The 57,671-nt window shown below is 61.7% G+C and carries 47 protein-coding genes and 2 tRNA genes (1 of these 49 running past the window's edge); 26 read left to right on the top strand and 23 right to left on the bottom strand.

Annotated elements, in window-relative coordinates:
* The first annotated feature begins 137 nt into the window (after positions 1 to 137).
* From V1289_RS29590 to V1289_RS29580, 3 genes are all read left to right on the top strand, one after another.
* Positions 138 to 431 carry a hypothetical protein gene (locus V1289_RS29590; protein WP_334401147.1) on the top strand — a complete coding sequence of 98 codons (294 nt, stop codon included), beginning with the start codon at positions 138 to 140 and terminating at the stop codon, positions 429 to 431.
* A 749-nt stretch (positions 432 to 1,180) separates the two neighbouring features.
* The gene (locus V1289_RS29585; protein ID WP_334401145.1) at positions 1,181 to 1,444 is read left to right on the top strand and encodes a hypothetical protein; all 264 of its coding nucleotides are present in this window, start codon (positions 1,181 to 1,183) and stop codon (positions 1,442 to 1,444) included.
* A gap of 857 nt (positions 1,445 to 2,301) precedes the next feature.
* The gene (locus V1289_RS29580; RefSeq protein WP_334401143.1) at positions 2,302 to 2,985 is read left to right on the top strand and encodes a hypothetical protein; all 684 of its coding nucleotides are present in this window, start codon (positions 2,302 to 2,304) and stop codon (positions 2,983 to 2,985) included.
* Between the two features lie 324 nt (positions 2,986 to 3,309).
* On the opposite strand, the gene V1289_RS29575 is transcribed toward V1289_RS29580, so the two are convergent.
* Entirely contained in the window at positions 3,310 to 3,849 is a 540-nt protein-coding gene (locus V1289_RS29575; protein WP_334401141.1) for a Dps family protein, read from the bottom strand.
* 125 nt (positions 3,850 to 3,974) lie between these two features.
* On the opposite strand from V1289_RS29575, the gene V1289_RS29570 reads away from it, so the two are divergent.
* From V1289_RS29570 to V1289_RS29550, 5 genes are all read left to right on the top strand, one after another.
* Complete coding sequence (locus V1289_RS29570; RefSeq protein ID WP_334401139.1) at positions 3,975 to 4,703, top strand: class I SAM-dependent methyltransferase; 729 nt, start codon at positions 3,975 to 3,977, stop codon at positions 4,701 to 4,703.
* 114 nt (positions 4,704 to 4,817) lie between these two features.
* Positions 4,818 to 4,895: transfer RNA gene (locus tag V1289_RS29565), tRNA-His, on the top strand.
* 306 nt (positions 4,896 to 5,201) lie between these two features.
* Positions 5,202 to 8,531, top strand: a complete 3,330-nt coding sequence (gene carB / locus V1289_RS29560) for a carbamoyl-phosphate synthase large subunit (protein ID WP_334401137.1) — start codon at positions 5,202 to 5,204, stop codon at positions 8,529 to 8,531.
* Between the two features lie 215 nt (positions 8,532 to 8,746).
* Positions 8,747 to 9,220, top strand: coding sequence for a transcription elongation factor GreA (gene greA / locus V1289_RS29555; protein WP_309185188.1), 474 nt, complete (start codon positions 8,747 to 8,749; stop codon positions 9,218 to 9,220).
* Positions 9,221 to 9,669: 449 nt separating this feature from the next.
* Entirely contained in the window at positions 9,670 to 10,065 is a 396-nt protein-coding gene (locus tag V1289_RS29550; RefSeq protein ID WP_334401136.1) for a DoxX family protein, read from the top strand.
* Positions 10,066 to 10,186: 121 nt separating this feature from the next.
* Here the strand turns inward: V1289_RS29550 and V1289_RS29545 are convergent, their stop codons facing one another.
* Entirely contained in the window at positions 10,187 to 10,666 is a 480-nt protein-coding gene (locus tag V1289_RS29545; protein WP_074273277.1) for an Lrp/AsnC family transcriptional regulator, read from the bottom strand.
* A gap of 268 nt (positions 10,667 to 10,934) precedes the next feature.
* Here V1289_RS29545 and trxB point away from each other — a divergent pair, with 268 nt between their 5' ends.
* From trxB to V1289_RS29520, 5 genes are all read left to right on the top strand, one after another.
* Complete coding sequence (gene trxB, locus V1289_RS29540) at positions 10,935 to 11,900, top strand: thioredoxin-disulfide reductase (RefSeq protein WP_334401135.1); 966 nt, start codon at positions 10,935 to 10,937, stop codon at positions 11,898 to 11,900.
* A gap of 2 nt (positions 11,901 to 11,902) precedes the next feature.
* Positions 11,903 to 12,826 (top strand): LysR family transcriptional regulator, encoded by a 924-nt coding sequence (locus V1289_RS29535; RefSeq protein ID WP_074273276.1) that lies wholly within the window; start codon positions 11,903 to 11,905, stop codon positions 12,824 to 12,826.
* A 495-nt stretch (positions 12,827 to 13,321) separates the two neighbouring features.
* Positions 13,322 to 14,254 carry a 4-hydroxy-tetrahydrodipicolinate synthase gene (gene dapA, locus V1289_RS29530; protein WP_334401132.1) on the top strand — a complete coding sequence of 311 codons (933 nt, stop codon included), beginning with the start codon at positions 13,322 to 13,324 and terminating at the stop codon, positions 14,252 to 14,254.
* 220 nt (positions 14,255 to 14,474) lie between these two features.
* Positions 14,475 to 14,624, top strand: coding sequence for a hypothetical protein (locus V1289_RS29525; protein ID WP_309179673.1), 150 nt, complete (start codon positions 14,475 to 14,477; stop codon positions 14,622 to 14,624).
* A 125-nt stretch (positions 14,625 to 14,749) separates the two neighbouring features.
* Entirely contained in the window at positions 14,750 to 14,884 is a 135-nt protein-coding gene (locus tag V1289_RS29520) for a hypothetical protein (protein WP_334401130.1), read from the top strand.
* 242 nt (positions 14,885 to 15,126) lie between these two features.
* Here the strand turns inward: V1289_RS29520 and V1289_RS29515 are convergent, their stop codons facing one another.
* From V1289_RS29515 to V1289_RS29500, 4 genes are all read right to left on the bottom strand, one after another.
* Positions 15,127 to 15,807 (bottom strand): ParA family protein, encoded by a 681-nt coding sequence (locus tag V1289_RS29515; RefSeq protein ID WP_334401129.1) that lies wholly within the window; start codon positions 15,805 to 15,807, stop codon positions 15,127 to 15,129.
* 188 nt (positions 15,808 to 15,995) lie between these two features.
* Positions 15,996 to 16,307: a hypothetical protein gene (locus V1289_RS29510; RefSeq protein ID WP_334401128.1), complete on the bottom strand. Its 312-nt coding sequence runs from the start codon at positions 16,305 to 16,307 to the stop codon at positions 15,996 to 15,998.
* Between the two features lie 95 nt (positions 16,308 to 16,402).
* Positions 16,403 to 16,759, bottom strand: coding sequence for a hypothetical protein (locus tag V1289_RS29505; protein WP_334401127.1), 357 nt, complete (start codon positions 16,757 to 16,759; stop codon positions 16,403 to 16,405).
* Between the two features lie 458 nt (positions 16,760 to 17,217).
* Entirely contained in the window at positions 17,218 to 17,538 is a 321-nt protein-coding gene (locus V1289_RS29500; protein ID WP_442896202.1) for a hypothetical protein, read from the bottom strand.
* Positions 17,539 to 18,602: 1,064 nt separating this feature from the next.
* On the opposite strand from V1289_RS29500, the gene V1289_RS29495 reads away from it, so the two are divergent.
* A complete protein-coding gene (locus V1289_RS29495; RefSeq protein ID WP_334401124.1) occupies positions 18,603 to 19,469 on the top strand; it encodes an FkbM family methyltransferase in 867 nt (288 codons plus the stop codon).
* Between the two features lie 266 nt (positions 19,470 to 19,735).
* Here the strand turns inward: V1289_RS29495 and V1289_RS29490 are convergent.
* From V1289_RS29490 to V1289_RS29480, 3 genes are all read right to left on the bottom strand, one after another.
* A tRNA-His gene (locus V1289_RS29490) sits at positions 19,736 to 19,812 on the bottom strand.
* 170 nt (positions 19,813 to 19,982) lie between these two features.
* On the bottom strand, positions 19,983 to 20,417 hold the full coding sequence (locus V1289_RS29485) for a phasin (protein WP_334401122.1): 435 nt from the start codon (positions 20,415 to 20,417) through the stop codon (positions 19,983 to 19,985).
* Between the two features lie 249 nt (positions 20,418 to 20,666).
* A complete protein-coding gene (locus tag V1289_RS29480; protein ID WP_334401120.1) occupies positions 20,667 to 21,044 on the bottom strand; it encodes a phasin in 378 nt (125 codons plus the stop codon).
* A 356-nt stretch (positions 21,045 to 21,400) separates the two neighbouring features.
* Between V1289_RS29480 and V1289_RS29475 the strand changes: the two genes are divergently transcribed.
* The 3 genes from V1289_RS29475 (at position 21,401) to V1289_RS29465 (ending at position 27,357) form a co-directional block, all read left to right on the top strand.
* On the top strand, positions 21,401 to 25,195 hold the full coding sequence (locus V1289_RS29475; protein WP_334401118.1) for a PAS domain-containing protein: 3,795 nt from the start codon (positions 21,401 to 21,403) through the stop codon (positions 25,193 to 25,195).
* Between the two features lie 84 nt (positions 25,196 to 25,279).
* Positions 25,280 to 26,227 (top strand): IS481 family transposase, encoded by a 948-nt coding sequence (locus tag V1289_RS29470; protein WP_334397941.1) that lies wholly within the window; start codon positions 25,280 to 25,282, stop codon positions 26,225 to 26,227.
* A 302-nt stretch (positions 26,228 to 26,529) separates the two neighbouring features.
* Entirely contained in the window at positions 26,530 to 27,357 is an 828-nt protein-coding gene (locus tag V1289_RS29465) for a metallophosphoesterase family protein (protein ID WP_334407728.1), read from the top strand.
* Here V1289_RS29465 and V1289_RS29460 read toward each other — a convergent pair.
* From V1289_RS29460 to V1289_RS29450, 3 genes are all read right to left on the bottom strand, one after another.
* Entirely contained in the window at positions 27,296 to 27,781 is a 486-nt protein-coding gene (locus V1289_RS29460; protein WP_334401116.1) for a Crp/Fnr family transcriptional regulator, read from the bottom strand. The two genes, V1289_RS29465 and V1289_RS29460, sit on opposite strands and share 62 nt — an antisense overlap.
* 146 nt (positions 27,782 to 27,927) lie before the next feature.
* Positions 27,928 to 29,898 (bottom strand): PASTA domain-containing protein, encoded by a 1,971-nt coding sequence (locus tag V1289_RS29455; protein ID WP_334401115.1) that lies wholly within the window; start codon positions 29,896 to 29,898, stop codon positions 27,928 to 27,930.
* A gap of 88 nt (positions 29,899 to 29,986) precedes the next feature.
* Complete coding sequence (locus V1289_RS29450; protein WP_334401114.1) at positions 29,987 to 30,781, bottom strand: alpha/beta fold hydrolase; 795 nt, start codon at positions 30,779 to 30,781, stop codon at positions 29,987 to 29,989.
* 150 nt (positions 30,782 to 30,931) lie between these two features.
* Here V1289_RS29450 and V1289_RS29445 point away from each other — a divergent pair, with 150 nt between their 5' ends.
* The 3 genes from V1289_RS29445 to V1289_RS29435 all read left to right on the top strand — a co-directional run bounded on the left by V1289_RS29445 (position 30,932) and on the right by V1289_RS29435 (position 34,567).
* A complete protein-coding gene (locus V1289_RS29445; protein WP_334401113.1) occupies positions 30,932 to 31,582 on the top strand; it encodes a GntR family transcriptional regulator in 651 nt (216 codons plus the stop codon).
* Positions 31,579 to 33,081 (top strand): aldehyde dehydrogenase, encoded by a 1,503-nt coding sequence (locus tag V1289_RS29440; RefSeq protein ID WP_334401111.1) that lies wholly within the window; start codon positions 31,579 to 31,581, stop codon positions 33,079 to 33,081. Before V1289_RS29445 ends, V1289_RS29440 begins: the two co-directional genes overlap by 4 nt.
* A gap of 139 nt (positions 33,082 to 33,220) precedes the next feature.
* The gene (locus V1289_RS29435; RefSeq protein ID WP_334401109.1) at positions 33,221 to 34,567 is read left to right on the top strand and encodes an MFS transporter; all 1,347 of its coding nucleotides are present in this window, start codon (positions 33,221 to 33,223) and stop codon (positions 34,565 to 34,567) included.
* Positions 34,568 to 34,827: 260 nt separating this feature from the next.
* Here the strand turns inward: V1289_RS29435 and V1289_RS29430 are convergent, their stop codons facing one another.
* Together V1289_RS29430 and V1289_RS29425 are read right to left on the bottom strand one after the other, a co-directional pair.
* On the bottom strand, positions 34,828 to 35,478 hold the full coding sequence (locus V1289_RS29430) for a 3-oxoacid CoA-transferase subunit B (RefSeq protein WP_309179779.1): 651 nt from the start codon (positions 35,476 to 35,478) through the stop codon (positions 34,828 to 34,830).
* Positions 35,479 to 35,552: 74 nt separating this feature from the next.
* Positions 35,553 to 36,260, bottom strand: coding sequence for a CoA transferase subunit A (locus V1289_RS29425; protein WP_074273259.1), 708 nt, complete (start codon positions 36,258 to 36,260; stop codon positions 35,553 to 35,555).
* Positions 36,261 to 36,522: 262 nt separating this feature from the next.
* On the opposite strand from V1289_RS29425, the gene V1289_RS29420 reads away from it, so the two are divergent.
* Both V1289_RS29420 and V1289_RS29415 read left to right on the top strand, forming a co-directional pair.
* Complete coding sequence (locus tag V1289_RS29420; RefSeq protein WP_334407727.1) at positions 36,523 to 38,487, top strand: AsmA family protein; 1,965 nt, start codon at positions 36,523 to 36,525, stop codon at positions 38,485 to 38,487.
* Positions 38,488 to 38,682: 195 nt separating this feature from the next.
* Positions 38,683 to 39,852: a Gfo/Idh/MocA family protein gene (locus V1289_RS29415; RefSeq protein WP_334401106.1), complete on the top strand. Its 1,170-nt coding sequence runs from the start codon at positions 38,683 to 38,685 to the stop codon at positions 39,850 to 39,852.
* A 199-nt stretch (positions 39,853 to 40,051) separates the two neighbouring features.
* On the opposite strand, the gene V1289_RS29410 is transcribed toward V1289_RS29415, so the two are convergent.
* Positions 40,052 to 41,359: an ABC transporter substrate-binding protein gene (locus tag V1289_RS29410; protein ID WP_334401104.1), complete on the bottom strand. Its 1,308-nt coding sequence runs from the start codon at positions 41,357 to 41,359 to the stop codon at positions 40,052 to 40,054.
* 361 nt (positions 41,360 to 41,720) lie between these two features.
* Between V1289_RS29410 and V1289_RS29405 the strand changes: the two genes are divergently transcribed.
* Positions 41,721 to 43,370 (top strand): NAD-dependent malic enzyme, encoded by a 1,650-nt coding sequence (locus tag V1289_RS29405; RefSeq protein ID WP_334401102.1) that lies wholly within the window; start codon positions 41,721 to 41,723, stop codon positions 43,368 to 43,370.
* Positions 43,371 to 43,628: 258 nt separating this feature from the next.
* On the opposite strand, the gene V1289_RS29400 is transcribed toward V1289_RS29405, so the two are convergent.
* Positions 43,629 to 44,552: a helix-turn-helix transcriptional regulator gene (locus tag V1289_RS29400; RefSeq protein ID WP_334401101.1), complete on the bottom strand. Its 924-nt coding sequence runs from the start codon at positions 44,550 to 44,552 to the stop codon at positions 43,629 to 43,631.
* Between the two features lie 442 nt (positions 44,553 to 44,994).
* Between V1289_RS29400 and V1289_RS29395 the strand changes: the two genes are divergently transcribed.
* Complete coding sequence (locus V1289_RS29395; RefSeq protein WP_334401100.1) at positions 44,995 to 46,398, top strand: FAD-binding oxidoreductase; 1,404 nt, start codon at positions 44,995 to 44,997, stop codon at positions 46,396 to 46,398.
* Between the two features lie 161 nt (positions 46,399 to 46,559).
* Here V1289_RS29395 and V1289_RS29390 read toward each other — a convergent pair whose 3' ends face one another.
* Positions 46,560 to 47,462, bottom strand: coding sequence for a helix-turn-helix domain-containing protein (locus V1289_RS29390; protein WP_334401098.1), 903 nt, complete (start codon positions 47,460 to 47,462; stop codon positions 46,560 to 46,562).
* 165 nt (positions 47,463 to 47,627) lie between these two features.
* Positions 47,628 to 49,049: an aldehyde dehydrogenase family protein gene (locus tag V1289_RS29385; RefSeq protein WP_334401096.1), complete on the bottom strand. Its 1,422-nt coding sequence runs from the start codon at positions 49,047 to 49,049 to the stop codon at positions 47,628 to 47,630.
* 119 nt (positions 49,050 to 49,168) lie between these two features.
* On the opposite strand from V1289_RS29385, the gene V1289_RS29380 reads away from it, so the two are divergent.
* Entirely contained in the window at positions 49,169 to 50,044 is an 876-nt protein-coding gene (locus V1289_RS29380) for a LysR family transcriptional regulator (protein WP_442896086.1), read from the top strand.
* Positions 50,045 to 50,515: 471 nt separating this feature from the next.
* On the opposite strand, the gene V1289_RS29375 is transcribed toward V1289_RS29380, so the two are convergent.
* From V1289_RS29375 to V1289_RS29355, 5 genes are all read right to left on the bottom strand, one after another.
* Entirely contained in the window at positions 50,516 to 51,733 is a 1,218-nt protein-coding gene (locus tag V1289_RS29375) for an acyl-CoA dehydrogenase family protein (RefSeq protein ID WP_334401092.1), read from the bottom strand.
* A gap of 180 nt (positions 51,734 to 51,913) precedes the next feature.
* The gene (gene phaZ, locus V1289_RS29370) at positions 51,914 to 52,867 is read right to left on the bottom strand and encodes a poly(3-hydroxyalkanoate) depolymerase (RefSeq protein WP_334401091.1); all 954 of its coding nucleotides are present in this window, start codon (positions 52,865 to 52,867) and stop codon (positions 51,914 to 51,916) included.
* Positions 52,860 to 54,563 carry an alpha/beta fold hydrolase gene (locus V1289_RS29365; RefSeq protein WP_334401089.1) on the bottom strand — a complete coding sequence of 568 codons (1,704 nt, stop codon included), beginning with the start codon at positions 54,561 to 54,563 and terminating at the stop codon, positions 52,860 to 52,862. The genes phaZ and V1289_RS29365 overlap by 8 nt, the downstream gene beginning before the upstream one ends.
* On the bottom strand, positions 54,560 to 55,036 hold the full coding sequence (locus tag V1289_RS29360) for a MaoC family dehydratase (RefSeq protein WP_083641600.1): 477 nt from the start codon (positions 55,034 to 55,036) through the stop codon (positions 54,560 to 54,562). The genes V1289_RS29365 and V1289_RS29360 overlap by 4 nt, the downstream gene beginning before the upstream one ends.
* Before the next feature lie 38 nt (positions 55,037 to 55,074).
* The gene (locus V1289_RS29355) at positions 55,075 to 56,721 is read right to left on the bottom strand and encodes a fatty acid--CoA ligase (protein WP_334401084.1); all 1,647 of its coding nucleotides are present in this window, start codon (positions 56,719 to 56,721) and stop codon (positions 55,075 to 55,077) included.
* Between the two features lie 462 nt (positions 56,722 to 57,183).
* Between V1289_RS29355 and V1289_RS29350 the strand changes: the two genes are divergently transcribed.
* Positions 57,184 to 57,671 carry the 5' end (the start) of an AraC family transcriptional regulator gene (locus tag V1289_RS29350; RefSeq protein ID WP_334401082.1) on the top strand. Its footprint extends 520 nt past the window's final position, so 488 of the gene's 1,008 nt are visible here — the first part of the coding sequence; its start codon is at positions 57,184 to 57,186; the stop codon falls past the right edge of the window.

The following is a 57,671-nucleotide window of genomic DNA, read 5'->3' as shown; positions in this document are numbered from 1 at the left end:
GCTAGGCGGCGTTGTTTATTGCACTGGGCCCTGAAATCCCCAGCCAAGCCTGATCGTGCAACACATGTGCCAGCAGTCAACGCTCCAGTCTGAAACACCGTGATCATACGGACCCGAGTAACTCGCAGCGCCTTCGAATGTTTCACTTCAAGTTCACTTTGGCGGTTTATCGCACGCATAACGCCGATCCGGACGCCTTCTCCTCTATTGATGGAAGCATCCTTTTTCCGTTTCCCCGCTCGGCATCCATCACCACGCTCCTCGTCTATACCGCCGCCCGATCTTCTTTCTCCGCGCCGCGCATCACGATCTTGAGCCCGTCATCCAGCAGCGGCCGCTACAGCCCCTTCGCCTCATCCCACGGCGCGCGCATCCAGGCATCGCGCTCCTCGTCGGTCGTCAGAAGCACCAGCAGCCTGTTAATGAATTGAAGAAAAAGCCGCCACTCAGACATCCCGCCGGGAGGATTGGTGCGGGTAGTGCCCGTCATTTCGTAACTGGACGCGGTGTGGGTTTTGACCGGTCGTGTGCGGCGCGTAGAGGCTTTAGCAACCGAGGAGGCCATCACAACGATGGTGGATTATAGGAGCGATCTTACCTTGGGTGATCTCCGAGCAATCCTTGCAGCGCAGGTAGCGTTCCAGCTCGTGGATCGGCGTCGCTTTCGGCCGTCGCACGATATCGAGGACGACGGTCTGATGCGTGTCGTACCCGAGACAATGAGCTCCAACTGACTCGGAATGATTTGCCTGATACAAACGGAGTACTCCGTGAAGGGCATACTCTACCCCCGAGAGAATGTTGCGCTTAGATCACTTTGGTGTTCGGCTAACGGTCTACAGAGTACCTTCCGATATCGAGCCCAGCGAGAGGTGAGGCCGTTATCGGCGACGTGGCAGCTCTAATACATTGGCGAGAGAGGTTATCTGTGGGAGGAGCAAATGACGCAGTTCCTTTCAGGACGCCAGTCTGCTGAGCCCAATTCAGCGAGAGCGCATGAATTGAAGTTGTCGCTGAAAGTTCATCATCGAGAAGAAAGCCACGCGCTCTCAGGAGCTGATCCCGGTCCAGCGGGCTTCGATTTCGTCCTGCCGGATGACGACCCCGGTGCTGAACCTCTCAGGGCGCTTCCGTCCCGAGGTTTCACGGGGCGGAGAGTTTGATGAAAAATGGCAGGTGAATGACTGCGGATGGCTTGCAATTCCACCGTGCCGTCGAGGACATGGAAATCTGGAGCACGAGCAGCGACGGCTTTTCGTTCGTGATCACATACGAGAGCCCCGTCGGCCCCGGCTTTCGCGGGCGGCCTGGCTATGTGGCGTCATGGCGCCCCATTCATCACGGCAGTGGCGCGATCAAGATCGGCGGCTCGCCCTTCAATACTTTCGCCGAGGCCGAGGAAGCCTGCAACACCATGCTGAAATATTTGACCAAGCAAAACTGATGTGAGGCTTGGGACCAAGTTGCGAAGGCCGGCCTTTTGTCTATTCGCTCGAGCGTCACTGAAATGCGGGTCGTGCTGCAAAGGCCGTTACGCGCCGCCCGTGCACTTGATCCAGTTGACCGAGACGCGGGAGATTGCGCCGTATCGGTGGAGGCACCCAGACGACGATGATCCGCCCTCAGATTTCAAATCCGGTGTTCACGTCTTCCGCAGATAACTTGCCCGTAGTTGCCCCGGGTTGCCGTATAAATCACGGCACTCTTGCGTCAGGCGGCGCTGTTGCAGGGGATAGTCTTCATGAAAGAAGCCACGAACCGGAAAAGCACACACATCATCGGGTCGAGTCTCGCTGCCGGTCCCTGAAAGCCGAGCATTCGTTTATTCCAAGCCTCACAGGCGAGCCGATCGGCTTCCTTGCGCGCCTCAGCAGCCCGCTCCGCCGATGCCCGGACCGAGCCGCCGTAGATGGTCTCTCGTGACTTGGTGCCCATGCCCGCATGAAAGCGCGGTCTTGGTTGGTACGCAAATTATCAATCCGTTGGGGATCGATCCGGGAGCTGGCTACTGGGCGTCGTGCGTGTGGATGGGTCCGCTGCTAAGGACAGATCGGACCTCAGGCCGCGCGCGTTGGTTCACCCGCTTTTGATCCATAGCGTCGAATTTGGCTCTGAATTTCCGCAGCGAATATTTGATGTCGACCCCATTTCGCCAGTCAAGATTTCCTGATTTGATTGTCGCTTGGTGGCGACCGGAATTTGTTCATGGAGGTCAATTTGCGTGGCCTCCTTCGACAGTGTAACCATCTCGTGCACGGAATTCTTGGGCTTTGTCGGTTCTGCGACCCTTTGGGGAAGATCGTGCCTGACCTGAACCAAGAGATGAACGATCAACCGAAAGTCCGGTGGCTTACGCTGCTTGCCGCTCTTGGCCTGCTGTGTGTTGGAATCGACAGGATCTTTTTCGACAGAATTGTGGGTGACGATCCCCTGGCGAACATCGAGAAGGCGCTTTCCATCGTGGTTGGGTGTTTACTGAGCGCCCTTGGCATCGGCCTCTTTGTAGCTGCCTTGAGAGGGCGCTTTCCTGTAACCGCAATGAACTCCATTAAGGGAAGGCTGCTGACCCATGCCTTTTGCGCTGCACTCTCGGCGTTTGTTTGTGGTTTCTGCCTTGTCCGCTCGATCAAGCCCTTCGATATTCCTTACCTCACAGTCATGGTCTTATTCGGCGTTTCTCTCATTTCCGACCTGCTCTGGACGCGCCGCGAGGTCCGGCGCTTAGCTGTCAGCGAGACTGCAAAGAAGCACGCAACTCAATTTCTGTGGTCTTGTATTTTCTTCAGTATGATTTCCTCAGGTTTTGGTATGGCGCTGTCGGGCTTCGTTTTGTTTAGTACCGATTTCATCCGGATGTTTGGCGCGGTCTTCTGGAGCGCAATTACGGGCGTTGCGATTTATCCGGTTCTCCGCGATACGAAACGCCTCGCCGATGCAGCAGGCTCAAGCCAGACGAACCACGCTAACGGTTGCGGAAGCAATTAATCCGAACGCGAATCGCACTTTTCTGACGTGACAGTCGCCCATACTTGACTGCCCGCATTATTGGGTGGAGCGGACAATCGCTTGCTCGCCCCGCCGATGCGACGCGTGCAGCCTAAGGAGCAGATTTCAATGACGGGATGGATGGTGACGGTCTCGGTCGTCAAGGATGACGATGAAATCGGCCACGAAATGTATGCTGTCGCAATCGGCGATCCAGCGCAAGCTGTGAAGTCAGCGTTGAAGGCAGCCGACGGTGAGGCGGCGGTGCAGGCAAAACTGGTCACATGGCTCTCCCACAAGGGGAGAGGGCAAGAAAGAGCTGCCCTACGCCGCGTTGCTGCCTTCCTGACGGCTGGCTTCGAACAGGAACCAGGTGCGGCGCTCGGTCTCGTCGATGAAGGTCTCGAGCAGACCGGCGGTGCCGGAATCCTCGTGGTCATCCGCGAGCTTGTGGGCCTTTCGCATGGCGGCAGCGATGTGCTTGTTGTCTTCCATCAGCTCGCGCAGCATTTCCCGCGGCGGGACGTAGGCCTCGTTATTGTCCTGGATGGTCTGCAGCTTGGCGATCTGCCCGATCGAGCGCAGCGTGGTGCCGCCGAGCTTGCGGACGCGTTCGGCGAGCTGGTCGGTGGTGGCGAAAATTGCGTCCGACTGCTCATCCAGCATCAGATGATAGTCGCGGAAATGCCGGCCGCTGGTGTGCCAGTGGAAATTCTTGGTCTTCAGGTAGAGCGCGAACGCATCAGCCAGCAGCGTATTGAGCGACGCCGAAATCCTGTCGACGGCTGCCGGCGGCAGGTCGCTCGGCGTATCGAGATCGGGGGACACTCTGTCGGACTTGTTGTCAGGCTTGGCTTTGCTCACGTTGGACCTTCCTGTTAGGAAACCGGACATCGGCGGTATTGGACATTGACCGCCGAACCACCTAACGCATCACTGACCCGCCGGTTCCTGCCGCCGGAGCCCCAGATTCGCCGGACGCTGCACGCATGGATGATTGGATCGACTATTACGATTCCACGCATACGATTTATGCGAGCAAGCTGCATCGCGACCTGCATTTCCAGCTCATCGCCAGGGATATCATCGGCTACATCTCCTCGCCCGATGCAGTCGTGCTGGATTATGCTTGCGGCGAGGCCCTGTCCGCGGCCAAGGTGGCGGAGGCCTGCGGCAAGCTGTATCTCGCCGAGCCCGCGCCCGGTGTCCGCGGCCGGCTGATCGCGCGCTTTGCGCCGAACACCAAGATCCGCGTCCGCTCGCTGGATGATTTGCGGAAGATGGACGAGAAGTCGGTCGATCTCGTCATCATGAATTCGGTCGCCCAGTACATGACCTCGGCTGAGCTGGATTCCGCACTTGCCGTGATCCGGCGGCTGTTAAGACCCTCCGGACGGCTGGTGCTCGGCGATATCCTGCGGCCCGAGGTCGGCATGATCAGGGACGTGCTGGCGCTGTTGAAATTCGCAGCCACCCACGGCTTCCTGAAAGACGCGCTTTACGGCCTGGCCAGCACGGCCCTGTCCGACTACCGGCAATTGCGAACGCGGGTCGGCCTGCAGCGCTACGGCGAAAGCGAGATGATCCAAAAACTCGCCGCCGCCGGTTTCACCGCCTCGCGCGCCCATGTCAATATCGGGCACAATCCGTGGCGGATGACGTTTGTGGCGCGGCACGCCTTCGACCGGGCCCAGTCCACTTGGGATCAAGCCACTTAGGATCAAGCCGGTCTGGATCGGGCCGATCTGGATCGGGCCGGTCAGGATCCGGCCAGTTAGGGTTAATGAAGGGCAAGCATGGCTCACCCTGGCGCGATCGGCGATGATCGCCGCGGCCCGGTGGCGGAAAGCTTCCCACGCGAGAGCGGTGCATCGCTCTATATCCTGGTTCAAATCCAGGCCGGGCCTCCACGCTTCGCCCTGAAGGGCTACGCGTGGCGCAGCCACGCGAGACCGGCGGGGCAAAGCGTGTCCGGCGTAGCTGGAGCGAAGCGGAAGCGTAGACGGACTGGGGCCGCGCCGAAGCGCCCTGCGCGACGGCGGACCGAGCGTAAAATCCCTGAATTTGCCGGTTGATGGGGCCTTTTTGGGCCTTTCGCGGGTGCGGAATCTGGTCTAAAGACCACCCCGCGCGCGAGGGTAACCTCCCGCTATGGCTCAAGGGACGCGCGACAGCGCGCCCTTTTTTTGTGCCCAAATTCCAGTCCGTGAGAGCTGATGCCCAAAAGAACCGACATCTCCACCATCCTGATCATCGGCGCCGGTCCCATCGTGATCGGCCAGGCCTGCGAATTCGATTATTCGGGCACGCAGGCGGTGAAGACGCTGAAGGAAGAGGGCTACCGCATCGTCCTCGTCAATTCCAATCCGGCGACGATCATGACCGACCCGGAGCTGGCGGACGCGACCTATATCGAGCCGATCACGCCGGAAATCGTCGCAAAAATCATCGAGAAAGAACGTTACGTCATTCCCGGCGGCTTTGCGCTGCTGCCGACCATGGGCGGACAGACCGCGTTGAACTGCGCGCTGAGCCTGCGCAAGCAGGGCACATTGGCAAAATTCGACGTCGAGATGATCGGCGCCACGGCTGACGCCATCGACAAGGCGGAAGACCGCGGCCGTTTCCGCGAGGCCATGACCCGGATCGGGCTGGAAACGCCGCGCTCGATCCAGACCAAGAATTTGCCCGACGCGCTGCGCGCGCTCGACGACATCGGCCTGCCCGCGATCATCCGCCCGTCCTTCACCATGGGCGGCACCGGCGGCGGCATCGCCTACACCAAACACGAGTTCATCGAGATCGTCGAACGCGGCATCGACGCCTCCCCCACCGACGAAGTCCTGATCGAGGAAAGCGTGTTGGGGTGGAAAGAGTTCGAGATGGAGGTGGTGCGCGACAGACACGACAATTGCATCATCATCTGTTCGATCGAGAACCTCGATCCGATGGGCGTGCACACCGGCGATTCCATCACGGTGGCGCCTGCCCTGACCTTGACCGACAAGGAATACCAGATCATGCGCGACGCCTCGCTGGCGGTGCTGCGCGAGATCGGGGTCGAGACCGGCGGCTCCAACGTGCAGTTCGGCGTCAATCCCGCCGACGGCCGCATGGTCGTGATCGAGATGAATCCGCGGGTGTCGCGTTCGTCGGCGCTCGCGTCCAAAGCCACCGGCTTTCCGATTGCAAAGGTCGCAGCCAAGCTCGCGGTCGGCTATACGCTGGACGAGATCGCCAACGACATCACCGGGGGGGCTACGCCGGCCTCGTTCGAGCCGACCATCGATTACGTCGTCACCAAGATTCCGCGCTTTGCGTTCGAAAAGTTTCCCGGCGCCTCGCACACGCTGACGACGTCGATGAAGTCGGTCGGCGAAGTGATGGCGATCGGCCGCACCTTCCAGGAAAGCCTGCAGAAGGCGCTGCGCGGGCTGGAAACCGGCCTCACCGGCCTCGATGAAATCGAGATCGAGGGGCTCGGCCGCGGCGACGACAAGAATGCGATCCGCGCGGCACTGGGCACGCCGACGCCGAACCGGATCCTGCAGGTGGCGCAGGCGATGCGGCTCGGCTGGACCGACGACGAGATCTTCACCTCCTGCAAGATCGACCCCTGGTTCCTCAGCGAGATGCGCGGCATCGTCGCAATGGAAGCCAAGATCAAGGCCAACGGATTGCCGTCGAATGCGTTCGGCATGCGGACGCTGAAGGGCATGGGCTTTTCCGACGCGCGGCTCGCGGTACTAACCGAGGCCACCGAGGCCGACGTGACCGCCAAGCGTCATGCGCTCGGCGTCCGCCCGGTGTTCAAGCGCATCGATACCTGCGCGGCCGAGTTCGCGTCGCCCACCGCCTACATGTATTCGACCTATGAAGCGCCGTTCGCGGGCGCGCTCGCGGACGAGAGCGCGCCGTCCGACAAGACGAAGGTCATCATCCTCGGCGGCGGCCCCAACCGGATCGGCCAGGGCATCGAATTCGATTATTGCTGCTGCCACGCCTGTTTCGCGCTGGATGACGCCGGCTACGAAACCATCATGATCAATTGCAATCCGGAAACCGTGTCGACCGACTACGACACCGCGGATAGATTGTACTTCGAACCGCTCACCGCCGAAGACGTGCTCGAGATCATCGCGACCGAGCGCAAGAACGGCACCCTGCACGGCGTGATCGTGCAGTTCGGCGGCCAGACCCCGCTCAAGCTTGCCCGCGCGCTGGAAGCCGCCGACGTGCCGATCCTCGGCACTTCGCCCGACGCCATCGACTTGGCCGAAGACCGCGACCGCTTCAAGCGCGTGCTCGACAAGCTCAGGCTGAAGCAGCCGAAGAACGGCATCGCCTATTCGGTGGAGCAGGCGCGGCTGGTGGCATCCGATCTCGGCCTGCCGCTGGTGGTGCGTCCGTCCTATGTGCTGGGCGGCCGCGCGATGCAGATCATCCGCGAGGAAAACCAGCTCAACGATTATCTGCTCGGCACCCTGCCCGAACTGGTGCCGGGTGACGTCAAGGCGCGGTACCCGAACGACAAGACCGGCCAGATCAACACCGTGCTGGGTACCAATCCGCTGCTGTTCGACCGCTATCTGTCCGACGCTATCGAGATCGACGTCGACTGCCTCTGCGACGGCAAGGACACCTTCATCGTCGGCATCATGGAGCACATCGAGGAAGCCGGCATCCACTCCGGCGATTCCGCCTGCTCGCTGCCGCCGCATTCGATCGACGCCCAGATGATCTCCGAACTGGAGCGGCAAACGTGCGAAATGGCGCTCGGCCTCGACGTGGTCGGGTTGATGAACGTGCAATACGCCATCAAGGACGGCGATATCTACGTGCTCGAGGTCAATCCGCGGGCGTCGCGCACCGTGCCGTTCGTCGCCAAAGTGGTCGGCACGCCGGTCGCCAAGATCGCCGCCAGAATCATGGCCGGCGAGAAGCTCACGGATTTCAACCTGAAAAAGCACAAGCTCGGCCATGTCGGCGTCAAGGAAGCGGTCTTTCCCTTCGCGCGCTTCCCCGGCGTCGATACCGTGCTGGGGCCGGAGATGCGCTCGACCGGCGAGGTGATGGGCATCGACCGTTCGTTCGAAGTCGCTTTCGCCAAGAGCCAGCTCGGCGGCGGTACCCGCGTGCCGCGCAAGGGCACGGTGTTCGTCTCGGTGCGCGAGGACGACAAGACCCGCATTGCGGATGCGGTAAAGCTGCTGCACACGCTCGGCTTCAAGGTGATGGCCACCTCGGGCACCCAGCGTTTCCTCACCGACTTTGGCGTACCGACCGAGAAGGTGAACAAGGTGCTGGAGGGACGGCCGCATATCGTCGACGCCATCACCAATGGCGACATCCAGCTCGTCTTCAACACCACCGAAGGCCCCCAGGCGCTGGCCGACAGCCGTTCGTTGCGGCGCGCTGCCCTCTTGCATAAAGTGCCATATTACACCACTCTTTCGGGTGCTGTGGCGGCCGCGCAGGGCATCCGCGCCTATCTGGGCGGGGACCTTGAGGTGCGCACCCTGCAGAGTTACTTTTCCGAAAACTGATCGTAAGCGGCGGAAATGCCCGCTAAACGATTGGCAATAAAGCCATATGGCTGGAACTCACCGCGCGAATGAATGTTGTATCGGCCCTTAACGGGGCCGAAATTTAATAGGCTGGCAGGCTCGCATTCCGGGCCATCAAGGCCGAATCTGACGAATCAAGAAACGTCTCGTGCGCGCCGCGTCGCGGTTCGCACGACCGAAGGACAGAAGATATGATGGAAAAGGTTCCGATGACCGCTGGCGGCTATGCCGCCCTGGAGGTCGAGTTGAAGAAGCGCCAGTCGGAGGACCGTCCGCGCATCATCGAGCATATCGCCGAGGCGCGCTCGCATGGCGACCTCTCGGAGAACGCGGAGTATCACGCCGCCAAGGAAGAGCAGTCGCACAATGAAGGCCGCATCGCCGAGCTGGAAGACAAGCTCGCGCGCGCCGACATCATCGACATCTCGAAACTTTCCGGCGATACCGTCAAATTCGGCGCCACCGTCACGCTGGTCGACGAGGACACCGAGAAGAAGGCGGTGTGGCAGATCGTCGGCGAACCCGAGGCCGACGCCAAGAAGGGCCGCATCTCGATCACCTCGCCGCTGGCCCGCGCCCTGATCGGCAAGAAGAAGGGCGCAACCGTGGAAGTCGTGGCCCCCGGCGGCGCCAAGGCCTACGAGATCACCAAGGTCGAGTGGCGCTAGTTACTTGCGGGTTATCTGTTCGAAAAAGCCGCGTCTTGCACGCGGCTTTTTTGTTGCACATGACGGAGCACCGCCGATCACACAGCGCTGACAGGATTGTGAGTGGAGGCGCGGCCGGATTCATAATAGGTGACGCCGCATAATGATTATGATTGATAACTAAGTGAGATGGTTGCGTCGATGCGTAGCTGCGATCGTTTGCTGGCGCGGGCGTTGCCGGCAGGTGTTGCGTGAGGCTCATCATGAGCGCGTGGCGTATAGGGTTTGGCCGGGGGTGAAAAACAGCGCCGCGCAGGCGCATCTTGTTGCGTTGCAATCGCGCGGAACGGCAACGGGCCGTGCGTGTTCGGAATGATTTGATTTCACAGGTGTTGACATCACAAGCCGGTGACGAAGACCGTGTAACGCGGTAGTGCTAGATTATCGTGTCAAACAAGGGGGAAAATGACATGGACCAGATGTTCTCGAAGTGGCAACCGATGGCGCTCAGCCTGTTTCGTTTCATCGCCGGGCTGCTGCTGTTTCAGTACGGCGTCGCGAAGCTTCTGAAATTCCCGCCGGATTCGCCGTTTGCAAAAGTTGAACTGATGTCATTGATCGGAGCTGCCGGCGCCATCGAGTTGATTTTGGGCGCCCTGCTGATGCTCGGTCTCTTTACGCGTCCGGTCGCGTTCATTCTGTCAGGTGAAATGGCTTTCGCCTATTTCCTCGGTCATTTTCCGAAGAGCTTTTACCCGGTCATCAACGGCGGCACCGCGGCGATCCTGTTCTGCTTCGCCTGTCTCTATCTGGCGACGTCGGGCCCCGGGCCGATCAGCGTCGATGAGATGCGGAAGAAGAGCTGAAGAGAGTTACCGTCATTCCGGGATGGTGCGTAAGCACCGGACCCGGAATCTCGAGGTTCCCCGATGCGCAATTGCGCCTCCGAGGTTCGATGCTACGCATCGCTCCGGAACGACCAACACATCAGCCCGCCACCTTCAGGTCGAGCGGCACCGCGGCTTCGTATTTCGAATTGTGCAGCACCAGCGATGTCCGGACATTGCGCACATGCGGCGCCGCGGTCAGGTGCGTGACGAAATCCTGGAACGTCGCCATGTCCGGCGCCACGCATTTCAGAATGAAATCCACTTCCCCCGACAGCATCCAGCATTCCCGCACCAGGGGCTCGGCGCGCACGAATTCCTCGAAGGCGCGGAGATCGGCTTCCGCCTGGCTGGACAGGTGCACCGAGGCGAACACCGTGACATCGAAACCGAGCCGGCGCGGGTCGAGCAGCCCGCGGTAACCCAGGATATAGCCCTCCTCCTCCAGCGTCCGCACCCGGCGCAGGCAGGGCGGCGGCGAAATGCCGACGCGTTTGGCCAGTTCGACGTTGGTGATTCGGCCATCGGCCTGGATTTCGGCGAGGATTTTGAGGTCGATTTCGTCAAGATTCTTCGACACGCGGGTCCGGTTCCTTGGGCGCAGAGAGTTTCGCAGGTGCTGTGGTAACTCTCTTAGCGCAGGCGGTGCGGCTTGCGCAATTTTATTGCGCGTGCAGCGCGCAATTTTGCGCAGTTCCGGGGAAAATTCGCCGATATGGATTGCAATTCTTGCATAGCTTCCCAGATGTCATAGACTTGGATTTGACACTTTTGGCGCCGCCGCGATGCCTTTCCGGGCGCTTCCCGCACAAGTCCTGACCAAAGTCCCCGAAGAAAGGGATCTGCCTATGTCCGCGCCTGTTCATGCCAAGGTCGTCATTATCGGTTCCGGCCCGGCCGGTTACACCGCAGCGATCTACGCGGCGCGGGCGATGCTGGAGCCGATCCTGATTCAGGGCATCCAGCCCGGCGGCCAGCTCACCATCACCACCGACGTCGAGAACTATCCGGGTTTTGCGGATGTGATCCAGGGTCCATGGCTGATGGAGCAGATGGAGAAGCAGGCGGCGCATGTCGGCACCAAGCTCGTGACCGATCTCGTCACCAAGCTTGAGCTGTCGCAGCGGCCATTCCGCCTGACCTGCGACAGCGGCGATGTGTATCTCGCCGAAACCGTGATCCTGGCCACCGGCGCGCAGGCGCGCTGGCTCGGTAAGCCGTCGGAAGAGAAATTCAAGGGCTTTGGCGTCTCGGCCTGCGCGACCTGCGACGGCTTCTTCTACCGCGGCAAGGAAGTGGTCGTGGTCGGCGGCGGCAACACCGCGGTCGAGGAAGCGCTGTTCCTCACCAACTTCGCCTCGCAAGTGACCATCGTGCATCGCCGCGATCATTTCCGCGCCGAGCGCATCCTGCAGGACCGGCTGTTCAAGCACCCCAAGATCAAGGTGGTTTGGGACTCGGCGATCGACGAAATCTGCGGCACTGAAAATCCGGGCAAGGTCACCCATGTCCGCCTGAAAAACGTCAAGAGCGGTACGCTGACGGAAGTGTCGGCCGACGGCGTCTTCATCGCGATCGGGCACGCGCCTGCGACCGACCTCGTCAAAGGCCAGATCAAGCTGAAACCATCCGGCTATGTCGAGGTGGCACCGAACTCGACCGCGACTTCGGTGCCCGGCGTATTCGCGGCCGGCGACGTCGCGGACGAAACCTACCGGCAGGCGGTCACGGCCGCCGGCCTTGGCTGCATGGCGGCGCTGGAGGCCGAGCGCTTCCTGGCTTTGCGCGCGAGCGATCGCGCGGCGGCGGAATAATCATGGCGCGCACTCGGGACGGATTTACAGACATGGATTGGGACAAGCTGAAGGTTTTTCACGCGGCGGCGGAGGCGGGAAGCTTCACCCATGCCGGCGAGCAGCTTGGGCTTTCCCAATCGGCGGTCTCGCGGCAGGTGAGCGCGCTGGAGCAGGAGCTCTCGGTCTCGCTGTTCCACCGCCACGCCCGCGGCCTGATCCTCACCGAACAGGGCGATCTGCTGTTCCGCACCGCGCATGACGTTTTCATGCAGTTGCAGGCGGCCCGCGCCAAGCTCACCGACAGCCGCGAGCGGCCGAGCGGCGACCTCAAGATCACCACACCGCCGGCGCTCGGCATCAACTGGCTGATTCCGCGGCTCGACGAATTCACCGCACTTTATCCGGATATAAGGATCTCGCTGATCGTGACCGACGAGGATCTCGATCTGTCGATGCGTGAGGCCGACGTCGCGATCCGCACCCGCAAGCCGACCCAGCCGGACCTGATCCAGAGAAAACTGTTCTCGATCGGCTTCCATGCCTATTGCTCGCCGGAATACATCAAGCGCTTCGGCACGCCGCGCACGCTCGACGACCTCGACTCGCATCGCATCATCATGCTCGGCGATGCACAGGTGCAGCCGCATCTGCAGAACCGCAACTGGCTGATCGAAGCCGGCCGCAACGGCTCCGGTCCGCGCGAGGCCTATTTCAAGGTCAACAATATCCTGGGCCTGGTGCGCGCCTGCCAGCAGGGGCTCGGCATCGCAGCACTGCCGGATTATCTGGTCGAGGAAAACAACCGCCTGGTGCAGCTGTTCGGCGAGTCCGACTCGATCCAGCTCGACACCTATTTCGTCTATCCGGAAGAGCTGAAGACGGTGGCGCGGGTGCAGGTGTTCCGCGATTTCGTGGTGAGCAAGGCGCAGCGCTGGCCCTCCTAGGAGCGGGCAACTTCGTCATCCCGCTTCCGGATTAGCGGTTCTTATACCGCCCCCGGGACTCCGCATGACTGACATGCGGCTCGGACGGTTGATGCAAGCCGCCGATGGGGATCATAGTGGTTCCACGCTGAGCGTTCGCGTCGCGCATATGTCCCCCTCCTCCAGCGGCGCGGAAGCTCAGTAATCCCTCTTGGAAGGTGATTGTGTCGGCCTCACGTGGCCAATACCTTAAGCCGGGCTCTTTTGAGCCCGGCTTTTTTTTGCCCGTTCGTCATCGCCGGTGCGCGGATTGACAAGCGTGCGCCGCACCAGCATCATCGTCACATGATCACGAATTCGTGCACCGCAACGTCGTCGAAAAAAGGTCCCCTGCTGGGGATCCGAGATCGACGCGCGCGATAAACTGTTCGCTCATACCCGATCCCGAAAACCCCGCCGTCTGGACGGGGTTTTTTATTGGTCCCGTCTCCGGCTCACTCCTCAAGGAGACGACCAATGACCGACCAACCAAGGATTTGCCTTCAAACCCGATTTCAGGGCCTGTGGCTGCCCCTCGTCACGCCGTTTCGCGACGGCGAACTCGACGAGCCGTCATTGCGCCGGCTGGTCCGGCATTACGCCGACGGCTCTGTCGATGGCTTGATCCTCGCGGCCACCTCGGGCGAGGGCATGACGCTCGGGATCGACGAACTCGAGCAGCTCGTAGGGACGGTGCGGTCCGAACTCGCCGAGGCGAGGCGCGCCCTGCCTATCTGTCTTGGCCTGTCGGGCGCCAGCACGCAGAAGATGCGCGATGCGCTGGACGAGACGGCGGCGTGGCCGATCGACGGCTATCTGATCGCGAGCCCCTATTACACGCGGCCGTCGCAGCGCGGTCTGGTGCAGCATTTCAATGCGCTCGCCGACCACGCCGCATGGCCGATCGTGCTCTACAACATCCCCTACCGGACTGCGGTCAATCTCAGCAACGAGACGCTGCTGCAACTGGCGGAACATCCAAACATCATCGGCATCAAGGATTGCGGCGCCGACCGCGGGCAATCGATCGAGTTCCTGCGCCGCCGGCCATCCGGCTTCCGCGTGCTGACCGGCGAGGACGCGCAATATTTCGACGCGCTCACCGACGGCGCCGACGGCGCGATCCTGTTGTCGGCGCATATCGAGACGGAGCTTTTCGCATCGGTGCGGACCTTGCTGAAGCAGGGTGACCGCGATGCCGCGCTGGCGCGTTGGGAAAGCATTTCCGAGCTCACAAACCTGTTGTTCGCCGAGCCGAGCCCGGCGCCCGCAAAATACTGGCTGGCGCGGACCGGGCTGATCGACAGCGCCGAGGTCCGCCTGCCGATGGTGGAAGTGGGCGCCGAACTGGCGGCCCGGCTCGATCGGGAGATCGGGCGGCGCACACCGCAGCTGTTGCGCCGCGCTTAAGCGGCCCTCGGCTGCCTGCTTTGCGTTAGGCCGGCTTCTATCTCCGTCATCCCTGCGTAACGGCTTCGCCGCTATCGTGGAGATGATGGAGACGGCTCTGCGGCGATCCGCGTAGTTAACAATCGCCGACCGCAACACTTCAAAGTCGCAGGAAGCTGCGAGCGTGACTTTAGAATTCTAGGCTTATTGATATCCCCTCATAAAAAACGGGGGGAAGCCAATGAATACCGAAATCACACACAATCCGAAATTTCCGACCTGCGAGCGCGCCCAGCGGATGCACGACGTCCTTTTGGTGTCGTCGTTTGCGCTGTGGGCGATGCTGATCGGCTTCGTGCCGGTCATGACCTATCGCCTGCTGATCGCCTGATGTGGCGGATGCAGTGGTTAATCCGCGGTAGCACCTGTGGTCAAATGCGAGCGAAATCGCGACCGGGTTTTTAAAAAAGGTCGCGTATCAAGGTCGCCACAACAGCGAAAAAACGCGGGGGCGTCGTGAACTTCGAAAACAATACTATCCCTGACCAACGGGGCTTTACCACCGAGGACGTGCTTTGGGCGGTCGGGATCTGGTCGGTGATCCTGACCCTGTCGCCGGTCATCGTGTTCTACATGCTGATGGTGGCGTGAAGGCCATCAGCCGTCATTGCGAGCGCAAGCGAAGCAATCCATAGCACCGCGAACGGTGGAATGGATTGCTTCCGCCTTCGCTCGCGAGCTACGGCGGACAAGTCGTCGCGGAGTTTATCATCGGGCCCGCCGAAGGCGGGACCCGGTGGCTCCTCGCAATGACGAGGCGATAATTCTGCGCAAAAACATAATAGAAAAACGCGCGGAGCCCGCGCGTCTTTTATCCAGAAGATACGGCGTTGTTACGCCGCCTGCTTGTGCATGGCGCCGGACGCCGACGCGGTACCACGGATCGCCTTGATCGAACGTTCGATCGCAGCCCAGAGCCTTCCGATCTCGGCTGCGGCCCGGCCTTCCGCGTAATATTCGCGGGCGCCTTCGCCGTTGCCGAGCGCCATCAACAGATCGGCGCGGTTGGTGATCTGGCCGCTCCACACCGGCGCACGGAATTTTGCCAGTGCTTCGCGCGCGATGGTGACGATCCGGCTTTCGACGCCGTCCCGTTGCGCAGGTGCGCCGTTGATTACGACCGCATAGGGCTTGCGCGCCGTGCGGCATATCTGAATGGTTTCCTGCACCGCGTTAACGTCGAACACGCCCGGCCGCGCCGGAATGATCACCATCGTGGCGTTCTTGATGGCGTCGTCGACGACCGCCGACAGATTCGGCGGCGTGTCGATGAACACCCATTCAATACCGTCGCGCTTGGCGGCGGCGATGATCCCGCTGACGGAATTCACAGCAGCCTTGATCGGCGGTTCGTTGGTGCCACGCAATTTGTGCCACAGGGTCAGCGAACCCTGCGGATCGGCGTCGATCATCAAACAGGGTTTCGTCGCCTTGTGGACATGCGCAGCGAGATGAGCAGCCAGGGTACTTTTTCCCGAGCCCCCTTTACGCGAAGCGAAAACAATGACGTTCATACCTTGGCCTCCAGATTGACCCCAGGAGACGAAAATGAATCAGCGCGCTGATTCGTGAAAGAAAAATTTACTAGCAATCGCGAAGAAGCCACGGATTAGCCGCCAAGGCTGCTTTTTGAGTCACACCTTGCGCCGCAACACAACCGAAGATGGAGTTGGCCGGGCGATTGAACGGCGATTGAAGTGACTCACTGCGCGCTTTTCGCACGCTGGCGCGCGATCCATTTGCGTTCAACCCATCCGAGCAGTCGCGCCATCGGCTGCTGCAGCACCGGGACGTCCTGCGCGAACAAAAGGAGTCCGAGCGGCAACATCCAGAGTCCGAGCACCGGCAAAAAGCTGAAAACCCCGCCGACGATCAACAGAATGGCGAGCGGAATCCGGGCGTAGCGCGACGACGGCTTGCGCAACCAGCCGACTAGCCTGGCCGGCCGCGGCGGCAACCTGCCCTCGAACCAGCCAAAATGCCGGTCGAGTTCTGCCTGATGATCTTCGCGCATCTCACTCTCCACGTCCGGGAGAGATGTCGACGCGCGCTGCCGCCGCAAGGCGGCAGTCTGTCGCGCGACCAGGGACTTGAAACGGTGCGCGGCGGTCAGGTCGCCGCGGGTTTTGCCGGCTTCTTGGGCTTGCGCGGCGTGGTATTGGCAGGCTTCGTTCGCGCCGCGGCCGGTTTGATGGCCATCGGCCGGCCGGCCGGCGCGACCGCAACCGGCTCGGGGTCGGGCCTGAAGTAGACCCGGCAGCCCGGCGAGAGCTGGGATTTTTTCCGGATCATGCAGGCGGTGATGCGGTCGACGTCGGGAACGAACTCGCCGCACAGCTGCATCGCATCGCCAGAGCAGGCTTGCTGCTGTTCGGGCGTATAGGCCTGGCCCGCAGCCGGCCACATCGCAACCGCGAGCGCCACAGCGAGCATCGAAGCGAACTGGAAACTCCCGAACCGGACCATCGTCACGAATCCCCCCGAAGCGCGATTTCGGGAATTGTGGGTGAATGCCGCTGGCTTGGCAAGCCGGGGTAGACCAAACAGCGGTAGACATTGGGGCCACAGGGCTATGCCGCGCGCAGAATCAGCGATGTGGGGCGTGGTACAGTTGGGTGGGTACTGCCGTGGAAGCAAATTACCCTTGATAAACCGAGTGAATTTGGCCGCGACCGATTTGCTTTTGTAGCGCGCTTTTGTAGTGAATTCCTGGCATGCAAGACGCTGCCGCTCAGTCTTGGCATGCAACGCTGCCGCTCAGTAAAGAGCCCGCCAGGATCATCCGTAAGCAGGGTTGTGCAGCGGGCCGCCACGACAGATCACGGCTGTCTGTTCCCAAGCGTTTACACGCGCCGTGTCTTGCTTGGCAGATGTACGCTTTCGCCCAGACGCGGAACTAAAGTTCAAGTGGGCCCGAACTTAGACTAGGCCGTGGCCGGAGCGGCGATCCTTTCCTTCAGTTCGGTGCAGGTCTTGCGAACCTCCGCCGTCATCTGCGAACAGTCCTCAATCTGAACGAAGATGCGCTTGGCCTCCTCGCGGTAGCGCATTGCGGTTTCCTTCATCTCCTGGGTCACGGCGAGCGCATCGCGGGTCATCGCCTCGCATTGCTTGACGCGCTCGATCAGTTCCGCGCCCATCGCCTCGATGTCTTTCGCCGCAGCTTCGTATTCGCGGACAATGGCTTCCGCTGTCAGCTTGCCGATTTCCGTGGCCCCCTCGCGGTGCTCGACATAGTCCGGCATCGACACGGTCGGCTCACGCACCCTTGGCGGCGCGAAAGTGACAGGCCGCGGCTCATGGATTGGTGGTCTGTTTCGAAACTCTGCCTCGATTTCGCTCTCTAGATCAATGACGCTCGAGACTCGTCCTACTGTTGACTGAACCATCACTAATACTCCCTTGGTTAACAAAGTGAGTCCTCGTAATCGAGCTTAATCAGACTCCGCTTCTTCGGACGCTGCTTCGCGCTCTTGCGAAGAGAGAAGAGAATATCGCCAAAGTTCCCGTAGTTCTACTGTGACCAATGACGATTGTTCACTAAACGTTCCTTCAATGAATTAGCGGCTACGTTTTTCAACTTAGGACACGGGGGCACAAAGGCTCCTGTACTCTCCTCGGGCGCTCGCGAAGCGTGTGTCCCACAGGGCCCACCTGTCCAACCCAGCCCAGGCTCAAGTCCTCACTGGGTGTCCCGGATGATTGCTTTGCTGAATAGCAGAGTCAGTGAACGGGTCGGGGGTCTTATGGGCTTCCGAACAATGACGGCCGCAGCCTGCATGGCCACTCAGACAGGACAACGCTCATCATCAACCTCGCCACGGGTCTCGTTGCCACCGGAATAGTGGCGTTATCGTTAGAAAGCGTGGGAGTGGCTTTGGTGTTCTTTGGCCTCGCAGGTTGGCTCATCAGCCACGCATAACGACCACCGCCTCGTTTAGGCAGTCACTCGCCCTCCAGAGGCAGCAAGCGATTGGCAGAGCGTTCGTTGGACCCCCCTTTTGCCTTTGAAATCCCGATGATCCGCTCAGATCAAAACTTCAAAATTCGCCAGTAAACCTCGGCGCTGCTGCTGAACTGACGGCTAGGGTGTTCAAGCCAAAAATCGGGACCTCCATTTTAAAACATTGAGGCAATCGGAACACATTGGAACCGTTCGGCGCGCTGCTTCGTCAAAGGGTCTTAGGCTTGCTCAAGCGCGACCGAGCTTCAGGATGCGCTTCAAGTGTGCGAGCCTCGGCATACGGCCGCTTGACGAGCCTTGGCCAGCATCTACCTTCTTGGCCCTGGGGCACGCAAAGGACCAGCCATGGACGAGACCCTCATTTACGACGTGGGTGCCCACAAGGGCGAGGATACTGAATTCTATCTAAAAAAGGGATTTCGCGTCGTCGCCATAGAGGCGATGCCAGAATTCTGCGAATCCATCAGCAACCGGTTTTCGGAATACGTGAAGTCGGGCGCTCTATCAGTCGTTAATCTTGCAGTGTCGAACTCGCCCGGGGACATCCGCTTTTATGTCGACGATCGTGTTTCGGAATGGGGAACAACGAATCAAGATTGGTCCGAAAGAAACAAGAATTTCGGCGCAGGTGTGGGACGGACGTTGACGATACGCGCTGCGAAGTTAGCGGACATTCTGAAGGAGCACGGTATCCCGAGATACTGCAAAATCGATATTGAGGGCAACGACCTCGAAGCGTTGGCGTCTCTGGAAAATCTCTCTGAGCTACCGCAATTCGTGTCCATTGAATCTGACAAATCAAGCTGGAAAAAACTTATCGAAGAATTCGAGACGTTCGAAAGACTAGGATACCGGAAATACAGAATAATTGATCAGTCACTTGTCTACATGCAGAAATGTCCAACGGCTCCGAAAGAAGGAAATTTTGTTGATTGGCGGTTTAAGAACGGAAGCAGCGGCCTTTTCGGAAATGAATTGCCGGGAACATGGGTAAATGCACTTGAAGCTATCGAAGTCTACAAGGGCATATTTCGCGGATATGCGATCAATGGAGACCTTGGACTGTTCGGTGGCGGCCCAAAAAGCATGTTTAATATGGTCGGCAAGATTCAAGAGAAGGTGTTTCGCCTCAAGGGCTCTAGACATTACTTGAATCCCGCGATGCAGTTCCCGCCGCCCGGTTGGTACGACACCCATGCGGCGAGAGAGTGATCGGCCTAAAGACAGAGTCCGCTCTACGGCGCGACCCGCGCGGCTTTTAGCCGTGCTGGCGTTCGTCATGGCTGAAGAAACTGAATGCGGTGCGTGGTGCCTCGCGGACATCAGCGGGGATGCCCTTGCGCGCAACATACTCACCATTCTTGGATCGAACTAACGCGACCATCCTGACTGCCATTTGGAACGCTCTTTGTATTTAGCGCGCTCAAATACGTCAGGCCTATCAATACGATGCTGGAACCACAGGGAATTTTGTGTGGTGGTACAGTTGGGTGGGCTCGAACCACCGACCTCCTGTTCCACAGACAGGCGCTCTAACCAACTGAGCTACAACTGCATCCTTGCGAGATCCCTCAAATGGGGGTCCGCGAATGGGGCGGAAACTAGGTGCAACGCCCCGCTTTGGCAAGGCCGGGAAGCAGTCAATTGCGCCCGCAAAACGACCTCTCAAACGAAAAGCCCGGGCTGTCCGCCCGGGCTCTCCTCCAAACGCAAAGCGCCGATCGATCAGGCGGCCGGCTTATAAAGCTTCGACGCGCTGGCCTTGATCGGCTCGACGGTCTCGGTCGCAACCTTCTGGCCCAATTCGGCCAGTTCCTTGGCCTGGGCGGCAAGCGTCTCAAACTGCTTGCGAGTATGCGAGGTCCACAGCTCCAGCGCGGCCGACGGCGTTTTCACGCCGAACAATTCCTGCGCGAAGTCGAGCGAGGCCGAGGTGTTCGCCTTGAAGAATTCGAGCAGCTTGGCGGAGTATTCGCTGGCGCCCTTGCTGGCGGTCGTGAACACCGCCTCGATGGTGCCGTTATGGGTCTCGGCGGCATCCTTGAACTTGGCGTAGCTGTCGCGGACCTGCGAAACGCCCTTTTCGGCGAACGCGCGCACTTGCTCGGGAACCTCGAACGGGATGATGGAGGCGGAGAACGGATCGTTGGGGTTGGTCATGGCATTTATCCTTCGCAATGGGGTGAAACACTGTGACCCATTGCGTACCCGGCTACGCGAAATGCCGGAAACGTCGAATCGGATCACCTACTCAAACTCACGGAAGTGCCCAACCACGGGCCTGCCTAATAAGCACCCATATCATGGCAATTTTGTGCATTGCAACGAAGAATTGAGTGCAACGCCGCATACCCGACCCGGAATGGATGCAAGTTCCGCGTTGGAACCGCTAGGGTTGTGTCGAGAGCGTTAGGCCTTGGGCTTGGCGGCCTCCATGGCGGCCTTGCTCACGATCTGGCCCATTTCGCTGGCCTGCTCCGCCAGTGACCGCATTTGACCCTGCACATAGTCGCTGTGCAGCCGCATCACCTCGGTCAGGTCCTTGGCTTTCAGCAGCGACTGGGCATAGTCCAGGGAGGCCTGCACGTTCTTTTCGGCATAGGCGATCGCCTTGCTGCTGATGTCCTTGGCGCCGGCGCGAACCGTTGCGCCGCGCTCCTCGAGCGAACCTGCGGTCGCCTGCGCGGAGGTCAGGAATTTCTCGAAAGTCTTGCGGGCCTGATCGAAGCTCGCCTCGGCCATCGCCTTCATGTCCTTCGGAATCTCGAAACGCGTATCTTCATTCATGATCGCACTCCTTTTTCGTTGGCGGGTTTCGTTGGCGGAGCCAGCCTTAAGCCCCGGTTCCCGGCAACCCGCATCAGGATATCGCCAAAAGACCTCACCGGTGTGACGCGGTATCCGTCGGCTCCCTATCGTGGACCCCTGATGGCGCTTTGCAACATCCCAACGCGTAGGGCGGCTAAACAGTTCGACTGGATTAAGGTTATCTCGGCTTTGGATAGCGCCGCCGTAGCCGGGCCGTGGACCTGCCGCTCCTCGCTTGCGATACTCGCGATCCACCAAGGCTGCCATCGTTTGGCCGCCGGTTTCTGAAGCCATTATCGGGCAAAAAGCCCAACCTGTGCGGTCATATCGTCGCGATGAATAATGCGGAATTCCAGTTGCACCTGCTTGGCGATCCCAGATTGGCGTTGCATGCAACCAGCGCCCTGCCCGCATGGCTTTGGTCGATCGACGGCACCCGGATTCTGTGGGCCAATCCGGTTGGCGCCCGCGTGTTCGGCGCCGCCAATGCGGCAGCCCTCGCGCAGAAGATTTTCGGACCGGCGGATCCGCACCGGCGACAGGTCGCGCGGCTCGGCGGCCGGTTGCCGCACAATGGCGCGATCCGGCTGGAGCGTCTGCGCGGCTTCGGCGCTTTGCCCGGCATGCTCGCGACCTGCGGCTGCGCGCGGCTCGATTTTCCGGATGGCAGCCACGGCATCCTCGTTACAACGGGCAGCGCCTCCGGCCGCACCATGCCGCTGGTCGAACGGCTGCAGCGGCTGGTCGAGGGCATCGACCGGCCGATCGCGGTGTTTGCCTGCGACGGCATGTTCATCGGCGCCAGCGATGCGGCGCGTCCGCTGCTCGGCTTTCGCAATCTCTCCGAGGCCGGTCTCGACGCGGCGCGCGCCGACGCGTTGAAACAGGGCCGTGTCGAAACGCCTGTCGGCATCGGCCACATGGTGCTGCAGCGTGTCGGCCAGGGCGCCGATATCGGCCTGGTCGCACTGATCGCGCCCGGCACCACCCAGGCCGCTCATCATACGCGGCCTGCCGCGCCGCTGCTGCCGGAAGCCAAACTGCCCGAGGCGGAAGCGGTCGCTGCCGTGACGGAGCCGCCGGCCGCTGCGGCCGTCGATCGATCCTTCGCAAGCTACGAAGCGCCGGCACTATCCGGCGAAGCGCCCGCCGAGTTCGCCTTGTTCGATGCATTTGAGGAGCCGCCTGCGGAAGCCGTCGCTGAACATGTCGTTGCGGAAGAGCCGGCCGAACCCGACATGCAGACGCTGCCACCCGATCTTCCGCATGACAGAGGCGCGCCGGTCGAAGCGTCAGACAGCGAAACATCGTATGATGAAACGCCGCCTGTTGATTCCCCGCATTCCGAACTGCCGCAGCAGACGGTGACACCGGAGATCGAAGTGCCGCCGCACGAGCCATCGCCCTACGTCGAGGCCGTCGCCGATGAACCGGCAGCCGAGCCTGTCGAGGAGCCGGCGCCTGCGCCCGTTGCAGAATCACCGCCACCACCGGCCGCCGAAATTTCCGCGCCGGCGCAGGCGCCGATGCCGGTCAAGGCGCCGTCATGGCTCGACGAGCCGCTGCCGAATACGCGCCGGCTGCCGCTGCGCTTCATGTGGCAGATGGATCATGAGGGCCGCTTCTCGCTCGGCTCGGACGAATTCACCCGCCTGATCGGTGCGCGCACTGCCGCCGGTTTCGGCCGGCTGTGGAGCGACATCTCGCACGCTTTCGGACTCGATCCTGAAGGCCGCGTGATGAAGGCATTTGCCACGCGCGATACCTGGAGCGGCATCACGCTGAACTGGCCGGTCGATGGCGGCGGCCGCCTGCCGGTCGAATTGTCGGGCCTGCCGATCTTCGACGGCACGCGGAATTTTGCCGGCTATCGGGGCTTCGGCGTTTGCCGCGACCTCGACGGACTGGCGCGGCTGGCCGCGTTGCGCCGCTATGAGTTCTTCGGTGCGCCGCTTGCGCCGCAAGCGTTGTCGGCTGACGTCGTTAAGGCAGGTTCGGCCCCGGACGCGCCAGGCGAAGATCGGCCTGCAAAAGACGCGTCCGCTCACGACGTACCAACGCCAGAACTGCCTACTCGAGATCTGCCCGCTGAACACCTGCTCACCGAAGATCTGCCCGCCAAAGACTTGCTCGAAGAAACCTTGCCTCAAGAAAATTTGCCTCTGGAAAACTTGATCGCCGAGGAGCCGCCCATTGCGGATGTTCCCGGCGACCTCAGCGTTGCTCCGGCTGCCGAATTGCCGGAACCGATAGCGTCAGAGACTTCACAACAAACCGATTTGGAAACGCCCGTGGAAACCCCCGTGGAAATGCCAGCGGAAACGCCGAAGAATGTGTTGCCGTTCCGCCCGATCGGCGACAGCAAACCGCCGTCGCTGACGCCGGTCGAAAACAGCGCCTTCAACGAACTCGCGCGGCAATTGTCGGCACGGCTCGAGACCGAGATGGGCGCGGACACAACGCCGCCCGCGATCGATGTCGACGAGACCGTGGTCGGGCCGCCCGCGTCTGAAACGCGCGACGTGGCAAGTGAACTGAAAAGTGAACTGAACAGCGAACCGCCGGCCGGGGAACAGCCCGATTGGCTGGCGCCCCCGGAACCGCCCGCGCGCGGCGAGGCCAAACGCGACAAGGCGCTGCTCGATCTCATTCCGGTCGGCGTGCTGATCTACCGGCTCGACCGGCTGCTCTACGCCAACCCCGCGTTTCTCGCGCAGATGGGCTATGCCGGCCTGCACGCGCTGGAAGAAGCCGGCGGCCTCGACGCGCTCTATGTCGAGCCCGGCGTGTCGAACGCCTCCAGCACGTCGGACACCGGCACGCCGGTCAAGATTTCCGCGAGCCAGCCGTCGGAGCAACAGACGCCGCCGCAGGCTGTCGACGCGCGGCTCTACACGATTTCATGGGACGGCGATTCCGCGCTCGCCCTGATCTATTCGGGCCCGCATTCGCAAGGCGCGGCTGTCGCGGCTGCGATCGCGGAAGTGGCCCCGGTCGTCGAGCCCTCGGCGGTCGGCCACGCCGACGCCGAGGAACTCGGCGCCATCCTCGACACCACGGCCGAAGGCATCGTGATGTTCGACGCCGAGGGCAATATCAATTCGGCCAATCGCAGCGCCGAAGCGCTGTTCGGCTATGACGGCGCCGAGCTCGTGCAGCGCAATCTCGCCGATTTGTTCGCGCCGGAGAGCCAGCACGCGGTGTTCGACTATCTCGCCAGCATCAAATCCGGCAGCGTCGAAAGCCTGCTCGATCACGGCCTCGATGCGCTCGGGCGCGTCGCCAAGGGCGGCCTCATCCCGCTGGCGATGACCATGGGACGGACGCGGACCGACGGGCCGAATTTCTTCGCCGTGTTCCGCGATCTTACGCCTGCAAAAAAGACCGAGGGCGAATTGCGCGAGGCGCGGCGGCTGGCCGATCGCGGCGCCAACGCCAAGGCCGACGTGCTGGCGCGGATCAGCCATGAGGTGCGCACGCCGCTGAACGCCATCATCGGTTTTGCCGAGGTGATGATCGGCGAGCGTTTCGGTTCGCTCGGCAACGAGCGCTACGCCGAATACATGAAGGACATCCGCGCCTCCGGCGAACGGGTGATCGCCATCATCAACGATCTGCTCGACCTCTCCAGGATCGAGACTGGCAAGCTCGATCTTTCCTTCACCAACCAGAACCTCAATGAACTGGTCGAGAGCTGCGTCGCTGTGATGCAGCCGCAGGCCAACCGCGAACGTATCATCATCCGCACGTCGCTCGCGCATATGTTGCCGCCGGTGGTGGCCGACGCCCGCGCGCTGCGCCAGATCACGCTGAACCTGATCGGCAATTCGATCCATCTCGCCAATGCCGGCGGCCAGGTCATCGTCTCCACGGCGCTGTCGGATTTCGGCGAGGTGGTGCTGCGCGTCCGCGATACCGGCCAGGGCCTCAACGACAATGAGGTGGCCGCGGCGCTGGAGCCGTTCCGCACCCCGCCGCCATCGGATCAGTCCTCCGACAATTCGCCGGTCAATCTGTCGCTGACCAAGGCCCTGGTCGAAGCCAACCGCGCCAAATTCCAGATCAAGACCGGCGGCCGTACGGGCACGCTGATCGAGGTGGTGTTTTCCCACGCGACCGCGAAGGCCTAGATGTGGGCTTTCAGGAGGTTGTCCATCTGGTCCGAACCGAGGAAGCTGAGGTTGCGAAGCTTCAGTGTTCCACGGAGAGACCAGATGAACAGCCATAAGAATGCTCCCCTGACGCCGAAAGGTCGAGAGGCCATGGTGCGGAGTGTGGCAGCGGGACTGAGCAAAGCGGCCGCCGCGCGCCAGTTCAACACCACGCCAAAGACCGTCGCCAAATGGGTCGGACGGTTCCGCGCAGGCGGTGTCGATGGTTTGCGCGACCGCTCCTCCAGGCCTCTTTCATTGCCAAGCCAAACGGCGCCCGCCACATGCGCCGTGGTTGAGGCCTTGCGCCGCCAGCGCTACACCGGCAAGCAGATCGCGGCCGAGGTCGGCGTGTCTCCGGCGACCGTCAGCCGCATCCTGCAGCGGCTCGGCATCAACAAGCTCTCGGCACTGGAGCCGGCCGAACCGGTGCGCCGGTACGAGCGCGAACACCCCGGCGAGATCATCCACATCGATATCAAAAAGCTGGGCCGTTTCGAGCAAGTCGGCCACCGCATCACCGGCGATCGCCAAAGCAAGAGCCGCAGGGTCGGTTGGGAATATCTGCACCTGGCAATCGACGACCATTCCCGCGTCGCCTATTCGGAAATCTTGCCCGATGAAAAACGTCGATCCTGCCTGAGCTTTCTCTTTAACGCGTTGCGCTTCTTCAGGGCCCATGGTGTCAAAGTCTATCGTGTCATGACCGACAACGGCACTAGCTTCCGATCCCGTCGTTACCCTAAGGCATTGCGCCTGCTCAAAATCAAGCACCTGCGCACTAAGCCCTATACGCCGAAAACCAACGGCAAGGCCGAGCGCTTCGTCCAAACCTCGTTGCGCGAATGGGCCTATGCCCAAGCCTATCTCACATCAGATCATCGGGCTCAGCACCTGCCGATCTGGCTGCATCGATATAACTGGCATCGACCACACAGCAGTCTAAAGTCCAAACCACCCATCAGCCGCCTCGGCTTGACCGAGGACAACCTGTTGAGGCTCCACACCTAGATTGCTTCATCATGGCCGGGCATAGCCGTCCGAAGGACGGCGTCGCTTCCGCTCGCCGATGACCAGCCATCCACGTCTTTCTTGCCTCAATGCAGCTAAGACGTGGATAACCGGCATCGCAGACAGGTTTACGCAGTCTGCGCAAGGCAGACAGCTAATGGCCGGGCACGACGAGCCAGCTCCGCTGCGGGCATCTGTCGCGCCCAAACAGCACGCCACGGCATAACTTTTGCTCGATCAACCTTGCTCGAATGCATCCGCCCCGGATCGCCTATATTATAAGCAGTTTGGAACGCCTGATGATGCGCTGCCTCGTTGTCGCGGATCTGCATTATTCACTGCCGCAATTCGACTGGTTGATCGCCGCCGCGCCACAATTCGATCTCGTGATCTTTGCCGGCGATGCGCTCGCCGTCGGCTCCTTCGTCGATTTCCGCGCCCAGATCGTGGTGGTGAAGAAATATCTTTCGCTGTTGTCCGGCATCACCCGCGTCGTTCTGTGCTCGGGCAATCACGACCTCGACGAACGCAGCCCGGAGGGCGAGAAGATATCCCGCTGGGTCGGCGAGGCGCGCGAACTCGGCATCACCTGCGATGGCGACAGTTTTGCGATCGGCGACACCCTGTTCACGATCTGCCCGTGGTGGGACGGGCCGCGGGTGAAAGCGCGCATCGAGAACCAGCTTCTTGAGGCCGCCGCCAAACGGCTGAAGCGATGGGTTTGGGTTCATCACGCGCCGCCCGCGAATTCGCCGACGAGTTGGGGCGGCAAGCGGTTCTTCGGCGACGTCGAGCTGGTGCAATGGATCCAGCGCTACCAGCCTGCGATGGTGATCTCGGGCCACGTGCATCAGTCGCCGTTCATCCCCGACGGATCCTGGTTCGACCGGCTCGGCACCACCTGGGTCTTCAACGCCGGGCTGCAGCCCGGCCGGCCACCGGTCCATATCGTGCTCGATATCGACGAAGGCACGGCGTTCTGGCTGTCCGCTGGCGACGCGCAATGGATCGACCTCAACGCGCCGATGCAGCGGCCGGCGGCGCCGGTCATACATCCACCGGCCTGGCTCACATCCTTGGGTCGGATTGCCGATCCGATCCTGGCTGGACCTGCGACGGCGGCAGGTTGATCATGCTCTGCAGGACCTCGCCGACCATCGCGAGATGGGTGCCGTGGCCGGCATATTGGTGCATCAAATCGGCAAGATAGGTGGTCGCGACATTGAGCCGTTGCGCCAGCAATCGCGCGATCAGCAGCGCCACCGCCGGCTGGTCGCGCAAGAACGACGCGGCGTCGTTGAACTCGTAAATGACTGAATCGGACGCCGCGCGCACGGTCGCGCTGTGCGGCTGATCGAGCAGAACCGACATCTCGCCGAACATCGCGCCGGGCTCGGTGATGACGGCGACGACGCTGTCGCCCTTGATGACCTCCACCCGCCCCTCGACCAGAACAAACAAATGGCCGGTCTTGCCGCCCTCGCGGATGAAAAGCATGCCCGCCGGCACCTTTCGCTCCGTTCCTCCGGTGCAATAGTCAAGTACCGCGCGCATCAACATCATCTCCGCTTCGAGGCCAAAATTTCCGCTTCAAAGATTTCCGCTTCAAAGACTAGGCACGATGGATGCCGGCGTCGAACGGATAAGTTTCGCCGCCTGCTCAAATTGTCAGCAGTGATAGCTCGAGCCCGGCCGCGCCGTCACTTCGCAATGACCACTTCGATCGACGTCCGCTGGGCCAGCGGACTGCCTGCCGGCGGGGTCTGGCTCAGCACCTCTCCAGCGGGCTTGCCGTCTGCCGGCCTCGTGATCTCCAGCAACAGGACCTGCGGCTCGACCCCGCTCACCGGCGGTGTCGCCTCCATGTGTCTTTCGCGAACTACTGCGACTTCGTCGCGCGCCGTGACAATGGACTTGCCGACCAGATCGGGAACCACCTGGGGGGTCGGCGCGCCCGCCTGCGGCGCGCGCTGCGGTGCCGCCTGCCTCGCGGTCCGCGTCGGCTCGCCTGCCGGTCTGGGCGGTTCGACCGAAGCGTTCGCGCGGCGATTGCTCCACAGCATTGGCGACACCAGCATCCGGATTTGCTTCTGCGCGCACGCCTCCCCAAGCGCAGCTTCGCTGCCATAGGCGCGGACCGTGTCGTCATAGCCGAGGCAGGCGAGCCGGTAGATCAGCTCTTGCGACAGCATGCCTTCGAAATAGCCACCATGTACGTTCGGCTTTTGATGATGCACGACATACGCAAAGAGCAGATGGAGATGCGAATACCATTTCAGCCTGGCCTCGGCGTCGTACTCCTTGCGCCATCTCGCAAAGGTCAGCAGCGCCAGCCAGTTGTTTCGGGTGTCGGGCTGATCCGGATTATCGCGGTCGATATAATCGGTACAGTCAAAATAGGTGAACCTCTTGGGTAGTGGAGCCTGTTCGGGTGCCGCTGCGGCGGTCACGAGGCGTTTCTCCCTGGCGTCCTCGAGCGTGTCGTACAATTCCTGCAGCGTCAGATTTCCGATCCGCAGCACCCGCAGATAATCCTGCTCGTTTACGTCGATCATGCCGAAACTGCGCGACAGGATCTCGACATTGCCGAGCCGAAAGCCGTGGTTCTTGCTCTTGGCGGGGAACACGAAGTAATTCGCCAGCGTCGATATCTGCCGCAAAACCTCGTCGCCCTCGTTGCTGAACAGATAGGCTTCGTCAAAGCGTGACAACGCCGAGGCGAGGAAATTGCCGCGGGTGGACAACAATGTCTCGGCCGGAATGTCCGGCGAAGCCAGCACGAAGCGCTTGAGCTCGAAGGTTTTGCCGATCAAATTGAGGGGCGGTTCGGGCCGCAGTGCGGGCGGCGAGCCGGCCCCGTAGGAATTCAAGGCATCGACCGGCACGGCAAAGACGTCGGACAAGGTACGGATGGCGTTAGTGACAACGAAACCACCCATGCTGTGGCCGATGAAGGAGAGTTGAACCCGCGGCCATGGCTCGGTCCTGCTGCTCTGTTCACGCTGACGCATGATTTCGGCGTCGATGGCACGAATGACCTGAATGAGATCGGGTATGCCGTAATTCGAAGCGCGGTAATTGTCGCGAAAATACACGATAATCCGCAGCAGCACGGCCATCAGCATCAGGCCGGCTGCAGTCCAGCCGATCAGTGTAAAGACGTGCTCGCCAAGCCGGCCGAGCCAGTTCAGAACGACATTCGCCGTGCCCGGGATAAAGTAGAACGGAAGCGAGATCACGACGACAAGGATGCCCAATGTCAGAATCCAGCCCGCGAGCGTCGGCAGAGCGTCCCTCGCACCGCGCCTCGGTGCTCCCATATTTTCCGATGGCCAGCGATAGCCGACGCAGACGAGACCCTCCCGGCTGCTGATCTGCGGGTCACGACCGATTGCCAGGGCAGCGGACATGTACATCCGCAACACATTCGGCTCCGGATTGTTGAAGCCGTGAACCATCACGACCAGATTTGGATTTTGTCCTTTGCCCAGATCTTCCGCGATCTGCTTCACCGCTTTCTCGGAATCATCCATCTTTTCCAAATGGGGCGCATACTCCGGAGGCAGGTCTGATGGCGGCGCTTCGTCGTCGACATTGTCGGGCGCCGTGCTTTCGATGAAGTAGGTCGATGTCGCCGTACCCTTGGCTTTATATGCGCGGAAAAAGTCCATGACCCGCCCCCTGCCAAAACCCGCTTCGGCTAGGCTACGGAGGGTCGCACAATTTTACAAGCTTTGGTTGCAAGACAGCGGTGACTACTCACGCCGGCGCCGAGTTGGTCGCGGGCAGGAAATCGCCGATCATCTCGAGAAAAATCGCGGGCGCTTGCAGCTGCGGCACATGGGCGCAGCCCGGGATGATCTTGAGATGCGCGTGCGGCAGGCCCGCCGCCAGTTCATGCGACATCGGCGGCGGCGTCGCCTCGTCATGTTCGCCGACCAGCACGAGGACCGGCATCTTCACCTTGTCGAGCTCGGGCCGCAGATCGAGGCTGGCGAGCGCATCGCAGGCGGCGCGAAAAATTTGCGGATCGGTCCTGAGAAATGCCTGGCGGCGATCGGCCATCAGATCGGGATGGCCAGTCTGAAAGTCCGGCGCGAACAGCCGGCGCATCGCGACATCGGTGATCGCCGACAACCCCTTGGCCATGGCGACCGCCGCCATGCTGCGAAAAGCCTCGCGGCCCGGTTCCGAGAACGCCGCGCCGCTGTCGGCGAGAATAAGCCTCGCCGCGATGCCGGGGTGACGAATAGCCATTTGCAGCGCGACGAAGCCGCCATAGCCATTGCCGAGCACGATGGCGTCCTCACCGCCGGCGGCGTCCTTGACCGCTTCCGCCATCCGGTCGGCGACTTCGGCGAGGCCGCCGCCGACCGCACGCGATCGGCCAAAACCCGGCAATTCCGGAACGATGACGCGATGCGATTTCGATAATTCCGGCACGATGGCGTCGAAACTTGCGCGGTCCGACAACAGCGAGTGGAACAGAAACAACGGCGGTCCATTGCCCGACTGCGCTGCGTTGACGGTGCCCTGCGCCAAAAGCCGATCCATCCCGATCTCTCTTTCCAACATCGCGCGACGCCCCGCATGGGTGCGCCGATCCGCCGATTGATAGATCAAAACACGCGGAATTCAAGTCTTTAAGTCTTGACGTGATATTTCACGACTGCGAGATTATGGTCGACTGTGGAAGGAATTTCGATGCTTTTACGAGATAATGTCTATGAGAGCCTGCGCTCTGATATTCTGACATGTCACTTCGCGCCGGGCGATGATATGCGCGAGCAGGATCTCGCCGAGCGCTATGCCGTGAGCCGCCAGCCGGTGCGCGAGGCGCTGCTGCGGCTCGCGCGCGAGCATCTCGTCACCGTGCAGCCGCGCCAGGGTTACCGCGTCAATCCGATCTCGCTCGCGGACGCGCGCGACCTGTTGCGATTCCGCCTCGCGCTGGAGCCCGCCTGCGTGGCGGAGGCGATTGAGAACGCCACCGACGCCGTGCTGAAGTCGCTGAACGAATTCCGCCGCTTTTCGGGCAACTACGAGGATTTCATCGCCTATAACCGCGCGTTTCACTCCGCGCTGGCGCATGCTTCCGGCAATCGCCGCATGGCCGCGGCGTTGTGCGACCTGATCGGACAGGCCGACCGGCTGGTGCGCGTCAGCGTCGCCAATCTCAGGGGCCACGACCCCTTAAAACTGGTCGGCGAGCACGTAGCCCTGATCGAGGCGATGCAGCGGCGCGACGGCCGCGGCGCCGGCCGCATCATCAAGGCCCACATCGCCCAGACCGAAAAACGCGTGCTGCCGGCGCTGAAGCGCAACGCCGTCATCGTCGAAGGGAGGGAGGCATGAACATTCCTTCGAAACCGGCGTCCATCGACGTCGAAATCCACGGAAATTTCGTCGATGGCCGCGAGATCGAGGCCGGTAACGGCGAGATGCTCGACGTCCGCAATCCCGCCACCGGCGACGTGATCGCGCGGATCCCGAATTCGACCAGGGAAGACATCGACCGCGCCATGAAGAGCGCCCGCTTAGCCTTCGAAGGCAAGGCGTGGGGCGGCATGGATACGCGCGCGCGGGCGCGGCTGGTCAATCGGCTCGCGGATGCGTTTGAAGCCAATCTCGACACGCTGTACCGGCTGGAGACGCTGAACAACGGCCGTCCCGTCAACGAGACCCGCGCGCAATTGTCGCGGCTACCGGATTTCTTCCGCTACTTTGCAGGACTCGCGCTGGCGCGTCGTGACTCCGTGATCCCCGTCGAGGGCGCCTATTTGAACTACACCCTGCGCACCCCCATCGGCATCGTCGCCAACTGCACGCCGTTCAACCATCCCTTGATGATCCTGTGCAAGTCGCTGGCGGCGGTGCTGGCGAGCGGATGCGTTACCGTGGTCAAGCCGTCGGAATACACGCCGCTGACGACGCTAAAACTGGCGCAGATTTTTACCGAAGCCGGCCTGCCGCCCGGCGTGTTCAACATCGTGCTGGGCCTCGGCCAAAGCGCCGGCAAGATGCTGGCCGAACATCCCGATATCACCAAGCTGGTGCTGACCGGCGGCGCCGCGGCAAAAGTGTTCGCGCACCAGACCATGGAACTCGGCGGCAAGACTCCCGTCATGGTGTTCGACGATTTCGACGTCGACCGCGCCGTTAACTACGCCGCGTTCGGCGCCTTCATCGGCGCGGGCCAGACCTGCGTCTGCGCCTCCCGCCATATCGTGCAGGCCTCGATCTATGACGAGTTCGTCGAAAAACTGAAGGCGAAGACCGAGACCATCCGGATCGGCGATCCCTTCGATCCTGCGACCCAGCTCGGGCCGGTGATTTCGGCACGGCAGCGCGACCGCGTGCTCACCTATTCGCGGTTCGGCCATGAAGACGGTGCGCGGCTCGTCACCGGCGGTGTCGCCGCCAAGGTGCCCGGCCACGACAATGGCTATTTCGTCGCGCCAACGGTGTTTGCCGACGTGAAGTCCGACATGCGCATCTTCCAGGAGGAAGTGTTCGGTCCCTTCACCTCGGTGACGCCGTTCAAGGATGAAGCCGACGCGCTGCGGCTCGCCAATGATTCCCCGTTCGGACTGGCGGCGGCGATCCGCACAAGCGACATCGGCCGCGCCCATCGCGTCGCGTCCGCCGTCAAGGCCGGCATCGTCTGGATCAACGACCATCACCGCCTCGACCCGGCCTCGCCCTGGGGCGGCGTCGGCGATTCCGGCATCGGCCGTGAATGCGGCACCGAAAGTTTTGACGATCATTTCAACACCAAGAGCGTGATGGTCGCCACCCATGACCAGCCGTTCGACTGGTACCGCGACACGGCGAACCAACGACGATTGAACTAGCGCATGATCCCGAAAAGTGGGTACTGGTTTTCGGAAAAGATCATGCGCCACCAATAAAGCAAACAACCGACGGCAACTCCGCGTCCAGAGAAGACCGGGGGCCGATCGGCCAACAAGGCGACAAAGGGGGAAACTTGATATGGCTCACGCAGTAAACGCCGGTGCGCGGCTCGACCGGCTCCCGGTTTCATCGTTTCACTACCGGATCTTCTGGCTGGTCGGGGCCGGCATGTTTTTCGACGGATACGATCTCTATATCGCCGGCGGCGTGCTGGCATCGGCGGTGCAATCCAAATTCTCGACCGTGCCGCAAAATCTGCAATTCATTTCACTGACCTTTGTCGGCATGACGCTGGGTGCGCTGATCACCGGATTTGTCGGCGACAAACTGGGGCGGCGGTTCACTTATCAGATCAATTTGCTGATCTTCGGGCTGGCGTCGCTGGCCGCCGCCTTCTCGCAGGATATGAATCAGCTGATCGCCTGCCGCTTCATTCAGGGCCTCGGCTTGGGTGCCGAAATCGTCGTCGGCTATTCGACGCTGACCGAATTCGTGCCGCCGAAGACACGCGGGCGCTGGCTGTCGATGATGGCGTTCCTGACGGTGACCGGCTTCCCGGTGACCGCGTTGCTTGGCTATCTGATCATCCCGGCCTTTGGCTGGCGCCCGATGTTCATTATTGCCGGCGTCGGCTCGCTGATCGTCTGGTATCTGCGCAAGAATCTCCCGGAATCGCCGCGCTGGCTTGAATCGCAGAGTCGCACCGAGGAAGCCGAAGCCTTGATGCAATCGATCGAAAAGGAATCCGCAGGCGGCGGGACGCTGCCGCCGCTGGTGGTGCCGACGCCTGTCGCGCAGGTCGCCGCCTTCGACATGCTGAAGCCCCCGCTTTTGCAACGCATGATCGTGGGCTCCTGGGTGCTCATTACCATCAATACATTGATCTTCGGCTTCGTGATCTTCCTGCCGCAGTTCTTCCTGCGCCAGGGACTGACCATCGCCAATTCGCTGGCCTATACGCTGGTGTTGTCGGCTGCATCGCTGGTCGGCTGCGCGCTCGGCGCCTATTTGTCCGACGCCATCGGACGGCGCGGGAGCATCATCGGCGCGTCGATCGTGACCATCATCACCGGCTACATCTATGCCCGCTTCAACGCCGCGTCCGATCCGGAGGTCGTGTTGAGTGTCGGCTTCGTGCTGATCGTCGCGATCTATGTGCAGACCGCGCTCCTGTTCGGCGTTTATACGACAGAGCTGTTCCCGACCGAGATCAGGTTGCGTGCCAATGGCATCTGCAACACGCTCGGACGGGGCGCCACCGTGGTCTCGCCCTTCATCGTCGGCGCCCTGATGGCGTCCTACCAGCTGCCGGGCGTGGTCTGGCTGATGATCGGCCTTGTGGTGATTCAAATCGTGGTGGTGTGGGCCTGGGGCGTCGAGCCGCGCAATCGCGGGCTGGAGGAAGTCGCGACGGCTAAGGCGTGAGGTCCGTCGTCATTGCGAGGAGCGAGCGACCGAAGCAATCCATCTTTCTTTTTGCGTCATGATGGATTGCTTCGCTTCGCTCGCAATGACGGCTTTGGGGCGTAGGTAAAACATCTACGTCGTCCCGGCCTTGAGCCGGGACCCATAACCGCCGCCGCAAATTTTTGAAACGAGCTGGAGCACAAGCCAGACGTGACCACGACCATCGGTGGTTATGGGTCCCGGCGTTCGCCGGGACGACAATGACCACGGGTGGAATTTTAGGCGTTCTTCAGCGCGACCCGGAATTCGGCTTCGGTCTTCGACTTCACCTCGTCGAGCGTGACGCCGTCGGCGAGTTCGATCAGCGCCATGCCGTCCTTGCCGTGCTTGTCGATGGTGAATACCGCGAGATCCGTCACCACCATGTCGACGACCTTTTCGCCGGTCAGCGGCAGATTGCACTTCTTCAAAAGCTTCGGGCCGTCCTTGGCGGAATGCTCCATGACCACGACGACGCGCTTGACGCCGGCGACCAGGTCCATCGCGCCGCCCATGCCCTTGACCATCTTGCCCGGGATCATCCAGTTGGCGAGGTCGCCATTCTCGGCCACCTGCATCGCGCCGAGGATCGAGAGATCGATATGCCCGCCGCGCACCATGCCGAAGGATTCGGCGCTGGAGAAATAGCTGGTCGACGGCAATTCGCTCACCGTCTGCTTGCCGGCATTGATGAGGTCGGCGTCTTCCTCGCCCTCGTACGGAAACGGTCCCATGCCGAGCATGCCGTTCTCGCTCTGCAAGTTCACGTCGATACCGTCCGGGATGTAGTTCGAGACCAGCGTCGGAATGCCGATGCCGAGATTGACGTAATAGCCGTCGCGCAACTCTTTCGCGGCGCGCGCAGCCATCTGTTCACGGGTCCAGGCCATGGGGCTCTCCTGCTAAGGGTTGTTTCTTTGGTTCAGCATGATCTTATCGGAAAACCGGTTCCCACTTTTCCGGATCATGCTGCCGGGCGCGGGCGGGTGTTGCGGAATTCGATCCGCTTCTTGCCGACACCGACCTCGACGATGCGATTGACGAAAATGCCGGGCGTATGGATATGATCGGGGTCGATCTCCCCGGCCGGCACCAGATGCTCGACCTCGGCGACGGTGATCTTGGCGGCGGTCGCCATCATCGGGTTAAAATTCCGCGCGGTCTTGCGGTAGACGAGGTTGCCGGCGGTATCGCCCTTCCAGGCGTGCACGATGGCGAGATCGGCGAACAGGCCGCGCTCCATGATGTACTTCTCGCCATCGAATTCCTTCACCTCTTTGCCCTCGGCGATCAGCGTGCCGACGCCGGTCTTGGTGAAGAACGCCGGAATGCCGGCGCCGCCGGCGCGGATGCGCTCGGCCAGCGTGCCCTGCGGGTTGAATTCGAGTTCCAGTTCGCCGGCGAGATATTGCTGCGCGAACAGCTTGTTCTCGCCGACATAGGACGAGATCATCTTCTTGATCTGCCGCGTCTCCAGGAGCCGGCTCAGCCCGATACCGTCGACGCCCGCATTGTTGGAGATGACCGTCAGACCCTTGACCCCGGAATCGCGGATCGCGTCCGACAAGGTCTCGGCAATGCCGCACAGGCCGAAGCCGCCCGACATGATCATCATGCCGTCCTTGAGAATGCCGTCGAGTGCCGATTTGGCGTCGGGATAGACCTTGTTCATGAAAATAGGACCTGATGGAGGGAGCCGCTTGCGGCCAGTATTAACAGGGATTATTAGGCGAAATCTTCGCAATGCGTCAATGACGGGGCATTCGGACCATCGGACCCGGCCGGCAACCTCAGGATGGCCTTGAAAGCGTCAAGAAAACCCTTCAAGTTGCGTGGGTTGACACGGGCTTTCGGATGCGCTGCCCGCTTTTTCAACACCGATCCGACAACCTCAAGCCGACATCCATGAACCAGACTTGGATATGTCATTGACGATGGCCCAAGGAATGAAGCGCCTGGGAATGCCGATTGCGGCGCTTCTCGGCCTGGCGCTGGTCGGCCTGATCGGGACCTCCTGGTTCCTCAACCGGGACGCGCTGCGCGAGGCGGTCGAGGCGCAGATCCGCGCCGTCACCGGGCTGGATCTCATGATCACGGGCGCGATCGACGTCTCGGTATTTCCCGGCAGCTATGTCTCGTTTCATGACGTCGGGCTGAAGGGCGGCGGCACTACCGCCCCCGCGCTGCAGGTCGACGTGCTGACCGCCAATTTGCGCCTGCTGCCGCTGTTGCTGCGGCGGTTCGAGATCGCCGACGTCATGATGCTGCGCCCGCATATCCGCGTCGTCAGGGACGGCAATGGCGAGAGCAACTGGACCCCGTTCGTCGAGACCATCGCGCGCACCATGAAGCCCGGCGCCGAGAACCAGGTGTCGTTTTCGGAAATCAGGATCCAGGACGGTGTGCTCGATTACGAGGACTCGACCAACCACGTCTCCGAGCAGCTCGGCGATATCGACCTGTCGCTGGCCTGGCCGTCGATCTCGCGCTCGTTTGCCGCGACCGGGCAGTTCGACTGGCGCGGCGAGCGCGTCGACGGCTCGATCTCGGCCGGTGATTTCGTCGCGATGCTGTCGGGCGATCGTTCCGGGCTGAAGGCGCGGCTGGCGAGCGCGCCGCTGAAACTCGCGTTCGACGGCACAGTCGCCAACCGCACCAGCCTGATGATGGAAGGCACCGCCACCATCGACAGCCTGTCGCTGCGCAACGCGCTGCGCTGGATGGGACAGGCCGCACCGGCCGGCGGCGGCTTCGGCCGCTTCGCGCTGAAGGCCCGCGCCAACGTCGTCGGCGGCTCGGTCGCGCTGACCAATGTCAATGTCGAGCTCGACGGCAATGTCGCCGAGGGCGTGATGACCTTTGTCAATAACGGCCGCCAGACGCTGCAGGCGACGCTGGCCGCCGGCAACCTCGATTTCACGCCCTACATTTCCACCTTCCGCCTGCTCGCCAGCGGCGCGCACGACTGGAACCGGCAGTTGTTCGATCTCAACTCGCTGTCCACCACCGACCTCGACATGCGGCTGTCGGCGGCGCGGGTGACGGTCGGACCGACCAGACTCGGCCGCACCGCGTTCGGCGCCAATCTGCGCGGCGGCGCGCTGGCGCTCTCGGTCGGCGAAGCGCAGATGTATGGCGGCATCGCCAACGGCTCGTTCGGGGTCGCACGCTCGGATGCGGTCGCCGACGTCAAGGCCCAGTTCCAGTTCACCGACGTCGACCTGCAGGCCTGCGCATCCGAATTGTTCGGCATCAACAAGCTTTCGGGCCGCGGCAATCTCAGCGTTTCGCTGGTGGCCTCGGGCTCCAGTCCGTTCGGCCTTGCCTCCTCGCTCGACGGCACCGCCACGCTGACCGGCCATGACGGCGCGATCGCGGGCTTCAATGTCGAGCAATTGCTGAAGCGGCTGGAGCGCCGGCCTTTGTCCGGCGGCGGCAATTTCCGCAACGGTTCGACGCCCTACGACAACCTCAACGTCTCGGTGAAATTCGCCGACGGGATTGCCACCGCCGAAGACGTCCGCGTCGAGGGCGCCGCCGCGCGCATCACCCTGACCGGCACCGCCTCGGTGCCGTCCCGCGAATACGATCTCAAGGGCGTCGCCAGCCTGACCGCGGCATCGAGCGGCAACGATAAAGGCTTCGATCTGCCGTTCGTGGTGCAGGGCCCGTGGGACGATCCGCTGGTGTTTCCGGATCCGGATATCCTGATCCGCCGCTCGCCGGGTGCGGCGCAATTGCTCGAATCGGTGAAGGATCGCAAGACCCGCGACGCAGTGCGCTCGGTGATCGAGCGCTTTACCGGCGGCGGCGCACGGCCGGCGGCGCCGGACGCCGCGGTGTCGGCGCCCGCGCCCGCGAGCGCGCCGGCGGCGGCTGAAAACGCGAAGCCGAACTGACGCCCCTTCGGGCGCCCACAGAGATCACCTCCCTGTCGACTGCCGCGCGCCACCGGCATGATGCCGGCTTATTGTAGCGCAAGGCGGACTGCTGTTGGATGGTCGCCAAGACCAACCGAGAAATCCGCTCACCGGCAGCTTCGATTGCCGCGCATGCGCGCTCTTGGCCAACGACAATGGGGAGGCTTCCGAAAAATGGCGAAAATCAGGGTCGGTCTGGCCGGCTGCGGCTTCGTTGCGGAGCTGCACATGCATGCCTACAGGCGCGTCTACGGCGTCGATGTCGAAGTCAGGGCGGTCGCGGCGCGGGGCGATCATGTCGTCGATTTTGCCCGCCGGCACCAGATCCCGACCGCGTACCGCAGCTTTGGCGACCTGATCGCCGACGGCGATATCGATATCGTCGACATCTGCACGCCACCCAATCTGCATACCGCGATGATCGTCGACGCCATGCAGGCCGGCAAGCATGTGATCTGCGAAAAGCCGTTCGCCGGCTATTTCGGGCGCGACGGCGACCAGGCGCCGATCGGCAAGCATGTGTCGAAGGCGCTGATGTACGCGCGCGTGCTGGAAGAAATGGAAAGCGTCCGCACCGCCATCGGCAACACCGGCAAGCTGTTCATGTATGCCGAAGACTGGATCTACGCGCCGGCGGTGACCAAGACCGTGGAGATCCTCAAAGCCACCAAGGACAAGATCCTGTTCATGAAGGGCGAAGAGAGCCACTCCGGCTCGCACGCGGCGCATGCCGCGCAATGGGCGATGACCGGCGGCGGCTCGCTGATCCGGATGGGATGCCATCCGCTTTCGGCGGTGCTTTATCTCAAGCAGGTCGAGGCCAGGGCGCGCGGCGAGACGATCGGCGTTTTGAGCGTGAGCTGCGACGTCGGCAATGTCACCGCGTGCCTGCGCCCGGACGAACGCGCCGTTCTCAAGGCCAATCCGGTCGACGTCGAGGACTGGGGCGTGCTCACCGTCACCTTCTCCGACGGCACCAAGGCGACCGTGTTTTCCGGCGACATGATCCTGGGCGGCGTGCGCAACCTGATCGAGACCCACACCAATAGCGGCGCGCTGTTCGCCAACATCACGCCGAACACGCACCTGATGAGCTACCAGACCAGCGAGGAGAAGCTCGCCAGCGTCTACATCACTGAAAAGGTCGATCGCAAGACCGGCTGGCAATATGTCTGCCTCGAGGAAGAATGGACCCGCGGGTACTTGCAGGAAATCCAGGATTTCATGGAATGCGTCGCGACCGGAAGGCAGCCGCTCTCCGACCTCGCGCTGGCGTTCGAGACCATCAAGGTCAACTACGCCGGCTATTGGGCCGCCGAAGAGGGCCGGCGCGTGATGCTGTGAGGTGCTGGAGCAGGATGCGCTTGGGTGGAATCATGACGGCGCATTCCGTGGCCTCGTGGTTCGAGACGCGCGGCGTTGCCGCGCTCCTCACCATGAGGGACTAAGACCTCATCCTGAGTGCCAGTGAAGCTATCTCGGACCTCATCCTGAGGAGCGGCGTCTTCGCCGCGTCTCGAAGGATGAAGCCAAATGCTATAGACTACACGGCATAGATCGACGATTTCGGCAGCGGGAATACCGGGTCCTGGGTCCTGATATTGGTCGGCCAGACCACCGAGATATGTTCGCCGGCATTTTGCATCACGACCGGGGTCGAGCGCTCGTTCTGGCCGGACATCGGCGTGCCCGGCGGATAGAATTTGACGCCATAGCCCTGAATCGTGCCGCCCGGCGGGATGTCGACGTCCAGCGCTGCCTTGCGGATCGCCTCGGGGTCGAAGCTGCCGTATTTGTCCTTGGCCACCGGCAGCACGTTGTTGAGCAGCACCCAGGTCTGGTTGAAACCCATCGAACAATGCGGCGGAACGTCGGTTGCGCCTGTCTTGGCCTTGTAGCGCTCCAACATGATCTTGGTGAGGTCGCCGATGCCGGGCGCGAGCTTGGCGGGATCGAGCAGTTGCGCCGGCACCGGATCGATGTTGCAGAAATTATCGATGTCGGCGGCGAACGTCGTGCGCAGCTTGTCGAGCTGGCTGTAGCCGGCGCCGGCGCCGAACAGCATCTTGAACTTGAGGCCGCTCTCGCGCGCCTGGCGCAGGAACAGGGTGATGTCGGGGTTGTATCCCGCATGCGAGATCACGTCGGGTTTGGCGCGCTTCAGCTTGGTCACCAGCACCGAGAGGTCGGGCGCGGCCGCCGAATAACCTTCCTTCAGCACGACCTGGAGGCCGGCCTCTTTCGAATAGGCCTCGTCGGCCGCGGCAACGCCGACGCCATAGGGCCCGTCTTCGTGAATGATTGCGATCTTCACGTCCTTGGGCTCCATGCCGAGCTTGCCCTTGGCGTGTTCGCTGAGGAAGCCCGCAAAGGCCTGGCCGTATTGATCGGAGTGAATCTGCGCACGGAAGACGTATTGCAGGTTCTTGTCCTTGAACACGGCGGTCGCAACCGCTGTCGTGATCCAGAGGATCTTCTTGTGCTGCTCGACCTTGGCCGCGAGCGGGACCGCATGCGAACTCGCATAAACGCCGTTGATGATGTCGACCTTCTCCTGGTTGATCAGGCGTTCGACCTCGTTGATCGCGACGTCGGGCTTGCTCTGGCAGTCGGCGGTGACGGCGGCGATCTTGTGCTTGCCGCCGATGCCGCCCTTCTCATTGACAAGATCGATCGCAATCTGCGTTCCGATCGAGGAGGCAACCGAGCCGCCGGCGGCGAACGGACCGGTCAGGTCGTAGACCACGCCGATGCGCACCGTTTCGGATTCCGCCCGCGCCCGCGTCCAATCGAGGCTCACGACGGCAGCCGCCGCCGAAGTCTTGAGCAGCGTTCTGCGTGAAGTCGGCATTGTAGATCCTCCCCACTGAACCGTCGTTTTCTGACTGGCCGTTGTTATTTTGGCCCGAGTATTTTGAGAATGTGCCCCAAAGTCAACACGCGCGGTCTCATCACAACGGCGTGTCGAGCGCGTTTGCCCGGTCTGTTGCGGCGCAAACCGAACTTCGCCGCGGACATTGGTCACGGTGAAATTCAACGGCGGCATCGCGACCGCCGAAGCCGCAGCGAAAAAGAGTTGGCTGGTTAAATGAGCAAGAGTACCAATGGTGCCGGCGCACGATGAGGTCATTCGCCAGCTTGATCCCGATCGAACGCCATCCGCCCTAACCGGCGGATCCCAAAAGATAATAAACTGCCAGTGAGGAAACCTCATGAACGTGCCAGCCCGGGCGATGCCCAGTTCGCAGACTTCCGATTCACCTCGCGGCATGGCGCTTCTGCGCGATCCGCTGCTTAACAAGGGGACGGCTTTTACGGAAGCGGAGCGGGATGCGCTTGGATTACGCGGGCTGCTGCCCGCTCACGTGCTCTCGATGGACGATCAAGTCGCACGCGTAATGACCAACCTGCGTGCCCTCCCCAGCGATCTCGAAAAGTACATCGCGCTCAACGCGCTGCACGATCGCAACGAGGCGCTGTTCTTCCGCGTCGTTTGCGAAAACATCGATGAAATCCAGCCGCTGATCTACACCCCGACGGTGGGGCTGGCCTGCCAGCGGTTCGGCCTCATCTTCCAGCGGCCGCGCGGCATGTTCATCAGCGCCAACGATCGCGGGCGGATCGCAGAACTCTTCGCCAACTGGCCATATGCGGCGAAGCTCATCGTCGTCACCGACGGCGAGCGTATCCTCGGCCTCGGCGACCTCGGCGCGCACGGCATGGGCATTCCGGTCGGCAAGCTCTCGCTTTACTCGGCCTGCGCCGGCGTTCACCCGGAACACTGCCTGCCGGTGATGCTGGATGTCGGCACCAACAACGAGGAATTTCTGAACGACCCCTATTATATCGGCCTGCGGCAGAAACGCCTGAGCGGCGCGGCTTACGACGAGTTCGTCGACGAATTCGTCACCGCGGCGCGCGCGGCTTTCCCAGGCGTGCTGATCCAGTTCGAGGATTTCGCCAATCACTCGGCGTTCCGGCTGCTGCACAAATATCGCGACAAGATAAATGTCTTCAACGACGACATTCAGGGAACGGCCGCGGTGGCGCTCGCGGGCCTGTTCTCGGCGCTGCGCGTGAGCGGCGGAAAGCTTGCCGACCAGAGGGTGCTGTTCCTTGGCGCCGGCGAGGCTGCGACCGGCATCGCCGACCTCGTGGTCTCCGCCATGATGGCCGAAGGCGTATCCGAAGCCGAGGCGCTTTGGCGCACCTGGCTCGTGGACTCGCGCGGCCTGGTCGTGAAGAACCGGGCGGGCCTCACCGAGCACAAACTGCGCTACGCGCATGACCACGCGCCGGTCGGCGATTTCCTGACCGCGATCCGGACGCTCAGGCCCACCGCGATCATCGGCGTTGCCGCCGTCGGCGGCGCCTTCACGCCCGAGGTGCTGCAGACCATGGCCGAAATCAACGCGCGACCGATCGTGTTTGCGCTCTCCAATCCGACCTCGAAGGCGGAATGCTCGGCCGAGGAGGCGTACCGCCACACCGGCGGGCGCGCGCTGTTCGCGTGCGGCAGCCCGTACGATCCGGTGCAACTCGGCGGCAAGACGTTCGTGCCGCGCCAGGGCAACAATTCCTACATCTTCCCCGGCGTCGGTCTCGGTGCGATCGCGTGCGGATCACGGCTGGTGACCGATGAGATGTTCATGGCTGCCGCGCACACGCTGGCCTACCTCGTCAACCCCGACGACATCGAACAGGGCAGCCTGTATCCGGCGCTGCCGCGGATCCGCGACGTCTCGGCACACATCGCGATGGCGGTTGCCGAGGTCGCCTACAGGCGCGGCCTTGCAACCGTGCCAAAGCCGAACGACATGATGGCGTTCATCGAGTCGCAAATGTACGACCCGCATTATTGAGCGCAGAAGGCGGATTCAGTAGGGCGGATTGGCGTCAGCGTAATCCGCCGCCAAGACGCCGTGTTGGCGGATACGCCGGAGTCTGTCATCGGGCCGCGCCTTGCGCGGACCCGTTGGGCTCAATCCGCTCTACGCGCTGAATGTCCGCTTTGCCAGCAGGGGACGTTCCCAAGAAGTAATCGGACATAATGGTTGCGCGCTTCCGGGTCCGGAAATGATCCGCAAAAGGACCTGCGAGCAACGAATCTGGAGGGCAAATCAAAGCCTGCCCGAATAGCTCGCGACCAACTTCACCAGATCGGCTTGCCGTTTTGTGGCGGTCTTTTCATAGATGCGATGCAAATGAGTTTTGACGGTCTGGTCCGAGATGCCCAGCACCGGCGCGACTTCAGGCACTCCGCCGATCTCGACGATGGCAAACATGACCCGCACCTCCGCTGGCGTCAGCTTGAACTCGTCGGCGACCGCCTCGGGCGGTGACGGCAAATCCAGCGCTGCCTTGCGGACGAACATCGCCGCCGTAGCCGCGTAGGAAACGCCAGCCTTGCGGCGCGCTCCCGAGGTCAGGGGCAATATGTGAGCGACATAGCGCTCGCCGGTGCGCGCCTTCAGCGGCAAGGCGATGCCCCTTTTTCCGACGGCGGCGTCGCCCGCCTGGGCCGCCGCGAATATGTCCAGCAGATTCCGGTTACCCTCCGGATCAAGCGCTCCGATCCGGCCATTGGTGGCGCGCAGCACGTTTGCTTCGGCGATCAGGCGATGCGCGCTGGCATTGGCGTGAATGATGCGCCCGCTCAAGTCCACGATAAACATGCCGGAGGCGAGTTCATCGAGACTGTCAGCCAGCGCGGCTGCCTCGACGCGATGCAGATCGATCACCTTGCCGATCAGCATGGCGCGCCGAACATGCGGTGTAATCAGCTCAAATCGCCGGCGCATGCGATCGTCGACCTGCCCCTGCTTGGCGTGGCGCATCGCGGTAAACAGCGCACAGCTTGTTGTACCCTTTTCCAGGTTTGAAAACAGGCCGTCCATCAGGCTCTGTGGCGCAAGCCATTCGCGAAAGAAGCGCGTCCGAACGAACTCCTCGCACGAAAGCACGTCGGGAACCGCAACCGGCATCTCGACGTCAAAAAAGACGACCCCGGGAAAGATCGGATTTATCTTGCCGTACTTCTGCAAATAGAGATCGAAATAGTGAGGCGCGCTGGACTCGCGGCCCCACCAGAACAGCGCATCGATAGCCCTGCTGATCGAGTCCTGCGAATGCAGGCTGGCCGAGGCGGCGCCGACATAGCCGCAGATGCTTTCGATGGCACTCGGCCACAGCCCCGGATCGAGCGACGCATCGTAGACGTCGCCGATGACCTACGAAAGCTCGTCCGCTTCACGCATGCAGATGGCTCCAGCCAGCCCTGCCCTCCCGGGACCGTAACACGTCCCGGGAGCCCGCACAGCCGGCGTCTCCATCGATCGGGTGACGCGGCGACTGATCCGGTCCGGTAAATTACGGCCCGTCGGGTGACCGCAGCGGCAACCACAACTGGCAGGCCGACCTCCCGCACGACTGGAGCACGATGGCCCCGTCGGACAGCCCAACTGGTCCGTGAAAAAGGAGAACATCATGCGCGACGAAGCCAAGATCAAATTGCGTGAGAGCCTGCGCGGCTCGGTCATCGAGCGCGGCGCGGCCAATTATGATGAAGCCCGTGCGCTCTATAACGGCATGATCGACAAGCACCCGTTGCTGATCGCCCGCTGTGTCGATGTCGCCGACGTGATCGCGGCGGTGAATTTCGGCCGCGACAACGGCCTCTGCATCGCGATACGCGGCGGCGGTCACAATGGGCCAGGGCTCGCCAGCGTCGATGATGGCCTGGTCATCGACCTGTCGGACATCAAGGGCGTGCGCGTCGACCCGGTTGCCCGCACCGCGCGGGTCGGCGCCGGGTGTACCCAGGGCGACGTCGACCACGCCACCCACGCGTTCGGCCTCGCCGTGCCGGCCGGCATTATCTCGACCACCGGCGTCGCCGGCCTCACCTTGAGCGGCGGCCACGGTTATCTCACCCGCAAATACGGCCTGACCATCGACAATCTGATCGAGGCCGACGTCGTGCTGGCCGATGGCAGCTTCGTCGTCGCCAGCAAGGACAACAACGCCGATCTGTTCTGGGCGCTGCGCGGCGGCGGCGGCAATTTCGGCGTCGTCACCTCCTTTGTGTTCCGGCTGCATCCGGTGAGCACGGTGTTTGCCGGACCGATCGCCTGGGACCAGAAGCACGCGCGCACCATCATGCAGCATTATCGCGATTTCCTGCCGAAAGCACCGGAGGAACTCGGCATTTTCCTCGGGCTCAAGACGGTCCTGTCGAGCGCACCGTTTCCGCAAGAATTGTGGGGCAAGCGCATCTGCCTGCTGATGTGCTGTTACGACGGCGCCGAGGACAACGGCAAGAAGGCCTTGGCGCCGCTAATCGACGCGCTGCCGGCGCCATGGTTCAACTGGATGGGAACGATGCCGTATCCGGCCGTGCAGAGCATGTTCGATGGGCTCTACCCGAAGGGAATGCAGTGGTATTGGCGGGGCGACTTCGTCAAGACTCTCTCGGACACAGCGATCGATGCCCATCTCGAACAGGCGGCAAAAACGCCGAGCGAATTGTCGCTGATGCATCTCTACCCGATCGACGGCGCCGTCCATCGCGTCGGCAGCGGCGACACCGCCTGGAATTGCCGCGACGCGACCTGGTCGATGGTGATCGCCGGTATCGACCCGAACCCGCAGAAGGCGGGGCCGGTCACACGATGGACAAAAGCCTATTGGGAGGCGGTGCATCCGTTCGACCTCGGCGGCGCCTATCCGAATTTCATGATGGACGATGAGGGCGACGCCCGGCTCAAGGCGACCTACGGGGGAAACTATGCCCGGCTGGCCGCTGTGAAGAGCAAATATGATGCTGCCAACGTGTTCCGGGTCAACCAGAACATCAAGCCGGTCGCCACGACATCACGGGCCGGATCATGAAGGTGCGCGGTTTACCCGGCGCGATTGCCCGCCTGCGAAGAACCCTCGCCGCGTCGTGAGTTCGAGGCCGATCGGTTGGCCACAAATACGGGGTTTGGACAAAAGTCGCCGGCGAACGCGATTCTGTAGTCTGCGAGTCCGACGGAAGCTCTGCTCGCTTGCTATCCCTTGAGCGCTCGGCGCCATGCGCCTGGACTCACGCCGACAATTCGGGTGAAGTGATGAGTGAAATGGCTTTGATCGCAAAAGCCGCACTCCGCAGCGATGTCTGTGAGCGACAGCCGGTCATCGCGCAGCCTTTCCTTGGACAGCACGATTCGCTGCCCAATCAGCCAGTTATGCGGCGCCACTCCCAGTGTGCGGCGGAAGGCGCGCGAGAAATGACCCACCGACAGGCCGCACTCCCGCGCCACCTGCTTTAGCGGCGCGCCCTGAAGGTTGGCGCGAAGAAGTTCTTTTGCCCGTCGCTCCTGCCACGGCGCGAGCGCGCCTCGCATCGGCAGCGAATCCGGCCGCATGCCTCCGTAGGTCTGAGCGATATGCACCCCAAACGCCATGAGGACATGGTCGACAAAGAACGGATTGGCTTGATCGGGATGGCTGAGGGCGGGGAGCAGCAAGTTCCCCAATCTGGAAATCACGACGTCGTTGACGCCCGCTCCGGGCTTATAGCTCAGGTCGCGAATTCGCGGCGCATTGGTATCGTCGGCGATCGCGTCCAGCGCCGCACGCGGTAGATAGAACGCCAGAGCGTGATAGGGCTTGTCGAGGAGTCTTCTGGGTTCTCGTTTCAGGTCCGACAAAGTGAACTCCCCGGCCCGCAAGTCGCACATCGGAGCTTGTTGGCCATCCTCCCAATATTTGCAACTTGAACGATCGCGGAGTTGCAAACCGATGAGAAAAGCATCTTCCAGCCGCAGCGAGCCGCTCATTTCCGGAAGCGGATTGTCACATCGAACCTCCGTGACGGCAATGTCAGCTTTACGCAATGTTCGGGTAAAGATCGCGGGTGCGTTTTCGACCTGAAATCGCTCGCCTAGTCGTTTTCCAAAAGCGTCGGTCATGGCTATTCGCCTCCGCTGAGGTGTAGGTGTAAGTTTTCTCTCCTGCACAAGATCATTTTGACGCGGGTAACAACTCGCAGAATGGAGCAGATTGTTACCGCAGCGATAAAGTCGGATGAGTTCGGTGTTTGGCCTGATCTTCTAGCTGCGAGTTGCCTTTCCCAATCAGATCGCGGTCAGGATGGCTTTCGGCTCGAGGAATGCTTCGAGTCCGTAGACACCATTCTCACGGCCGATCCCGGACTGCTTGACGCCTCCGAAGGGCGCAAGCGGTTCGTGAGTGAGCGTATTCACCTGTATCCTGCCGGCTTCAATTTCCTCAGCGACGCGCAACGCCCGCTGCGTGTCGGCGGAGAACACGTAACCCTGGAGACCATAGGTCGTATCGTTCGCGATCGAGATCGCCTCCTCCTCATTGTCGTATGGCAGAACGGACAGGACTGGCCCGAAGATCTCTTCCTGAGCGATCTGCATGTCGTTGCGAACGTCAGTGAAGACGGTGGGACGGACAAACCAGCCGCGCGGCAGGTCTTTGGGACGGCCCTCGCCACCGGTAAGGAGACGAGCGCCTGCCGCGACGCCGGTGCGGATGTAGCGCTGTACGCGCTCCCACTGTTTCTGGCTGACCATCGGCCCGATGACCGCGTCCGCATCGTCGGGACGACCGACCCTCGTGGCCTCCACCGTGCGCCGGATCAGCTCTTCCGCCGCCGGCTGAATGCTGCGCGGCACCAGGATGCGCGTGCCGGCAAGGCACGCCTGGCCGCTGTTTATGAAGCCGGCGGCGATGGCCATGGGAATGGCCTTCTCGAGATTGGCGTCGTCGAGAATGATCGTCGGCGACTTGCCCCCCAGCTCCAGGGTGACGCGCTTGCAGGTCTCGGCCCCAGCGCGCAGGATCTGCTTTCCGACAGCGGTCGAGCCGGTGAACGAGATCTTGGCGACGTCGGGATGCGAGGTGAGCACGGTGCCGACCGTTTCGCCGCGACCTGTAAGGATGTTGACGACGCCGGGCGGCAGTCCTGCCGCAAGGAAAGCGTCGATGACGACATCGGTCTGGAAGGCGCTCATCTCGCTGGGCTTCACGATCGAAGCGCACCCGGCAGCCAGCGCGTAGGCAACTTTCGAGCAGATGAAGCCCGCGTTGCTGTTCCAGGGCGTGATGAGGCCGGCCACCCCGATCGGTCTCATGACGACGTCCGCGGTGCCGGCTTTCCGTTCAAATTCGTAGGATTTGAGAATCTCGATGGCATCGGCGAGCGACTGCGTCGCGTGGCGGGCGGCGGCCTCGGCGCGCTTTGCGGGAGCGCCATACTCCAGCATCGAGGCCAGCATGATCGCCTTATGTCGGCGTTCGATTTCCGCATGCAACTGCCTGAGCATGTCGATACGCTCGGCCTTCGACGTACGAGAAAGCGGGGCCTGGGCCGCCTTTGCGGCAGCGATAGCCGCCCGAGCGTCCTGCTCGTCCGCCAACCGGACCTGGCCTATGATTTTCTCCTCAGACGGGTTGTACAGATGGAAGAGCTCCGTGCCGTGGGGCACCACTCGTTTTCCGCCGACGTAGACTCGTTCGATCTTGCGCATTCCGGATTCCTTTCGTCCGACACATAGCGCTCCCGGATTGACCGCATAACCGATCCATTTCAGGATGACGTGGTGCAGGAAATCGAACAATGAAACCCGGGTTAGCCGAACTCACTGCGGTGCTGGCTGTCGCGCGGCAGCGCAATTTTCGCGCAGCGGCCGACGAGCTCGGGATGTCTCGCTCCGCACTGAGCCATGCAGTGTCCACCCTCGAGCGGCGGATCGGCGTGCGGCTATTCAACCGAACCACACGCAGCGTATCGCTTACCGAGGCCGGCGAGCAGTTCGTCGCCAGCGTCTCGCCCGCACTCAAGCAAATCGAGCATGCGGTCATGGCAGCGACTAGCCGCCAAGCTACGCCGTCAGGCGCGCTGCGGATCAACGCTTCCGTCGCAGCCGCGCATCAGATGTGGCCCATCTTCGAGGAGTATGTTCGGCGGTATCCCGCAGTTACCCTTGATCTCGCAACCGACGGACGCTTCGTCGACGTCGTGGACGAGGGATTTGATGCCGGCGTCCGGCTTGCTGAAAGCGTGCCAAAGGACATGGTTGCGATACCCATCGGCCCGCGGCAGAGCTTCGCGGTCGTAGGGTCGACAGCATATTTTCGGAAGTACCCCAAACCGAAGTCTCCGGCCGACCTGAAGGATCATCGTTGCATTCAAAGGCGCCTCCCCAGCGGGTCCATTTTCAGATGGGAGTTCGAAAAGCGAGGCGAGCGATTTCTCGTCGACGTAAACGGGGTCCTGACATTGGACGAACCAGCCCTGGTGCAAAAGGCGGCGATGGCCGGCTTGGGCCTTGCGTATCTAAACCTGCTGCAAGTGCATCCGGACATCAAAAGGAACCGTTTAGTTCGTGTTCTCGACGAGTGGACAGAGCCTTTCGACGGCGTATGCCTCTATTATCCGGGACGACGGCACGTTCCGGCGCCGCTACGCGCCCTCATCGACCTCGTGAAGGAGATCAGGAGCCGGGAGTCGCGCGAGAAGTAGCCAGAATCGTACATAAGAATCTTCGGGCGACATCTCACCGTCAGAGGAAACCCATGCGATCGGCATACACATGACTGTCTAATCAGTCACCAAAACTTGCCTTGCATTGATGGGTATCGTGACCGTACGCCGAGCGCCCTGAGAGGGCTAAATCATCTGCTCATGGCACTTGGCCGACGTCGATAGTTTGCGAATGACCGCTTCGCGCCAGAAGCGGCAATCAGGAATGGCATTGGGTGAGACCATGACGCATTTTCTCATCACTTCCCTTAAGCCCACCGTCATCAGAGCCGAACGGGGGAACTGATCGTCCTGAAGACTTATCAGAGCAATCGTTAGAGGGAATTTGGCGTAACGGCGCGGTTGCAATTCGCCGGATCGACAGAGCGAGACATCGCCGACGGACCTCGATACGCGGTGACGTCCAAAGAAAAGGGCGGTTCGGTCGGTGGATCGGGCCAATGCCTGGCGTCATACGAAGGCACTCAATCCCGTAATGGACTTGCCGACGATCAGCGTGTTCATCTCCCTTGTGCCCTCATAGGAGTAGATTGCTTCGGCATCGGCCACGAAGCGTCCGATGTGGTTCTCAAGCAGGATGCCGTTGCCGCCGAGCAACTCGCGCGCATAGCCGACGGTTTCTCGGCATTTGACCGTGCAGAACGCTTTCGCGAGCGACGCATGCTCGTCGCGCATCACGCCTTCGTCCTGAAGCTGGGCGAGACGCAGCATCATCGCCTGGGTCGAGGTGACGTTGCCGAGCATCCTCACCAGCAGGTCCTGAACGAGTTGGAAGCCGCCGATAGGCCTTCCGAATTGCGTCCGCTCCGTCGCATAGCGGAGCGCATGCTCGTATGCTCCCATCTGGCAGCCTACGGCGAACCACGCCACGCCGGTGCGCGTCATCCTGAGAACCTTGGCGGTGTCCTTGAACGAGTTGGCGTTCTGCAGGCGGTCGGCCTCGGGAACGCGGCAGTCGTTCAGGGTGATCAACCCGTTCTGCACGACCCGCAATGCCATCTTGGTCTTGATCTTCTCGACCGAGAAGCCGGGATTGTCCTTTCCCACAACAAAGCCCTTGACCTGGTTCGAGCCTTCCTCTCGCGCCCAGATCACGTTGATGTCGGCGAACGTGGCATTTCCGATCCATTTCTTCTGGCCGTTGAGGATCCAGCTGTCGCCTTCGCGGCGGCATGTCGTCATCATTCCGCCTGATGTCGCCGAGCCCACTAGCGGCTCGGTCAGGCCGAACGAGCCGATCTTGTCGAAGCGCATCATGGGCGGCAGCCAGCGTTGCTTCTGCGGCTCGTCGCCGCACAGATAGATCGATCCGGCCGAAAGGCCCGTGTGCACGCCCCAGAACGTCGCGACCGACGCATCGACACGCGCCAACTCCATCGCGACAAGGCCGTTCAGCAGCCAGCTGCCGCCGGCGGCGCCATATCCCTGATAGCCCACCCCTCCGATACCGACCTCGGCCATCTTCGGGATGATCTCGAAGGGAAATGCATCGCGGCTCCAATAATCCTCGATCACCGGCGCGACGACGCCTTCCGTGAACTCGCGAACATTTTTGAGCAGCGCCCGCTCGCTCTCGTTCAGTACGGCGGCTATCCTGTAGAAATCACCTTCGATTGGAGGCGGAGCGTAGTCCGTCTTCCCGATTGATTTTGCCTGCTGAGTCGCCATCGGTTTCTCCCTGCGCTGAGTGGTGAGGCCTGCCTGCGTTTGCTGGCTCCCAGCAAAGCTGGCTTGTCGCTTTGCCGGAGATCCTCCTGGTTCAGGTCGGCTCGTTTCGAGCAATGCTGGCGCGTATCCCCTCAAGAGCCTCTTTCATGCGGTTCTCGATATACAACGTCGTGTCTGTCATCATTTCCTCCCTTCCCGCTGCGTTTGGACATCGCGGCGTCCTCCGAATGTCGGAATGAGGTCTCTGACCCAACCAGCCAATCGCGAAAGTGGAGATGATGGATCGACGTGCTTGCTCGCGTCGGCCAGAAATGCCTCGATCAGGGCGGCGGTTTCCACCGGCCGCGTCACGATGAACAGGTGCCCGTCCTCGATCATCCGGAGCTCGGCATTCGGGATCAGGCCCGCTAGAATGTGACCATTGACCGGAGGGACCAGTGGATCGTCGCGGCCCATCAGAACGAGCGTCGGCTGCGGCAGCGACCACAGCCACGGCAGACTGGTCCAGCCGCTCATCGCGAGAAGCTGATACAGATAGCCCAGGCTTCGCGCACCGTGCATCGCGACCGCGTGCCGGCCGATCAGGGATGGGTCGTTACGAAAGGCTCCCCCGTAAATATCCGCCGCTATCCTGTTCATGTAGTCCTTGTCGGTGTAGCGGCGCGGCGTAGCCATTTTCCACAACACGGAGGGGCTTGCCGGCACCATCGTGAAACCGGGCGCCGTCGCAGCGAGCACCAACCGCCGGCACAGCTTTGGATATTGATGCGCGAACTGCTGCGCGATTCCGCCGCCCCAGGAGACGCCGGCGACGTCGATCTCTGCGTAGCCGAGCTCTGCAACGAGGCCCGCGGCAAGCCGCGCCAGCGTTGATGGGCGATACGGAAGGAGCGGCCTGGGTGAACCGCCGACGCCGGGCACGTCAAAGATGATTGCCGTCGTGCTCGTAAGTGCTTCAAGGAACGGCTTCGCCAACTCCCAATTGGCGCCGATCCCGTTGAACAGCAACAGCGGCGGCTGCTGGCCGCTGCCGTGCCTGATGGCAACCTGGAGCAACTGCCCCTCGACCGCGATTTGCCGCGCCTCGATCTCCGGCGTCGCGCTTCGGTTCCCTCCTGCAGGATCGTTAGTCAAAGACGTAAGTCCCCGGAGCTGCCGCAAGGACCGGATGGCGTTCGCTACCCAGCGACGCGGCTGCCGCGACCTCTTCGCCCGATCGTGCGTGCAGCCAATCGCGCCAGTCGAGCCACCAGCTTCCCTTACGCTTCTCGGCCGAGGCCATGAATGCGTCTGGACCGGATCGATGGACCGTTCCGATCATGAAGGAGGCCTTCGGATTGGTTGGCGGGTTGAGGAGGCTCTGGAGGTGGCCGCTGTTCGAAAGCACGAAGGTGGTCCCCTCGCCCATGATCTGGGCGGTCTTGTGCACACCCTTCCAGGGCGTGATGTGGTCGGTCACGCCGGCGATCACGTAACTGTCGACCCTGGTTCTGCTCATGTCGATCGTCTTGCCGTTCAGCGTGAGCTTTCCGGCGTTGACGAACGGGTTGGTGAAATAGAGATCCAGGTAATCGCCATGCAGGCCGGCTGGAAGTCGGGTTGTGTCGGCATTCCAGTACAGGATATCGAAGGCCGGCGGCTGGTTGCCGAGCAGGTAGTTGTTGACCCAGTAATTCCAGATCAGGTCGTTCGGCCTCATCCAGGCGAACATTCGTGCCAGTTCGTGGCCGTCGACCATGCCGCGCAGCCGGGAGGTTTCCTTGGCCGCGCGCATCGTCTCCGGCGTCATCAGGCAGCCGAATGCGCTCTCGTCGGCGGTGTTCGGATCGAGCAGGCAGACCGCGAGCACCATATTCCTGATCTTCTGTTGCCCCGCGCTTCCAAGCGTCGCGAAATACGCCGTCGAGGTGATACCCCCGGAACAGGATCCCATCATCGAGATATCGTCGCTGCCGGTCACGTCCCGCGCGACATCGACAGCTTCGTCAAGCGCTGCGACATAGGTATCGAGGCCCCATTCACGATGCGCGGTTGTCGGATTGCGCCAGCTGATGCAGAACACCTGAATGCCGCTGTCGACCAGGAAGCGCACCATGCTTTTGTCGGGCGACAGATCCAACGCGTAGTATTTGTTGATCTGCGGCGGGGTGACGAGCAGCGGCCGCTTTCTCACCTTCGGCGTCGTCGGCGAATACTGTATCAACTCCAGCAATTCGTTGCGGAAGACCACGCCACCCTTCGTTGTCGCCAGATTCTCACCGACCTTGAACGCACTCTGATCGACCATTGACGGCATGCCGCCGTTCTTGGTGAGGTCATCGAGGTAGTTCTTCAACCCCTGCCAGACGCTGCGGCCGCCGGTATCCACGAAATTGCGCATCGCCGCCGGATTGGTCAGCATTGCATTGGTGGGCGCGACCGCATCTATCAGGATTTCCGTGACCAGATGCGCCCGCGCCTTGTCGATGTTGCTCAGGCTCGTCTTGTCGACAAAGCCGCTGACTGCATCGCCCCAGGCAAGATAGGCCTTGAGCATCCCGCTGTGCAGCGAACTCTGCTTCCAGGTGGCATCGGAAAATCGCCGGTCGCCCGCCTTCGGCGCACGCTCGGACTTGCCGGCGACGATGGAGCCGAGTTCGCTCAGGAAAGAGAGCCATTGCTCGGCGGCGACCTTCGGCTCGTTGACGATAGCCTTGAACAGGGTGCCGGCGCCGTCGACGAAATCCTGCCCCCGGATGCCAACCAGGGGATTGAGTGCCAGCGTATTTCGGGATGCTTCCTCGGAGATCCCCTCCATTGGGGGAGTTTGCTCGCGATTTTCCGTGTTCATTGCCGCGCTCCCGCTGCGGGAAGCAGAAGCGCCAGCGTCTCGGCCACCAAAGCTGGCTTCTCCGATCCCTCTACTTCCAGCGTGTTCTGGGTCTTCATGATCACCTGCCCGCCTTCTCTCGGCTCGAGCCCGGCGAGAACAACGCGCAGCCTGACTCGCGCCCCGGCCGGGACGGGAGCCAGAAAGCGAACCTTGTCGATTCCGTAATTCAGCCCGGCGGCGGCATCAGTCGGGACGACACCGATCTCCATCGCCAGCGGGGCCACCATCGCGAGCGTCAGATAGCCGTGGGCGATGGGACTGCGGAACGGACTTTCCTGCTTCGACCTCTCGACGTCCACGTGAATCCATTGGTGATCGCCGGTGCAGGACGCAAACGCGTCGATACGCGCCTGGTCGATCTTAACCCAACCAGAGACGCCGAGTTCATGCCCAACTTTTTGGCCTAGACCGGCAAGGGTGAGGCTGCTCATGCTTTCCTCCTCAATCATTCGCGGCTGCATTCGGATAGCTACCCGTAGCGTTCGCGCAGCTCCTTCTTGTTGATCTTGCCGACACTCGTCTTTGGAATGCTGTCGATGAAGAGGATCTTCTCCGGAATTCCGTATTTCGAGATGACGCCCTTGTCGGCGAACACTTTGAGATGGTCCTTGATAATCGCGGCGCTGACGCCATTCGCATCGGACGCCCGCTTGACCACGAGCGCGAGCGGCCGCTCACCCCATTTGTCGTCCTTGACGCCGATGACGGCCGCCTCTGCGACGCCCGTGCATTGCGAGATCAGGTCCTCGATCTGCAACGACGAGACCCACTCGCCGCCGGTCTTGATCACGTCCTTGATCCGGTCGGTGATGTGCACATAGCCGTTCGCGTCGATCACGGCGATATCGCTGGTATGCAGGTAGCCCCCGGCCCAGAGTTGCTCCGAGCCCTCGGGATTGTTGAAATAACCCTGGGTGAGCCAGGGCGCCCGCAGCACGATCTCGCCGGCGGACTTGCCGTCATGCGGCACATTCTTCATATCGGAATCGACGATGCGCAGATCCACCAGCGGCCCGGCGATCCCGGCCTTGGCGCGGAACTCGACTTCCCCATCCGGATCGCCGGTCAAGTCCTTCGATCGGACGTGGGACACCGCGGCAAGCGGGCCGGTCTCAGACATCCCATAGCCCGCGAAGATGTCGATGCCCGCAACCAGCGCCCGCTTGGCCAGCGCCTTCGGCAAGGCCGAACCGCCGATCACCATCTTGAGGCCGCTCAGATCGACATTCGCCGCAGCGGCCGCGTCGAGCAGCATCTGCAGGATAGTCGGCACGCCATGGGTGAAGGTGACACCTTCATTCTTGATCAGCTTGACCAGCATCGCCGGCTCGTAGCGTCCGGGATAGACCTGCTTGGCGCCGGCAAGTGTCGCGGACCAAGGAAAACCCCAGGCATGGACGTGAAACATTGGCGTAATCGGCATGTAGACGTCGTCACGTGAGAAGCGGCCCTGCGTGCCCGACATCCCGAACAGCGCCAATCCACAGATCGAGTGCAGCACGAGTTGCCGGTGGCTGTAATAGACCCCCTTGGGCAGCCCGGTCGTGCCGGTTGTGTAGAAAGTAGTCGCCTGGGTGTTCTCGTCGAAATCAGGAAAGTCGTAGTCAGGCGCAGCCGCAGCAAGCAGGCTCTCATATTCGCCGACGAAGGACAGACTGCCAGTCTGCGGGGCGGGTCGGTCCGACATCACGATCAGCCGTTTGACCTTCGGCAACTGGGCCTTCAGCCCCTCCACCAATTCGACGAACTCATCGTTGACGAGAAGCGTCGAGGCGCCAGCGTGGTCGATCGTGTAGGCGATCTGTTCGGGTGACAGGCGGACATTCACCGTCTGCAACACGGCGCCCATCATCGGGATCGCGAAGAAAGCTTCGAGAAACCGGTGGCTGTCCCAGTCGAGGACGCCCACGGTGTCACCGGGCACAACCCCCGCTTTGCTCAGCGCCGACGCGAGACGGCTTATCCGCTCCCTGATCTGGAGATAGGTGAAGCGCCTCAGATCGCGGTAAACGACCTCCTGATCCGGCGCTTGCACGCTCGGCGTGTGCCACAATTGCTTGAAAATCAAAGGATATTGATAAGCTGATTTGGTGACCTGGATCAGCCTTCCCACCATGGCGGCCTCCCTCGAATTGTCTTCCTCCGGCCGTTCCGGCGTCCGCCATTCTAGGCGAGCGGATCGCTTGGTCTGCCGTCGAGTATCCCGACGATCGCACCGCACGGCACCGGCCCGAGCCTCGCGCGCAGCCTGGTGCTTGTGAAGGTCTGAAACGGACGACGAGCGGTCCGAGACGGACAAGTTGCCCGTCATCGGGAGCTGGGTCTTGAATAAGAATGCTCCTTTTTACGACCCAGGGGAAGCCGGAGCCTCAGCCGGTCAACCCGACGGCGATCGGAAAAAGCTGCTATCCTGTCCCGACAACAAGTGACAGAAGCCCTGTCCCGACGACAAGTGACGGGAGCTTCGAATCGTGTGGGTGTCCCAAGGCAGGTTCAGTTGTTCAACTCCAAGCAGCCCGGCAGGTCCTCCGCTTTGCACTCCATTCCGAACAACGCAAAGGAGAGGCCGATCGTTGGATTGAGTGAGCGTGTTTACGAACCGACCAAACTTGCCGCGCTATTCGACGTACTCGTCGACCAGGGTTGCCCAGCCGGTGAAATACTGAGAAACGTCAACTTGACCGTGGACGAGGTACACTCTCCGAAGTCAAGGATTTCGCTCGCGGATTTGATGACGGCCTGCAAGAACGCAATTCGGCTCTCAAGCGACCCGCACCTGCCATACCGCATCGGTACAACAATCCACATCTCCGCTTATGGCATGTACGGGTTCGCCATTCTTTGCTGCCCCGATTTTCGCAAGGCTATGGCTTTTGCCGAGTTGTATCACGCCCTCGCGGCGCCGCTGGCAACGATCGAATTCACCGAGGAGGAGGGAGTCGCGGGCTGGATCATTGAGCCCAATGCACGCGCTGCAACCGATCCGCAAGTCTACCGCTTCATCACCGAGATGCAGATCGGCATTCATATATCGCTGATGCGGGATATCATGGGCCCTTCGTTCAC

It is taken from the genome of Bradyrhizobium sp. AZCC 2289 (assembly GCF_036924615.1).
GTDB lineage: Bacteria > Pseudomonadota > Alphaproteobacteria > Rhizobiales > Xanthobacteraceae > Bradyrhizobium.
The sequence above is the reverse complement of the archived record's forward strand: the minus strand, read 5'-3'. Positions and strand labels throughout refer to the sequence as shown.

Bases quoted from the DNA above. Each gene is read 5' to 3' on its own strand.
- V1289_RS29590 (WP_334401147.1), top strand. From the start codon at position 138: ATGTTTCACTTCAAGTTCACTTTGGCGGTTTATCGCACGCATAACGCC.
- V1289_RS29585 (WP_334401145.1), top strand. From the start codon at position 1,181: ATGACTGCGGATGGCTTGCAATTCCACCGTGCCGTCGAGGACATGGAA.
- V1289_RS29570 (WP_334401139.1), top strand. From the start codon at position 3,975: ATGGATGATTGGATCGACTATTACGATTCCACGCATACGATTTATGCG.
- carB (WP_334401137.1), top strand. From the start codon at position 5,202: ATGCCCAAAAGAACCGACATCTCCACCATCCTGATCATCGGCGCCGGT.
- greA (WP_309185188.1), top strand. From the start codon at position 8,747: ATGGAAAAGGTTCCGATGACCGCTGGCGGCTATGCCGCCCTGGAGGTC.
- V1289_RS29550 (WP_334401136.1), top strand. From the start codon at position 9,670: ATGGACCAGATGTTCTCGAAGTGGCAACCGATGGCGCTCAGCCTGTTT.
- trxB (WP_334401135.1), top strand. From the start codon at position 10,935: ATGTCCGCGCCTGTTCATGCCAAGGTCGTCATTATCGGTTCCGGCCCG.
- V1289_RS29535 (WP_074273276.1), top strand. From the start codon at position 11,903: ATGGCGCGCACTCGGGACGGATTTACAGACATGGATTGGGACAAGCTG.
- dapA (WP_334401132.1), top strand. From the start codon at position 13,322: ATGACCGACCAACCAAGGATTTGCCTTCAAACCCGATTTCAGGGCCTG.
- V1289_RS29525 (WP_309179673.1), top strand. From the start codon at position 14,475: ATGAATACCGAAATCACACACAATCCGAAATTTCCGACCTGCGAGCGC.
- V1289_RS29515 (WP_334401129.1), bottom strand. From the start codon at position 15,807: ATGAACGTCATTGTTTTCGCTTCGCGTAAAGGGGGCTCGGGAAAAAGT.
- V1289_RS29510 (WP_334401128.1), bottom strand. From the start codon at position 16,307: ATGCGCGAAGATCATCAGGCAGAACTCGACCGGCATTTTGGCTGGTTC.
- V1289_RS29505 (WP_334401127.1), bottom strand. From the start codon at position 16,759: ATGGTCCGGTTCGGGAGTTTCCAGTTCGCTTCGATGCTCGCTGTGGCG.
- V1289_RS29500 (WP_442896202.1), bottom strand. From the start codon at position 17,538: ATGCCGGACTATGTCGAGCACCGCGAGGGGGCCACGGAAATCGGCAAG.
- V1289_RS29495 (WP_334401124.1), top strand. From the start codon at position 18,603: ATGGACGAGACCCTCATTTACGACGTGGGTGCCCACAAGGGCGAGGAT.
- V1289_RS29485 (WP_334401122.1), bottom strand. From the start codon at position 20,417: ATGACCAACCCCAACGATCCGTTCTCCGCCTCCATCATCCCGTTCGAG.
- V1289_RS29480 (WP_334401120.1), bottom strand. From the start codon at position 21,044: ATGAATGAAGATACGCGTTTCGAGATTCCGAAGGACATGAAGGCGATG.
- V1289_RS29475 (WP_334401118.1), top strand. From the start codon at position 21,401: ATGAATAATGCGGAATTCCAGTTGCACCTGCTTGGCGATCCCAGATTG.
- V1289_RS29470 (WP_334397941.1), top strand. From the start codon at position 25,280: ATGAACAGCCATAAGAATGCTCCCCTGACGCCGAAAGGTCGAGAGGCC.
- V1289_RS29465 (WP_334407728.1), top strand. From the start codon at position 26,530: ATGCGCTGCCTCGTTGTCGCGGATCTGCATTATTCACTGCCGCAATTC.
- V1289_RS29460 (WP_334401116.1), bottom strand. From the start codon at position 27,781: ATGCGCGCGGTACTTGACTATTGCACCGGAGGAACGGAGCGAAAGGTG.
- V1289_RS29455 (WP_334401115.1), bottom strand. From the start codon at position 29,898: ATGGACTTTTTCCGCGCATATAAAGCCAAGGGTACGGCGACATCGACC.
- V1289_RS29450 (WP_334401114.1), bottom strand. From the start codon at position 30,781: ATGGATCGGCTTTTGGCGCAGGGCACCGTCAACGCAGCGCAGTCGGGC.
- V1289_RS29445 (WP_334401113.1), top strand. From the start codon at position 30,932: ATGCTTTTACGAGATAATGTCTATGAGAGCCTGCGCTCTGATATTCTG.
- V1289_RS29440 (WP_334401111.1), top strand. From the start codon at position 31,579: ATGAACATTCCTTCGAAACCGGCGTCCATCGACGTCGAAATCCACGGA.
- V1289_RS29435 (WP_334401109.1), top strand. From the start codon at position 33,221: ATGGCTCACGCAGTAAACGCCGGTGCGCGGCTCGACCGGCTCCCGGTT.
- V1289_RS29430 (WP_309179779.1), bottom strand. From the start codon at position 35,478: ATGGCCTGGACCCGTGAACAGATGGCTGCGCGCGCCGCGAAAGAGTTG.
- V1289_RS29425 (WP_074273259.1), bottom strand. From the start codon at position 36,260: ATGAACAAGGTCTATCCCGACGCCAAATCGGCACTCGACGGCATTCTC.
- V1289_RS29420 (WP_334407727.1), top strand. From the start codon at position 36,523: ATGGCCCAAGGAATGAAGCGCCTGGGAATGCCGATTGCGGCGCTTCTC.
- V1289_RS29415 (WP_334401106.1), top strand. From the start codon at position 38,683: ATGGCGAAAATCAGGGTCGGTCTGGCCGGCTGCGGCTTCGTTGCGGAG.
- V1289_RS29410 (WP_334401104.1), bottom strand. From the start codon at position 41,359: ATGCCGACTTCACGCAGAACGCTGCTCAAGACTTCGGCGGCGGCTGCC.
- V1289_RS29405 (WP_334401102.1), top strand. From the start codon at position 41,721: ATGAACGTGCCAGCCCGGGCGATGCCCAGTTCGCAGACTTCCGATTCA.
- V1289_RS29395 (WP_334401100.1), top strand. From the start codon at position 44,995: ATGCGCGACGAAGCCAAGATCAAATTGCGTGAGAGCCTGCGCGGCTCG.
- V1289_RS29390 (WP_334401098.1), bottom strand. From the start codon at position 47,462: ATGACCGACGCTTTTGGAAAACGACTAGGCGAGCGATTTCAGGTCGAA.
- V1289_RS29385 (WP_334401096.1), bottom strand. From the start codon at position 49,049: ATGCGCAAGATCGAACGAGTCTACGTCGGCGGAAAACGAGTGGTGCCC.
- V1289_RS29375 (WP_334401092.1), bottom strand. From the start codon at position 51,733: ATGGCGACTCAGCAGGCAAAATCAATCGGGAAGACGGACTACGCTCCG.
- V1289_RS29365 (WP_334401089.1), bottom strand. From the start codon at position 54,563: ATGAACACGGAAAATCGCGAGCAAACTCCCCCAATGGAGGGGATCTCC.
- V1289_RS29360 (WP_083641600.1), bottom strand. From the start codon at position 55,036: ATGAGCAGCCTCACCCTTGCCGGTCTAGGCCAAAAAGTTGGGCATGAA.
- V1289_RS29355 (WP_334401084.1), bottom strand. From the start codon at position 56,721: ATGGTGGGAAGGCTGATCCAGGTCACCAAATCAGCTTATCAATATCCT.